Genomic DNA, 54,907 nt, shown 5'->3' with positions numbered 1-54,907 from the left:
ATTGTCATCAGCCGTGTGTCTCGGCTCATCGGACCTGGACCGTCGCCTCCGGCGCGTCGCTCTAAGACGCGTCAGAGACCCGATCTCGGGACAGTTCCGCCGGACGGCACGGTTCGGCAATGGAAGGGCCACCCTCGCGGGTGGCCCTTCGATGTTTCAGGGTCCTGTCCGAGGGTCGCGTCAGCGCTTCTGAAGCTGGAACAGCGGCTGGGCCAGCGCCTCGGTCCGGGCGCGCCACAGGTCGCGCTCCTCGCGCAGGGCATCGCGCTCGCCGACCAGGGCGAGGCGCTCGGCCGAAGTCCGTTCACGCTCGGCCTTCATGGCCTCGCGCTCGGCGTGGAACCGCTCCCGCTCGGCGCGGATCTCCGCCTGCTCGGCCCGCAGATCGTCGAGGGAGCCGATCTCCTCCTGGATGTGCGCGCGCAGAACCCGGATCTCCTCCGCGAGGATCGCCTGGAGCTCGTCCTGATGCTCGGCCTCCAGACGGAGCTTCGCCTTCAGCATCAGGTTCTCGGCCATCAGCTCGGAGATGTCGGCATCCTCGGCCGCCGCATCCGGCCCGGACGGGGCGACGAACCGGGGCGACCACGTGGTATCGGAAGTGTCGCGCCCGGCCTTCGCGTCCGGGCGGAGCTCCTCCAGCCGCGGCTCGGCCGGGCTGTGCGTCTTCATCGCCGAGAGCCAGTCCCGCAGCGGGCCGGGCGCGGGACGGCCACCGGCCTCGATCGGCGGCAGGGAGCGGGCGGGTTCCGACATCGGCGGCGTCCTGAGCGAAGAGGCCCCGATGACAATCCGAACATGCTTAACGATCGGTAAAGGCAACGCGCTTGGCCGACCTCGATCGCGCCGCCACGGCGCAGGAAATTGACTTTCCGTGCCGGCGCGGCTACGCCCCGCCCTCCCGATCCGTAGCAGATCGACCGAAGCCAAGCCGACCGGTCCCGCGAGACTGGAGGTCAACGCCCGACAGCGCGTGTGCGCCCTCGGGCGCGATGGGCGTTGGCCGATCCGCCGCGCCGGGACCCGCCGGCCGAGGCACCCGCATGACGCGAGACCAGCAAGCGTTGACTGAAGCGCTGACCATCGAGGACGCGATCAACGAGACCTGCCCGTGGTCGGGCAAGCCGATCTCGGCCGACTCGCTCACCCTCTACAAGGGCGCCGTGGTCGGCTTCTGCAACCCGGAGTGCCGGGACAAGTTCGCCGGCGCCCTGCGCAGCTTCGAGGCCGCCCTCCAGGCGCGCCGCGTCGAGCGCGCCGGGCTCGAACAGTAAGCGCGGGTCCAGAGCATGTTCGAAGGCCTGTCCGACCGCCTCTCCGGCATCCTCTCCGGGCTCACCCGCCGGGGTGCGCTCACCGAGGTCGACGTCACCGCCGCCATGCGCGAGGTGCGCCGCGCCCTGCTGGAGGCGGACGTCGCCCTCGAAGTGGTGCGCGGCTTCACCGACAAGGTGCGTGAGAAGGCGGTCGGCGCCGTCGTGCTCAAGTCGGTGACGCCCGGCCAGATGGTCGTGAAGATCGTCAACGACGAGCTCGTGGCCATGCTCGGCACCGACGCCGAGACCCTGGACCTCAACGCCCCCGCCCCGGTGCCGATCCTGATGGTCGGCCTCCAGGGTTCGGGCAAGACCACCACCACCGCCAAGATCGCCCGGCGGCTCACCGAGCGTGAGAAGCGCAAGGTGCTGCTCGCCTCCCTCGACACCCGCCGCCCGGCCGCCATGGAGCAGCTGGCGGTGCTGGCAAAGCAAGTGGGCGTCGAGAGCCTTCCGATCATCGCCGGCCAGTCGGCGGTGCAGATCGCCAAGCGCGCCCTGGATGCCGCGCGGCTCGGCGGCTTCGACGTCGTGATGCTCGACACCGCCGGCCGCACCACGGTGGACGAGGCCCTGATGGCCGAGGCCGCCGAGGTGAAGGCCGCCACGAGACCCCATGAGGTGCTGCTCGTCGCCGACGCCCTCACCGGCCAGGACGCGGTCAACACCGCCCGGGCCTTCGACGAGCGGCTCGGCGTCACCGGCATCGTGCTGACCCGCATGGACGGCGATTCCCGCGGCGGCGCGGCCCTGTCGATGCGCGCCGTCACCGGCAAGCCGATCAAGCTCGTCGGCGTCGGCGAGAAGGTCGACGCGCTGGAGGAGTTCCACCCGGCCCGGGTGGCCAACCGTATCCTCGGCATGGGCGACATCGTCTCCCTCGTCGAGAAGGCCGCCGAGACCATCGACCACGAGCAGGCGCTCCGCACCGCGGAGAAGATGCGCAAGGGCAAGTTCGACCTGGAGGATCTCTCCATGCAGCTCGGCCAGATGGAGAAGATGGGCGGCATCGGCGGCCTGATGGGCATGCTGCCCGGCATGGGCGCGATCAAGAAGCAGGTCGAGGGCGCCAACCTCGACGAGAAGATGTTCAAGCGCCAGCGCGCCATCATCTCGTCGATGACCCCGCAGGAGCGGAAGAACCCCGATCTCCTCAAGAACAGCCGCAAGAAGCGCATCGCGGCGGGGTCGGGGGTCGACGTCTCGGAGATCAACAAGCTCCTGAAGATGCACCGGACCATGGCCGACATGATGAAGGCGATGGGTTCCGGCAAGCGCGGGATCGGGCAGGCGCTGGGCTCGATGTTCGGCCTGGGCGGGGGCGGCATGGGCGGCGGCATGCCCGGCCTTCCCCCTGGTATGCCGGAGCCGACGCCGGAGCAGATCGCGCAGATCGAGAAGCAGTTCGGCGGCAAGCTGCCGCCGATGCCGCCGGGCCTGGGCGGGGGCGGGATGCCCAAGATGCCGGGGCTTCCGGGCCTGGGCGGTCCGAAGCTTCCGGGTCTCGGCGGGTTCATGCCCGGGAAGAAGAAATGAACGTGCTCGCGGCGCAGGCCGTCGATCCCGAACTCGCGCGCCTGCGCGACAGCATCGACAATTTCGATGCGGCGCTGATCCATCTCCTCGCCGAGCGTTTTCGCTGCACGCAGCGGGTCGGCGAGCTCAAGGCCCGAAAGGGGATCCCCCCTTCCGATCCGGACCGGGAGGCCCGTCAGGTCGCCCGGCTCCGCACGCTCGCGGTCGAGGCCAAGCTCGACCCCGATTTCGCCGAGAAGTTTCTGGCCTTCGTGGTCAAGGAAGTCATCCGGCACCACCAGTCGATCGCGGCGACGCACGAGTCGGCGACCGACACCGAGAGAAAGTCGTAAGAAAATGGCCCTGAAGATCCGCCTCACCCGCGGCGGCGCCAAGAAGCGCCCCTATTACCGCATCGTCGTCGCCGACGCCCGCGCCCCCCGCGACGGCCGCTTCATCGACAAGGTCGGCGCCTACGACCCGATGAAGGCCAAGGACGATCCGGCCCGGATCGTGCTCGACAACGAGAAGATCCAGGGCTGGCTCGCCAAGGGCGCGCAGCCGACCGACCGGGTCCTGCGCTTCCTCGACCAGGCCGGCCTCGCCAAGCGTCCGACCCGCAACAACCCGCAGAAGGCCGAGCCCGGCGACAAGGCCAAGGAGCGCGCCGCCAAGCGCGCCGAGAAGGCCGCCGCCCCCGCCGAGGACGCTGCCGCTTAAGGGCCGCATCATGGCGCGCCGCCCCGCAGGTCCCTCCCCCCGCGACGGCGGCCGCCGCGGCCGCGCGGCCGTCGGCGCCATCGCGCCCGACGCCGCGACCTCGCCCAAAGCGCCGGCCCCGAAGCCGGCCCCGCCGCCCGACCCGAGCCTCGTCCTGCTGGGCGAGTTCGGGCGGGCGCACGGGCTCAACGGCGAGGTCCGCCTCAAATCCTACACCGCCGACCCGCTGGCGATCGCCGGCTACGGCGCCCTGATGACGGCGGATGGGCGCAGCCTGTCGCTCGCCGAGGTGCGCCTCGCGCCGGGCTCCTCGCCCGACATGCTGATCGCCCGGGTGACCGGTGTCTCCGGCCGCAGCGCCGCGGAGGCGTTGAACCGCCTCGCCCTGTTCGTCCCCCGCGATCGGCTCGCTGCCCCCGGGGACGACGAGGTCTACGCCGCCGACCTGATCGGCGCCACGGCCGTGGACGAGGCTGGGACGGAGATCGGCACGATCGTGGCCGTGCCGAATTACGGCGGCGGCGATCTGCTCGAACTGCGCCCCCCCGGCGGAGGCCCCACGGCGCTGCTGCCGTTCACGAAGGCCTTCGTGCCGCACCTCGACGTGGCGCAGCGCCGCGTCACCGTGCTGGCGCCGGAGGATCTGTTCGTGCCGCCGGGGGTGAAGCCGACCGACGATCCGGGCTGAGCATTCGAGGCCTCTGCTTCGCTCCGGCTCGTCAGGACGAGGGGGATGGTTTTCCCTCGGCCGAACCGGAGGGATGCCCTACGGCGCCGCCACCGCGGCCCGGGCGATTACCAACGGTTCGGCGGTCATCGCCAGCGGCCCATCGAAGGGGCGCTCGTGCAGGGCGATCAGGCCGAGGGTGGTCACCATCGCCAGCGAGAAGGTCGTCAGCACCGTCGCCTGGGCGGCCGGGTGCTCCGTGTGGACGAGCCCGAGGGCCACCAGGGTCAGCGCCGCCAGGATCAGGAGGGTCAGCCACTTGGTTCCGTCGCTGGCGGTCTGGCTGAGCGCCAGCCGTTCGCCGCGATCGCCCCGCAGGGCCATGGCGGCGCCGACCAGCGCCGTGTGGGTGGGCGCGCCCGCCTCCGCGGTGATCTTCGGGTCGGACACCGCCTCCAGGAGCCGCCGCAAGCCGACCCCGGCCTCCGGGGCATAGCCGCCCTCGCTCATCCGCGGCCATTCCCGCTCGATCACCGCGTCGAGATAGCCGACGAGGGCCGCCCGGATGTTGCGCATGTCGGAGGCCGAGGCGAGGCTGAGATCGTAGAGCGCCAGGGCGTCGGCGCGTTCGGCCTGGAGGGCGCGGGCGGCCGAGCGCTGGCGCTCCCAGGCATCGTTGGCCACGAAGCCCGTGAGCAGGGCCAGCAGGGTCGCGAGCGCGGTGAAGTAGGTCGGCACCATGCCGGCGCCGAGGCGGCGCATCATCGGACGCGTCCTGCGCAGATGCGACAGCCCGTACAGGAGCGCGCTGAGGAGGCCGAACGACAGGGCCAGCACCGCGAAGATCGCCCAGAGCGGTTGATCGAGCCAGAGTCCGAGAAGCATGCGGTGGCCTGCAGCGTGGGCGACGAGCCGCGATGCTGACAACCTTGGGCTGAGAAACCGTGAAGGTCCGCGCCGACTCGCCGGCGTTACCGCCGGGTCGCCCCGTCCCGGCAGGGGTGGATCGCCTCCGGCGCCGGCCGCTGCTCGGGCGCGGGTGCGGCGAACACCGCGAGGTAGGCTCCGCCCTTCAGCGGGTGGAAGCCGGTCTCCCGGTAGCCCGCGGCCTTGAGCTCGCAGCGCAGGAGCGCCGGCGGTGTGCCGTGGCGGGAGGGGATGTCGTCGGCGTCCACGATGCCGACGCGACCGCCCGGGCGCATCGCCGAAGCGAGGTTGTGGAGCAGGCCGAAGGGCTGGGTGATCTCGTGGTACATATGCACGAGGATCGCCGCGTCGACGGCGTTCGGGGGCAGGCGCGGATCGTGCGGCTCGCCCTGCACCACGGTGACGTTGGACAGATCCTTCACCCGGGTTTCCAGGGCGGCGAGGTACTCCGGGGTGACATCCTCGGCGAGCACGCGGCCGCCCGGGCCGACCCGGGGGCTCAGCCGGACCACGTAGTAGCCGCTGCCGGCACCGATATCCGCCACCGTCTCGCCGGGCACGATGCCCATTCCCCTGGCGACCTGATCGAACTCGCCCGCCTTGTCGCGCTCGGCCTCCGCGGACCAGCGGGGCGCCACGATCTCGGCCACCGGCCGGTCGGGCTTCGGGAACGCCCCCGCGGGCGCGCCTGGAGGAGCCAGCGGTCCGGCCGCGAGGGCCGGTCCGGCGAGGACGAGGGAGAGAAGGGCCGCCACGCGCATCATCGCCGACAACCCACCGCGCGCGGATCGGTGCCCGGGCCGTTGACCGTGCCGCACCCCGCGCGCGATCAAGCGCCATGACGCGCGCGGACACGCCCTGGCGGGCCACGATCCTGACCCTCTACCCGGAGATGTTCCCCGGGCCCCTCGGCGTCTCGCTCTCGGGCGACGCGCTCGCCCGGGGCACCTGGAGCCTGGAGGCCCGCAACATCCGCGAGCACGGACTCGGCCGCCACCGGGCGGTGGACGATACGCCCGCCGGCGGGGGCGCCGGCATGGTGCTGCGCTGCGACGTGCTGGCCGCCGCCATCGACGCCGCGAGCCCGGCCGACGACCCGCGCCCGCGCCTGCTGATGTCCCCCCGCGGCCGGCCGCTGACCCAGGCGCGCGTGCGCGACCTCGCCGCGGGGCCGGGGGCGCTGATCGTCTGCGGCCGGTTCGAGGGGGTCGACGAGCGCGTCATCGCCGGGCGCGGCCTGGAGGAGGTCTCGATCGGCGATTACGTGCTCTCGGGGGGCGAGATCGCCGCCCTGGTGGTCCTCGACGCCTGCGTCCGGCTCCTGCCCGGGGTGATGGGCAAGGTCGCATCCGGCGTCGAGGAGAGCTTCGAGGGCGGGCTCCTCGAATACCCGCACTATACGCGGCCCCGGGACTGGGAGGGCCGGCCGATCCCCGACGTGCTGTCCGGGGGCAACCACGGCGCCATCGCCCGCTGGCGGCGGGCGGAGGCCGAGCGCATCACCGCCGAGCGGCGCCCGGACCTGCGCGGCACCGGCGCGCCGGATCAGGCCACTTCGAGGTCGATCACCGGGCCGTCGCGATCGTGATCCAGCGGATCGCGCCGCAGCGGCTGGCGCAGCGGCCGCCGGAGATGGGTCGGAAGCGCGACATGGGCCGTTAAGGCTCCAATAACCACAAGCAGAGCAGACCAGACCGCCAGTATCGCGGCGCTGTGGATGGACATGGGCGTACCTCGAACACAACACGGCACGCTGTTAAGGCTAATGCCCGTGGCTTAATCGACGGTTCCACGCCTGTCCGCGGAGAGTCCCGGCCGGGGGCAGGCAGCGAAGATCGCTGGCCCGGCGGGCGCTTGCAAGACAGACGCTTTGGGCGCATGCGCGAGCGCGGGAGGCGCCGCCCCGCCGCGGAGCATCCCCTGCAAGGATGGATTGCGATGACCAGCCGCCCCGCGCAGCGCCCGCGCGTGCCCCATTTCTCCTCCGGCCCCTGCGCCAAGCGCCCCGGCTGGACCCCCGCCGCCCTCGCCGACGCCGCCCTCGGCCGCTCGCATCGCTCGGCCCTCGGCAAGGCCAAGCTCGGCCGGGCCATCGGCCTGACGCGGTCGGTCCTGCAGGTGCCGGCCGATTACCGCATCGGGATCGTGCCGGCCTCGGACACCGGCGCCGTCGAGATGGCGATGTGGACGATGCTGGGGCCGAGGCCGGTCGAGGTCGCCGCCTGGGAGGCCTTCGGCAAGGAGTGGGTCACCGACGCGCTGAAGCAGCTCAAGATCGATCCGCGCATCCACCAGACGCCCTACGGCGTCCTTCCGGATCTCGCGGCGATCGACACGCAAGGCAGCGACGTGGTCTTCACCTGGAACGGCACCGCGGCCGGCGTGAAGGTGCCCGACGGCGACTGGATCGCCGCCGACCGTGCCGGGCTGACGATCTGTGATGCCACCTCGGCGGCCTTCGCGCAGCCGCTGCCCTGGGACAAGCTCGATGTCGTCACCTTCTCCTGGCAGAAGGTGATGGGCGGCGAGGCGGCACACGGCATGCTGGTGCTCTCGCCCCGGGCGGTCGCGCGCCTGGAGAGCCACACGCCGGCCTGGCCGCTGCCGAAGGTCTTCCGCCTCACCAAGGATGGGAAGCTGATCGAGGGCATCTTCAAGGGCGACACGATCAACACGCCGTCCATGCTGGCGGTCGAGGATTACGTCGACACCCTCGACTGGGCGGTGCGGATCGGCGGCCTGCCGGCGCTCCACGCCCGGGCGGACGCGAATGCCAAAATCATCTACGATTGGGTGGCGCGCACGCCCTGGATCGCACCGCTGGCGGTCGATCCGGCGACCTACTCGAACACCGGCGTCTGCCTGGTGATGGCCGATCCGGACGTGCTCGCCCGGGGCGACGCGGCGGTCTCGGCCTTCGCGGCCGGGATGGTCGAGCGCCTCGACCGGGAGGGCGTCGCCCTCGACATCGGCGCCTACCGCGACGCCCCGGCGGGCCTGCGGATCTGGTGCGGCGCCACGGTGGAGACGGTGGATCTCGAAGCGCTGACGCCCTGGCTCGACTGGGCCTTCGCCGAGGAGAAGGCGGCGCTGAGCAAGGCGGCGTAGGACCGTTCGCTTTGGCGTGCCAACCGGGGCCGCGGATACGCGACCCCGTATTCGAGAGGGTCTTGTCGCGCCCCTCGGTTCGCGCGATGCCTGGGCGCGCTTCAGGAACCTCGCCATGACACGCCACGCCGTCGTCCGCTGTGCCTGGGATCCGGACGCGGCGGTCTGGTACGTCTCCGAAAGTGACGTCCCGGGCCTCGCTACGGAAGCCGAGTCGCTTGACGGACTCAGGCGCAAGCTCCCGGGGATGATTCAAGATCTGCTGGAAGACCTGCAGGACGGGGATCTCGACGTTGACCTCATCGCCCACGCGCATGATCGTGTGCGCGTCGGGGCGGCGTGACCGATTATACGCCCGATCTCTAGAAACTGCCCCGTGCCAGCGGTTACCGATTCTTCCGCATGGGTCGCGGCGACCATGAGATCTGGCAGCACGCGGAGACCGGCCGCAAGGTCGTCGTCGATGGCAGCATCAAATCCCGTCATACGGCAAACGGCGTTCTGAAGCAGGCCGGCCTTCCGAAGGCATTCTGAGAGCCTGTTCGACGAAGGCGGCGTATCCTGGCGCGTGCGCTGAAGGATCGGCCGCACCGCGATCGTACGGTCAAGCACGTGCCTCCCCAAACAAAAAACCCCGGCCCACGCGGAGCCGGGGTTTCTTCTCTAGAGGACGCGGCCCCGCAGGGCCGCGCCGGTCGCTCTCAGTAGTTGTAGGCGCGCTCGCCGTGATCGGCGATGTCGAGGCCCTCGCGCTCCTCCTCCTGCGTCACCCGCAGGCCGATGGTCAGGTCGACCAGCTTGTAGAGGATCGCCGAGCCGACGCCCGACCACAGCAGGGTCAGGCCGACCGCTTCGGCCTGCACGATGAACTGGCTCATCATGTCGTAGGCGCCGACCACCATCTCGCCCGGCTTGGTGGAGTAGTCCGGGATGCCGACGCCACCGAGGTTCGGATCGACCAGGATGCCCGTCGCCAGGGCGCCCAGGATGCCGCCGACGCAGTGCACGCCGAACACGTCGAGCGAGTCGTCGTAGCCGATGGCGTTCTTCACCGTGGAGCACATCACGAAGCAGACCACGCCGGCGACGAGGCCGAGCACGATCGAGCCCATCGGGCCGGCGAAGCCCGAGGCCGGGGTGACGGCCACGAGGCCGGCGATCGCCCCCGAGACCATGCCGAGCAGCGACGGCTTGCCCTTGAGCGCCCACTCGGCGAACAGCCACGCCACCGCGGCCGCGCAGGTCGCCACGAAGGTGTTGAGCATCGCCAGCGCGGTCGTACCGTTGGACTCGAGGTTCGAGCCGGCGTTGAAGCCAAACCAGCCGACCCAGAGCAGCGAGGCGCCGATCATCGTCATGGTCAGCGAGTGCGGGGCGAGCAGGTCGCGGCCGTAGCCGATCCGCTTGCCGAGCATCAGGCATCCGACGAAGCCCGCGATCCCGGCGTTAATGTGCACCACGGTGCCGCCGGCGAAGTCGAGGGCGCCCTTCTGGAAGAGGAAGCCGGCATCCTTGTTGACGGCGTCGAGGGCCGCCTGCGCGGTCGCCTTCGAGGCATCGTCGGTGGCGGCGGCCAGCGCCTTGGCGGCGTTGCCGACGGCATCCGGGCCGCCCCAGTACCAGACCATGTGGGCCATCGGGAAGTAGATGAGCGTGACCCAGAGGATCATGAACACCACCAGCGCCGAGAACTTCATCCGCTCGGCGAAGGCGCCGACGATCAGCGCCGGAGTGATCATCGCGAACGTCATCTGGAAGCAGATGTAGACGTATTCGGGGATCACGACGCCGTTGGAGAAGGTCGCCACGGTGGAGTTCGGGTCGACGCCCTTCAGGAACGCCTTCGAGAATCCGCCGACGAAGTCGTTGATGCCGGCGCCGTTGGTGAAGGCGAGGCTGTAGCCGTAGAACACCCACAGCAGGCCGACGATCGCCACGATGGCGAAGACCTGGGTCAGGACCGAGAGCATGTTCTTGGTGCGCACGAGGCCGCCGTAGAACAGGGCCAGGCCGGGGACGCTCATCATCAGCACCAGGGCCGAGGAGATCAGCATCCAGGCCGTGTCGCCCTTGTTGGGGATCGGGGACGGCGGCGGCGCCGCGGCTTCGGGTGTCGGCGTCTGTGCGAGGGACGGCTCGATCAGGATGGCGGCGATGGCCGCCCCTCCCAAGCCGAGCATGAGGGCGTGACGAAGTTTCATGGGCACGTGGCTCCCGGTCGTGATTCGTATCGTTTCAAGGAAGTCGGGGGTCTGCGGGCCCGGGCGCGCCGGGCCGCGGATCAGAGGGCGTCGGCGTCGGTCTCGCCGGTCCGGATGCGCACCGCCTTCTCCAGCGGCATCACGAAGATCTTGCCGTCGCCGATCTGGCCGGTGCGGGCGGCCCCCGCGATGGCGTCGATGACGCTCGAGGTCAGATCCGAGGCGACGGCGACCTCGATCTTCAGCTTGGGCAGGAAGCTCACGGCATATTCGGCGCCGCGGTAGATCTCGGTATGGCCCTTCTGCCGGCCGTACCCCTTCACCTCCGTCACCGTCAGGCCGTGGACGCCGATTCCGGTGAGCGCGTCGCGCACCTCCTCGAGCTTGAACGGCTTGATGATGGCCATCACGATTTTCATGGGCGACGCCCCCTTCGCAGTCCGTGGGAACCGTTGCCGACGCCCGATCCGCGCGACGACCCGGCCGGGGTCGTCCGCAGGCTCGGGATGGCCCGCGGTTGAACGTCGCCATTCAAGGACTATGCCACGCAAGCTTGGCCGGGAACCTTTCCGCCCCGGCCAATTCTGCCCATGGATTAGCCGCCGCGGATCAGATCACGCGCACCCGCCGGCGCCGAAATGCACATCGAGCGGGCAATTTGCCCCACGTGCGTGCATGATTCCGTGTCGTTGGCGGACACGGGCGAGGCGGCGTCTTAATCCGCGTGGGGACGGATAAGCCCCTCCTGCGCGACCGAGGCCACGAGATTTCCGGCCCGGTCGAAGATCTGGCCGCGGGCGAAGCCCCGGGCGCCGCCCGCCACCGGGCTGTCCTGCGCATAGAGCAGCCAATCGTCGATCCTGACCGGCCGGTGGAACCAGAGCGCGTGGTCGAGGCTCGCCGCCTGGATGGTGGGGTCGAAGACCGAACGCCCGTGCGGGATCAGCGACACGTCGAGCAGGGTCATGTCGGAGGCGTAGGCCAGCACGGCCCGGTGCAGGGCCGGATCGTCCGGCAGGGCGGCAGCGGCGCGCAGCCAGACGTTGAACACCGGCTCGGGCGGTCGTCCGCCCCCCCCGGCGGGGACGTACCGGTTCAGGTCGACGGGACGCAGGGCGATCGGCCGCGCCCGGCCGAAATAGGCGGCGATCGCCTCCGGCATGCCGCTGCCGCCGGCCGCCGCGAGGGCCTGGCCGTCGAGGAGCCCCTCCGGCCCCGCCACCGCGGGCATCGCCGGCTGGTGGACGAAACCGTCCTCCGTCACCTGATAGGAGACCGTGGTGGCGAAGATCGCCCGCCCGCGCTGGATCGCCTTGACCCGGCGGGTGGTGAAACTCCGGCCGTCGCGGATGCGCTCGACCTCGTACACGATGGGCGTGCGGGGATCGCCGGGCAGCATGAAGTAGGCGTGGAGCGAATGAACCGGGCGGTCGTCCGGCACCGTGCGGGTGGCGGCGACCAGCGCCTGCGCCACCACCTGGCCACCGAAGACCCGCCGCCAGCCGGTCTTCGGGTTCTGACCGCGGAACAGGTCGGTCTCCAGCCGCTCCAGGTCGAGGATGGCGATCAGCTCTGCGACGGCATCGGTCATCGCGTCGGTGTTGGCGTCGGTCATGACCCGCGGGGTTTCCGTTCGTTGCGCGCGTGCGACATAGGCCTTTCGGACGAACCAATCCACGCGTCCCGCCCGCGGGATGCACACCGGAGATCCGCCCCATGACGGCCGAGACGCCCCGCCCCGGAAGCCGCAGCCTCCTGATCGCCGGCGGCGGCCTGCCCAGCCTCGCCCTGGCGCTGGCCCTCAAGCAGGCCCACGGCCCGGCTTTGGCCGTGACGGTGATCGATCCGGGGGCCGCCGACCCGGCCCGGCACCGCGGCCGCGCCTACGCGGTGGCGGCGGGCGGCCGACGGATGCTGGAGCGGCTCGGCGTCTGGGACCGGGTCTCGGTCGCGGCCGAGCCGATCACCGAGATGGTGATCAGCGACAGCCGCCTGGCCGACCCGGTGCGGCCCACCTTCCTGACCTTCGGCCGGGAGGCGGGGGACGACCGGGACGACGGCGCGCCCTTCGCCCATATGGTCGAGGCCGAGCCGCTGGCCGCGGCCCTGGCGGAGGCCTGCCGGGCCACGGGGGTGGGCTTCGTCACCGCGGGGGTCGAGCGCGCGGTGCCGGACGGCGCGGCGATCCGCGCGGCGCTGACGACCGGCGACAGCCTGCGGGGCGACCTGCTGGTGGCCGCCGACGGCGCGCGCTCGCGCCTGCGGGAGGCGGCGCGGATCGGCTGGGTCGGCTGGTCCTACCCGCAGGTCGGCATCGTGGCGACCATCGGCCATGCCCGGCCGCACGGGGGACGCGCGGTCGAGCATTTCCTGCCCTCGGGCCCCTTCGCGATCCTGCCGCTGCGGGACGGCGGGACGCTGGGCCATCGCTCCTCCATCGTCTGGACCGAACGGTCCGACGAAGCCGACGCCCTGCTGTCGGGGGAGCCCGACGAGGTGCTGGCCGAGATCGAGCGCCGCTTCACCCTGGATCTCGGGGCCCTCGCGCTGGAACACGGGCCGAGCCGGCACCCGCTGGCCTTCGGGCTCGCCCGGGCCTACCGCGCCGAGCGCCTCGCCCTGCTGGGCGACGCCGCCCACGTGATCCATCCGATCGCCGGGCAGGGACTCAATCTCGGCCTCGCCGATGCCGCCGCGCTGGCCGAGGCGGTGACCGGTGCGCTGCGCCTCGGCCTCGACCCCGGCGGTCCCGACGTGCTGCGCGCCTACGAGCGCGCCCGGCGCTTCGACAGCTTCGCCATGGCGGCGGCCACCGATGGGCTGAACCGGCTGTTCTCGAACGACGCGCTGCCGCTGCGGATCGCCCGCGACCTCGGCCTCGGCATCGTGGACCGGCTGCCGGGGCTCAAGCGGTTCTTCATCGGCGAGGCCGCCGCCGCCCGCGGCTCGCGGCCGCGGCTGATGCGGGGGGACGGGCTGTAGGGGGCGACACGCCGGTGCAGATGCGTGCCGTTCGGAAGCATCGTCCGGTCGAGGGATGGGGCAGTCCGGAGCCGCCGGGCGCCCGCCCTCCCCCCTCTGCGGGGGCGGGTGGCCCCTGGCTCAGCAGGGGTCGGGCCGGGACGTCGTCCCGCAGGAGGGGAACCGGCTTCCGAACAGGGCAGAGCCGGTTTGAAGCGCACAGCCCTTTTCTGAATCGTCGCTCCCCTCTCCCGACCCCCTTCGGGGGCCACCCTCCCCCGCGGAGGGGGGAGGGAGAGGCGCGGGTTTGGCCGTTGCGTGCATCCGTGCGCCTCGTCACTCAGAGAGCATCGGTCAGGCCGCCGCCTCCGCCCGGCGCTCCGTGATCCAGCGCGTCGCCTCGGCCCGGGGGGCGACCACGTCGATATCGGTACGCAGCTGCGGGCTGTAGGCCGGATCCTCCGCCAGCACGTCGTGCCAGCGGCGCAGGAAGCGCGCGATCTGCGGGCCCGGGGCGAAGCTCGCCTGCCGCGAGGCGCTCTCGTGATGCGCCATCTCGGCGAACGGCGTGTAGACGATCCGGTAGCCGAGCTGGCGCAGCTTCAGGCAGAGGTCGACGTCGTTGAAATCGAGGGCGAAATCCGCGTCGAACCCGTTGACCGCCTCCAGCACCGCCTTGCGCGTTGCGAAGAGCGCGCCGGTCACCGCCGAACAGTCGCGCTGGGTGAGCGCCCAGTCGCCATAGGTCGGCTCGGCCGCATCCCGGTTGTACCAGGGATGGGCGAAGACATCGAAGATGCCGCCGGTCATGCCGGCGTGCTGGAGCCTGCCGTTCGGGAACAGCAGCCGGCCGCCGACGCCGCCGACGCCGCGGTCCAGGGCGAAGGTCAGGAGCGCCTCGATCCAGCCCGGCCGGCGCACCACCAGGTCGTCGTTCATCAGGATGACGAGGTCGGTCTCGGCGGCCCGCCAGAGCAGGTTCATCTTGGCGGCGTAGTTGAACGGCTCCCCCGGCGCCCGGGTCGTGAGCAGGCGGGTCACCCGGAAGCGGTCGTTGCGGCCGCGGTAGATCGCGTCGTTGTCCGTATCGTCGCCGATCAGCACATGGATCCGGTCGGCCGGGTAGGTGCTGCGGCCGAGGCTGTCGAGGAGGTTGATCACGTGCGGCTTGGCACCGTCCAGCGCCCGGCCGTCATCGTCCTTCGGACGGCTCTGGTTGGTTGGCACCACGAGGGTGACGGCCGGCCGCGCGTCGAGGCTCCGGCGGATCTCCAGCGTGTCGGGCGTCAGCCCCGGGATCGCGCGCAGGGGCACGCCGGTCGTCTCGAACCAGCGGTCCAGGGCGTGGCCGCGGGCCGTGCGGGTCGCCTTCGGGCGCTCCAGCGGCGAGGCGATCAGCGTCTCGGGGATGCGGTCGATCCCGATCCCCGCGGAGATCGCCCCGAGCAGGAACCGGAACCAGGCGGCGCTGCCGTGGCGCAGGCCGAATTCGGGGCCGATTCCCGTCAGGACCGAGGCGCGGATCAGGAGCGGGAAGCCGATATAGTCGTCGGCCATCAGCAGGGCCGGGTTGAAGGCCGGCTTGCAATGGACGCTCCGGACTTGCCCCGCGCCGTCCACCACGGCGTCGTCGCCGTAGAAGATGCCGATATCGGGCCGCGCCGCCATCGCGGCCGTGAGATGCGCCATGAGGTCGGGGTGCAGCTCGGAGGCCGCGGGCGCCACGAACAGAGCCCGGCAGGCCGGCAATTGCCCGGCGGCGACCTGGCCGAGCCGGCGCTCGTCGACGGGGCGGAACTGCGCGTCGAGGGGCAGCGGCAGGATCGCGTCCGGCCACGGACACGCCCCCCAGGAGGCCGACGGGGCCGGGACCGGTTTCTTCTTCAGCACGGGTCGCGTCTCCGGGGCGTCAGGAACGTTCGGCGGCGAGGAGACGCGACAGGCTCGCCTCCATGGCGGAGGCCACCGCGGCGATGGACAGCCGCGCGCGGATGCGCGCCCGGGCAGCGGCACCGATCCGCGCCGCATCCCCGCTCGCCACCGCCCGGGCGGCGTCGGTGAGCGCCCGGGCGAGGTCGGCCTCGTCCACCTGGCCCCATTCGGCGCCGCGCAGGTACGGACCGTAGGTCCGGTCCAGGGCGGCGATCTCGGCCTTCACCGGGAAGCCGCAGGTCGCGTCGAGGAAGTCGCGGCTGCCGCCGTAATCGGTGGCGACCACGACCTTGCCCATCTCCATCGCCTCGGCGATCGTCAAGCCGAACCCCTCGGACGAGTGCGACGAGGCGTAGACCGCGCAGAGTTCGAACAGGGCGCCGAGTTCGTTCTGGGAGAGGGGCTGGTCGATCACCACCACGTCCCCGGTCCTGCCCACGAGGTCGAGGAGCTTCCTGCCCTCCTCGGGCAGGTCGAAGACGTGCTTGGTCTTGAGCACGAGCTGCCAGCCCGCCTGCCCCAGTCCGGCCGCCCGGAAGGCCCGGATCAGGGCATGCGGGTTCTTGCGGGCGAGGTAGCTCGACCCGTCGAAGGCGTAGAGGATGACCTTCTTGGTGGCATCGATGGCGAAGGCCTTGCGCAGGTTGGACTTGGCGGCGGCGCTGGCCGGCTCGCCGGCCTCGTTCTCGACCACGTAGGGGACGACATCGACCGGGATGTCGGTGATCTGCCGGAAGATCGCCGCGCAGAATTCCGTGGGCGCCCAGATCGCGTCGAGCCCGTCCACGGTGGGGAGCCAGCCCCCGGGCACGTGGGAGGTCTCCCAGACGAACAGCCCGACCTTCAGCCGCGCCTGCGCGGCGATGGCCTGCTGCCGGTCGCTCATCAGGGAATGCCAGCTGTCGCCGTTGAAATGCACCAGGGCGACGTCGGCCGGGCCCGAGAAGGTCCGGGCCTGCCAGGCCGGCGCCACCCGGGCGTGGACGTGGAACGGCCGCTCCATCGGATGGACGTTCAGGGCGAAGGGGGCCCGGTGCAGGGCGCGGGCGTAGCTGCGGGCCGCGACGCCGAGCCCGTTGGCGTAGTTCATCGGCGAGACGAAGGCGACGCGCAGGGGCCGGTCCGGCGCCTGGGGGCTGCGCAGGTCGGCCCAGATCTTCGCGCCCGGATACGTGTAGGTCACATCGAGCCGGTCGAGGTCGAAGCCGCGCTCGGCGATCGCCTCCCGCACGGCCGCGCCGCCGATCGCGGCGTGCTCGCCCAGGAGCGAGCGCTTCACGAACGGGAAGCCCTGCGCCAGCATGTTCTCCCAGTCGAACAGGGTGCGGTTGTTGCGCGGGTCGTTGACCAGCGACATGTGCTTATTCTGCGCCGAGAACAGGCTGCGCATGCCGAGCCCCGCCGCCCGCATCCGTCCGGAGAAGGTCAGCTCGTACTCGGTGATGACCGCGTTCTTGTCCGGCCAGTTCGCCACCGCCTGGAGGAAGCGGTTGAACGCATAGGACGACAGGCAGCGCCGCTTCAGAGCCAGGAAAAAGCTCTGCAGGTGGTGACTGTAGTAGAAATTGTCGGCGAGCCCGATCACCGCCTCCGGGAAGGCGTCGATCTTGGCCAGCAGCCCGGTGAAGTCGCCGCGGTCGAGGGGGCCGACGAGGCTGTCATTGGCGAGGTACAGGGTCTCGCAATCGAGCAGGTCGACATCCTCCAGCAGGACATGCGCCCAGGCGGCGAAGTCGAAGCCCCGGTTCTCGCGCAGGTAGACGGAGGCGCAGAGGTCCAGGATCGCCTGTGGCACGGCGTTCTTGTGCTGGTCAGCCGCGATGATCAGGACGATGTCGATACCGTTCTGCGCGAAGGCCTCGAGATAGGGCTCGACATGGCCCCGGATCCGGCCCTCGGGGGCGTGGGTGATGAACAGGGCGGTGCGGTCGTGCCGGCGCGGTTCCCGCTTCAGGCAGGACAGGCGGGCCTCGGCGGCTTCCGGCACGGCGGCCTCAGCGACCCGGCGGGTCAGCCGCCCGGCCTCCAGGCCGGTGGTGACGTAATCCACGAGCGGGTTGAGCCCAAGGGCCGCCACCTTCGGATAGCGGGCGCGGTACCAGGGCGCGTCGAAGCGCGGCGACGGGCTGGTGGTGCGGCCGCCATCGGCGAGGAAGTGGACCAGCGGGTTCGGCCCGGCCGGATCGTCGGCGAGATGGGTGTTCGTGTACCAGCGCGTGTCGAACCAGGGGCCCGGATCGAGCCCCTCGGCGGCGCCGTGTTCCAGGTAATGCACCAGGGGATTGAGGCTGTCGGCCCGCACCGCGGCGGATTGGGCGGCGTACCAGTCCGGATCGAACAGCGGGTGCGGCGCGTGGCGGCGGTAGCCGCCGGCCATCACGTAATGCTCCAGCGGCTCGAGCCCGCTGGTCTCGGCCTCCGGGCAGCGCCCGCGGTAGAAGGCGGCATCGAACAGGCCGGACCGGCGGATCAGGTCGACGTGCCGCGACAGGCCGGCGAATTCCTCCGGGTTGCGCAGGTAGCCCTGCTTCCGGCCGGTCTCGTAGAAGTGGCTCAGGGCATTGCCGCCGGCCGCGCGGGCATCCGGATAGCGGGACAGGTACCAGGCGCTGTCGAAGAGCGGCGACGGATCGGTGTCGGTCCGGCCCAGGAAGTCGAGGAACGCCCGGCCGCGCTGCCCAGCGCCGCCGAGATAGCGTTCGGCGTACCAGTCGGGATCGAACAGCGGGTTCGGGCGGATCCCCGCCGCGGCGCCGCGGTCGAGGTAGTGGAGCACCGGGTTGATGCCCTCGGCCCGCAGCCCCGGGACGGAATCGAGGTAGAGGTCGCCGTGGAACAGCGGGTGCGGCCAGCGTCCCTCGCGGCCGCCATGGACCGCGTAGTGGAGCGCGGGGTCGAGCCCCTCGCCGACCACATCGGGGTAGCGCCGGGCGTACCAGGCCGGGTCGAACAGGCCGGATTCCTTCACCGCGCGGATGAGATCCGCCTGCCGGGGCTCGGTGCGGCGGCGGCGCTTCAGCCGCCGGGTCAGCGGACGCGCGAGGGTTTGCGCCGCCCCGGCGAGGCCGGCTTTCTCCGACGATCCGGCGACGAACACATCTCGAAAACGCATGGTCAGGTCCGGATACGCGGGAAGCCCGCAAAGCTGCCCACGCCGCGATCCGCGAGAGACATCAGAGGGTTCGGCCGGCGGTCGCAGGCACGACCGTCCCGGCATGCGCGCCTTCCTAATGGTCCGGGCCGCCCGCGCCAAGGGCGGGGTCCGGTGCCGTCCCGGGCGCGGATCGGGGTGGATCGGCGCCGAAGGCGGGCGCCCCGTGCCGGAACGCGTGCTAGGGGAGACCCATCGGGCACGCCGCGCGACACGATCGGGCGTGCTCGCACGCCAAAATCCAAGCCGTGACCCATCAAGCCGTGACCCATGGAGTCGACCGTATGAGCGAACGCATCATCCTCCGCGCCGGCGAGGCGCTCGTGGCGGGCGGGCCGCCCAACACCGCCTCCGAACCGGAGGTCATCATCGGTGAGCTCGACGGTCCGGTCGGCACCGCGATCGCGACGCTGACCGGCGATCAGGTCGTCGGCCACAGCCGGGTCTTCGCGCTGCTCAACACCGACATCATGGTCCGGCCGGTGACGCTCTGCGTGTCCAAGGTGAGCGTCACCGAGAGCAAGTACACCTCGATCCTGATGGGCACGGTCCAGTTCGCCATCGCCAACGGCGTGCTCGACGCGGTGCGGGCGGGCTACATCCCCAAGGAGAAGGCCAACGATCTCGGCATCATCTGCTCGGTCTGGCTGAGCCCGGGGGTGATCCAGGCCGAGACGGTCGATCACAAGGCGCTGTTCGAGATCCAGCGCAGGGGCATGACCGAGGCGATCCGCAAGGCCATGACCAACGAGCCGTCGATCGACTGGCTGCTGGAGAACCAGGACAAGATCGTGCACAAGTATTACACGATGGGTCTTGAGGGGAAGATCTGATTATTTAAGCGCAAAGATCTCCCGGAACCGTTGGCCGCAAACCGGGCACGACCTCCGCGGATCCGCCGGGCGCCGCGTGAGGCCCCCGCGCGCCGCGTGAGGCCGCCGCGGAGGCGTCGCCATGGCGCAACGATGGCGGCGTCTCCGAGCCCGTCACTTCTCGCGCCCCCGGATCTCCCCGCGAATCACCGTGCGGCGATCCCGACCTTGCCAGCCCGGTGCGAACGGCCCCACATTGGCCGGATGACCGGTGGGGTCCCGCGGGACTCCGGGGGCAGGAGATGGACATCGGCATGACGCAGGGGATCAGCCCGGCCACCACCCTCGACGACGGTATCGTCGCCACCGCGGAGAGCTGCCTCGCCGCCGTCGGCGCGGCCCGGGACGCGATCCACGGGGTGATCTTCGGGCAGGAGAAGGTCGTCGACCTCGCCCTCGTGACCATCCTGGCCGGCGGCCACGGCCTGCTGGTCGGCCTGCCCGGCCTCGCCAAGACCAAGCTCGTCGAGACGCTGGGCACCGTGCTCGGCCTCGACGCGCGGCGGGTGCAGTTCACCCCGGACCTGATGCCCTCCGATATCCTCGGCACCGAGATTCTCGAGGAGGATGCCGACCGCCGCCGCGCCTTCCGGTTCGTGCAGGGACCGGTCTTCACCCAGCTCCTGATGGCCGACGAGATCAACCGGGCGAGCCCCCGCACGCAATCGGCCTTGCTCCAGGCGATGCAGGAGGGCCACGTCTCCGTGGCCGGCGCCCGCCACGACCTGCCGCGGCCGTTCCACGTGCTCGCCACCCAGAACCCGATCGAGCAGGAGGGCACCTACCCGCTGCCCGAGGCCCAGCTCGACCGGTTCCTGCTGGAGATCGACGTCGGCTATCCCGATCGCGCCGCCGAGCGCCGGATCCTGATCGAGACCACCGGCGTGGACGAGGTGCGCCCGCGGGCCGTGATGTCCACCGAGCAGCTGCTCACCGCCCAGCGCCTCGTGCGCCGGCTGCCCGTGGGCGAGGCCGTGGTCGAGGCGATCCTCGACCTCGTGCGCGCCGCCCGGCCCGAGGGCGGCGCCGCGCTGGTCAAGGACAAGCTCCTCTGGGGGCCCGGCCCCCGCGCCAGCCAGGCGCTGACGCTCGCCGCCCGCGCCCGGGCACTGATCGAGGGCCGGGTCGCTCCCTCGGTGGCCGACGTGAAGGCCCTGGCCGAGCCGGTGCTCAAGCACCGAATGGCCCTGAGCTACACCGCCCGCGCCGACGGCGAGACCATCGAGGGCCTGATCGGCAAGCTCGCGGAGACGATCTGACCTTGGTCGCCACCCACGCCCTCGACGCAGGCAGGCGCATTCCCGGCCGGCGCGAGAGCGAGGGCGCGACGGCGCTCTCGGACAAGATGCCCCGCCTCGTCCTGGAGGCGCGGCGCGTGTCGAGCCTGCTGGCCCACGGCCTGCACGGCCGCCGCCGGGCGGGACCCGGCGAGAGCTTCTGGCAGTTCCGCCCCTTCGTCACCGGCGAGGCCGCCGCGCGGGTCGACTGGCGGCGCTCCGCCCGGGACGACCGGCTCTACGTGCGCGAGCGCGAATGGGAGGCGGCCCACAATATCTGGCTGTGGATGGACCGCTCCGCCTCCATGGGCTTCGCTTCGGACCTGGCGTCGGCGCCCAAGGTCGAGCGTGCGCTCATCCTCGGTCTGGCGCTGGCCGACGCCTTCGTGGAGGGCGGCGAGCGGGTCGGGCTCCTGGGGCTGACCCGGGCCACCGCGTCCCGGGGGATCGTCGAGCGGATGGCGCAGTCCCTCGTGGCCGACAAGGCCGGCCTGACCCAGGATCTGCCGCCGCAGGCCCATCCCGCCCGGTTCGACGAGGTCGTGCTGATCGGCGACTTCCTGACGGAACCCGACCGGATCGCCGCCTCGGTCCAGAGCCTCGCCGGCCGCGGCAGCCGCGGGCATCTGCTCATGATCGTCGACCCGATCGAGGAGACCTTTCCGTTCACCGGTCAGGCCGTCCTGCACGACCTCGAAGGCGGCCTCAGCCTCGATATCGGCGATGCCGATGCCTGGGGTGCGCGCTACCGCGCCCGGATCGCCGCGCACCGGGCGGCGCTGGCCGCCATCACCCGCGGCCAGGGCTGGACCCTGACGATCCACCGCACCGACCGGCCGGCGAGCGAGGCGGCCCTGCGGCTCGCCACGCTGATCGCCGCCCGCGGCCCGGAGTGAGGGCGCCATGCTGGGTCTGACCTTCGCCGCCCCGCTGGCGCTCGCCGCCCTGATCGGCCTGCCGGCCCTGTGGTTCCTGCTGCGGGTGACCCCGCCGCGGCCCCGGCGGATCGAGTTCCCGCCGCTCAAGCTCGTGGCCGACCTGATCCCGCAGCGGCAGAATCCGGCGCGCACGCCGCCCTGGCTGCTGCTGCTGCGTCTGCTGATCGCCGCGGCCCTGATCCTGGCGGTGGCCGGGCCGGTCTGGAATGCCGGGGGCGTCGGCGCCGGGGGCGGGCGCAGCGCGCTCCTCGTACTCCTCGACAACGGCTTCCCCGCCGCCCACGATTGGCGCGACCGGCTGCGGGTCGCCACCGATGCCGTGGAGGGCGCGGCCCGGGACGGCCGGCCCGTGGCGGTGATCGGCCTCGCCGACGCTCCAGCGGCCTTCGAGGCGAGGACCCCGGCCGCCGCCCTGGAGCGCCTGCGCGCCCTGGCGCCCCGCCCGATCCTGCCCGTCCGCGACGCGCATCTCGCGACGATCGAGACCTTCCTGGGCAAGAACCGGGGCGCCGGCCTCGTCTGGATCAGCGACGGCGTCGCCGGAGCCGCCGACGAGCGCTTCGCCAAGGGCCTCGCCGACCTCATCGGCGGCAACGGTGCGGCGCTGACGATCCTGCGGGCCGACCGGCCCCCGGCGCTCGCACTCACCGCCACCGAGAATGCCGGCACCCTCGTCGCCCACGCCCTGCGGGCGGCGCCGAACGGGCGCGACACCGGCGTGATCCGGGCGCTCGACCAGAAGGGCCTGCCCCTCGCCGAGCGCGACTTCGCCTTCGCGGCCGATGCCACCGAAGCACAGGCCGCCTTCGAGATGCCGGTGGAGCTGCGCAACAGCATCAGCCGTCTGGAGATCGCCGGCGAGCGTTCGGCTGGGGCGGTGGTGCTGCAGGACGAGCGCGGCAAGCGGCGGCGGGTCGGCCTGGTCTTCGGCGGCACCCTCGACCAGGCCCAGCCCCTGCTGGCGCCAACCTACTACCTCGCCCGGGCGCTCCAGCCCTTCGCGGACGTGCAGGAGCCCCGCGGCGCCAAGGGTACGGCGGAGTCAATCAACCAGCTCCTCGACAATCAGGTCTCGGTGCTCGTCCTCGCGGATGTCGGCGCCCTGGACGACAAGACCACGGCCCGGATCGAGAGCTTCGTGAAGGCGGGGGGCATGCTGCTGCGCTTCGCCGGCCCGCGCCTGGCCGCCGGCAACGATCCGCTCGTGCCGGTGCGGCTGCGCCGGGGCGGCCGGACTCTCGGCGGAACGCTCTCCTGGGACAGCCCCAAGACCCTGGCGCCGTTCCCGCCCGAGAGCCCCTTTGCCGGCCTCAAGCCGCCGGCCGATATCGGTGTGCGCCGCCAGATCCTGGCCGAGCCGGACGGCGATCTGCCGAACCGCACCTGGGCCTCGCTCCAGGACGGCACGCCGATCGTCACCGCGCAGAAGCGCGGCCAGGGGACGATCGTGCTGTTCCACGTCACCGCCGACACGACGTGGTCGAACCTGCCGCTCTCGGGCCTGTTCATCGACATGCTCCGGCGGGTGGTCGCGCTCGCCGGCGCCGCGACGCCCATCCCGGGCGAGGCGCCGCGGGCGGCCGCCCCGGTCCTGGCCCCCCGGGTGACGCTGGACGGGTTCGGTGCGCTGGGCTCGCCGCCCGCCTCGGCCACGGCGGTGGCGGCCGACTATGCCGACCGGGCGAACCCGGAGCATCCGCCGGGCTTCTACGGCCCGCCGGACGGAGGAATCAGCGTGAATGCCCTGAAACCGGACGATCGGCTGAAACCCCTCGACGCCGTCGCCCTCGATGGGGTCCGCACCGGCTCCCTCGCCGGGGCCGAGACCGTCGATCTGCGCCCGAGCCTGTTCACCCTGGCGCTGCTGCTGCTGGCCCTCGACACCGTGGCGGGGCTGTGGCTTGGCGGGTTCCTGAGCCGGAGCGGGCTGATCGGACGTCTGCGCGGACGCCCGGCGGTGCTGGCCTTCGCGGGCCTCCTCCTGATCGCGGCTCTGCCGATCCAGCCCGTGCGCGCCGAGGAGCCGCCGATCAACCGGCCGAACGGCATTGAATCGGCGCTGGTGACGCGCCTGGCCTACGTGATCACGGGCGATGCCGCCGTCGACGAGGCGAGCCGCACCGGCCTCACCGGCCTTACCCAGATGCTGGCCTCGCGCACCGCCCTGGAACCCGGCGAGCCCGCAGGGATCGATCCGGCCAAGGACGAGCTGGCCTTCTACCCGCTGATCTACTGGCCGATCGCGCCGTCTCGGCCGCAGCCCTCGGAGATGACGATCCGCAAGATCGACGCGTTCATGCGCAACGGGGGCACCGTGCTGTTCGACACCCGCGACGCGCTCACGGCCCGGCCCGGCGGGCCGCCCTCCCCGGAGGCCGCCTACCTGCGCAAGATGCTGGCGACGCTCGAGGTGCCCGAACTGGAGCCGGTGCCCCTCGACCACGTGCTGACCAAGGCGTTCTACCTCGTGGACAGCTTCCCCGGCCGCTACGCCACCGGCCAGACCTGGGTGGAGGCCCTGCCGCCGGCCGCCGAGGGCGCCGAGCGCCGCCCGGCCCGGGCCGGCGACGGGGTCAGCCCGATCATCATCACCGGCAACGACCTCGCCGCCGCCTGGGCGGTGGGCCGGGGTGGGGAGCCGCTCTACCCGGTGGTCGGCGGCGACCAGCGGCAGCGCGAGATGGCGTTCCGGGGCGGCGTCAACATCGTGATGTACACGCTCACCGGCAACTACAAGGCGGACCAGGTCCACGTGCCCGCGCTGCTGGAGCGGCTGGGGCAGTGATTTTTTTTCATGACGAGACGCGCAACGCCGCTCCCCCTCCCCCCTCTGTGGGGGAGGGTGGCCCCCGGGGGGGGTCGGGAGGGGGGCAGCGCGACGTCTCAGGATCTGACGCCCGTCGCGACCTCTTCGGCACCGTCGCTCCCCTCTCCCGACCCGGCCTGACGGCCGGCCCACCCTCCCCCGCAGAGGGGGGAGGGAGACGCCGCATCACGGATCCGGAGCGCTCCGCCCCATGCTGAGCCTCAGCTTCACCCCCCTCCTGCCCTGGCCGGCCATCGCCGTGCTGGGCGTCGTCGTGGCCGTCCTGGCGGTGTTCGCCGTCCTGGCGCGGGGGCGGACCGCCCTGCTCCGCGTCCTCGTCCTCGCCCTGGTGCTGGCGGCGCTGACCAACCCCGCGCTCGTGCGCGAGGACCGGGAGCCGGTGAAGGACGTGGCCGCCATCGTGGTCGACCGGTCCGGGTCCCAGCAGCTCGGCGACCGGCCGCAGATGACCGACACGGTCCGGGCCGAGTTGCAGCGCCGCTTCGGGGCGCTCACCGACATCGAGCCCCGCTTCATCGACGTGCCCGACGCCAAGGACGGCGACGACGGCACCAAGCTGTTCACGGCGCTGGGCCAAGCCCTCGCCGATGTGCCCCCCGAGCGCCTCGCCGGGATCGTGATGCTCACCGACGGGGTGGTCCACGACATCCCCGCCTCCCTGGCCCAGCTCGGCATCAAGGCGCCGCTCCACGTCCTCGTCACCGGCCATCCGGACGAGCGCGACCGGCAGATCAAGCTGCTCGAGGCGCCCCGCTTCGGCATCGTCGGCAAGGACCTGACGATCCGCGCCGAGGTGATGGAGCGCGGCGGCACCGGCCATGCGGTGGTCACCATCCGCCGCGACGGCGAGGAGATCGGCCGGCGGGACGTCGCCACCGACAAGCCGTTCTCGCTGACCACCCGGATCGAGCATGGCGGCCCGAACGTGGTCGAGATCGAGGTCGAGCCGCTCCAGGGCGAACTGACCAACGTCAACAACCGCGCGGTCCTGCCGATCGAGGGCATCCGCGAGAAGCTGCGGGTGCTCCTCGTCTCCGGGGAGCCCCACCAGGGGGAGCGCACGTGGCGCAACCTGCTGAAATCCGACGCCAACGTCGATCTCGTCCACTTCACCATCCTGCGCCCGCCCGAGAAGCAGGACGGCACGCCGATCTCTGAACTCTCCCTGATCGCCTTCCCGACGCGCGAGCTGTTCGTCCAGAAGATCAAGGATTTCGACCTGATCATCTTCGACCGCTACGCCAACCAGAGCGTGCTGCCGCAGGCCTATTTCGACAACATCGTCCGCTATGTCCGCGAGGGCGGCGCCCTGCTGATCGCGGCCGGGCCCGAATTCGCCGGGCCGGCGAGCCTCGCCCGCACCCGGCTCGCCGGTATCCTGCCGGGTGACCCGGACGGGCGGGTGGTCGAGAAGCCCTACAAGGCGACGCCGACCCCGATCGGCCAGCGCCACCCGGTGACCCGCGCCCTGCCGGGTTCGGACGCCAATCCGCCCGCCTGGGGCGATTGGCTACGCATCGTCCAGGCGCGTACCCGGCCCGGGATCGAGCCGATCCTGTCGGGGGCCGAGGGCCTGCCGCTGCTGGCGCTCTCCCGGGAGGACAAGGGCCGCGTCGCCCTGCTCCTGTCCGACCATGCCTGGCTCTGGGCCCGGGGCTACCAAGAGGGCGGCCCCTATCTCGACCTGCTCCGCCGCCTCGGCCACTGGCTGATGAAGGAACCGGCCCTGGAGGAGGAGGCCCTGCGCGCCCAGACCACCGGCCGCGGCCGGGAGGTGCGGGTCGAGCGTCAGACCATGGCGGATCAGGCGGAGCCGGTCACCGTCACCGGACCCACCGGCAAGGTGACGACGCTGACGCTCAAGCCCCAGGAGCCGGGCCTGTTCAGCGCGACCTTCGAAGCCGAGTCCCTGGGGCTGCACACGCTCCGCTCCGGCACCCTCGTGGCCTTCGTCAGCGTCGGCCCGGCCAACCCGCGTGAACTCGCCGACGTGTTCAGCGACACCGAGCGACTGAAGGGCGTGGCGGAGGGTTCCGGCGGCTCGATCCGCCGGGTCGCCGGGTCGGGGGGCGCCGTCGACGTGCCACGGCTCGCGGTCGTGCGCGGCGGACGGCTGGCGGGCTCGGACTGGATCGGCTTCCGCCCGAGCGACAGCGCCAACATCCGCGGCGTCGAGGTCTACCCGTTGGCGCTGGGGCTCGCGGCGCTGGCGGCCCTGGCGGCGGCCCTGCTCGCCATGTGGCTGGTGGAGGGAAGGCGCGGGCGGGCAGCGTGAGAGGATCCGGCGCGGGATCCCCCTCCCCCCTCTGCGGGGGAGGGTGGCCCCTGCGTCAGCAGGGGTCGGGAGAGGGGAACCCGGCTTCAGGACAGGGCGCGACCTTCATGAAGGCCAGCGCTTCCTTCTGCACCGTCGCTCCCCTCTCCCGACCCCCTTCGGGGGCCACCCTCCCCCGCAGAGGGGGGAGGGAGAAACCGCGCCTCCCGTGGCACCGAAGCGCGTGCAAGCTCGACGCGCGAGGCTCCCGCGGCTTAAGAGGCTGAGCGAATGCCCGCGCCCCGACACAACGGAGACAGCCCGCCCGTGACAGCGCAGACCGTGACCGGACGCCTCCTCGCCGCGACGCTCCTCGCCGCCTGCCTCCAGCTCGCCCCGGCCCGCGCGCAGGAGCCGTCCGCGATGCCGTCGCCGCCGGCGACCCTGCCCGCCGCCACCGGCCAGTGGACCCACGCGATCACGCTGATGGGCCAGCCGAAATACGGCCCCGACTTCACCCATTTCGACTACGCCGACCCGGCCGCCCCCAAAGGCGGCCTCGTGCGCCTCGGCACGCAGGGCGGGTTCGACAATTTCAACATCATCGTCTCCGGCCTGAAGGGCGACCTCGAAGGCGGCATCCAGCAGATCTACGATCCGCTGATGACCCAATCCTCGGACGAGCCGTTCACCTCCTACGGCCTGATCGCCGAGGCGGTGCGGATCGCCCCCGATCTCGGCTCGGTCTCGTACCGGCTGCGCCAGGACGCCCGCTGGCACGACGGCCGGCCGATCACCCCCGAGGACGTGGTCTGGTCCTTCGACGTGCTGAAGGCCAACAGCCCGTTCTACGCCGCCTATTATCAGACGGTGGCCAAGGCCGAGGCGACCGGGTCGCACGAGGTGACCTTCACCTTCACCGAGACCGGCAACCGCGAGCTGCCCCAGGTGATCGGGCAGCTCCGCGTCCTGCCCAAGCACTGGTGGACCGCCAAGGATTCGAGCGGCAAGCCGCGCAACCCCACCGAGACGACGCTCGAGCCGCCGCTCGGCTCCGGCCCGTACCGGCTCGCGAAGTTCGACCCCGGCCGCAGCGCGACCTACACCCGCGTGCCGGATTACTGGGGCAAGGACCTTCCGGCCAATGCCGGCCACTACAACTTCGACACGGAGCGCTACGAGTATTTTCGCGACGGCACCGTGCTGGTCGAGGCGCTGAAGGGCGACCTCTACGATTTCCGCGTCGAGAACATCGCCCGGAACTGGGCCACGGCCTACGACGAGTTCCCGGCGGTGAAGGAGGGGCGCCTGATCAAGGAGGCGTTCCCCGACCGCGGCATGGGCATCATGCAGGCCTTCGCGTTCAACACCCGCCGGGACAAGTTCAAGGATCCGCGGATCCGCCGAGCCTTCAACCTGGCTATGAACTACGAGGAGATGAACAAGGCCCTGTTCTACGGCCTGTACAACCGGATCAATTCCTACTTCTTCGGCTCGGAACTCGCCTCCTCGGGCCTGCCGGAGGGTGACGAGAGGGCGATCCTCGAGAGCGTCAAGGACAAGATCCCGGCTTCGGTCTTCACCACGCCCTACGCCAACCCGACGAACGACACGCAGGACGCCGTGCGGAAGAACCTGCGCGAGGCGGTCGGCCTGCTGCGCGAGGCGGGCTACGAATTGCGCGGCGGCAAGATGGTCAACAGGGCGACGGGTGAGCCGCTGACCGTCGAGTTCCTGGAGTTCCAGAACACCTTCGAGCGGGTGATCCTGCCGTTCTCGGCGCAGCTGAAGCTGATCGGCATCGACGCCACCCTGCGGGTGATCGATGCGGCGCAGTACCAGAACCGGATCCGCAACTTCGACTTCGACATCACCACGACCTCGTGGGGCGAGTCGCTCTCGCCGGGCAACGAGCAGCGCGAATACTGGGGCTCTGCGGCGGCCGACAAGCCGGGCTCGCGCAACCTGATCGGGATCAAGGATCCCGGCATCGACGCGCTGATCGAGAAGGTGATCTTCGCCAAGGACCGGCCGGCGGTGATCGCGGCGACCCGGGCCCTCGACCGGGTGCTGCTGGCCCACGATTACGTGGTGCCGCAATGGTCCTCGAACCAGCAGCGGACCCTGCGCTGGAACCGGTTCGCCCACCCGGCGATCCTGCCGCTCTATGCCAGTTCCGGCTTCCCGACGACGTGGTGGTACGACGACAAGCTCGCGGCCAAGACCGGGGCGCCCCGTTGACCGGCGCCCCCTGGCCCCCGAGCCGGCGGGCCCTCCTCCTCGGCGCGGGCGCCCTCGCCACGGTCCGGCCAGTCCTGGCAGCCGACGCGGAGCGCCACGGCCTCTCGAGCTTCGGCGAGCTGAAGTATCCGCCCGGCTTCGAGCATTTTGACTACGTGAACCCGATCGCGCCGCGCGGGGGGCGCTTCTCGGCGCAGCTCGCGGCGACCATCGGCAACCAGGCGCTCAACACCTTCAACACGCTTAACATCTACGTGCTGCGTGGCGAGGGTGCCGCCGGGATGAACCTGACCTTCGACAGTCTGATGGTCCGCGCGCTGGACGAGCCGGACGCGGTCTACGGGCTGGTGGCGCGCGCCGTCGCGGCGAGCCCGGACGGGCTGACCTACACGTTCTCCCTCCGTCCGCAGGCTCGGTTCCATGACGGCTCGCGGCTCACCGCGCGGGACGCCGCCTTCAGCCTCAAGCTCCTGCGCGACAAGGGCCACCCGGAGATATCCGAGGTGATCCGCGCCATGACCGATGCCCGGGCCGAGGGCGACGAGCGGCTGGTCGTCACCTTCACAGCCGGCCGCGCCCGGGACCTGCCGCTGTTCGTGGCGCAATTGCCGATCTTCTCCGCTGCCTATTACGGCACCCGTGACTTCGAGGCCTCAAGCCTGGAGGCGCCCCTGGGCTCGGGCCCCTACCGGGTCGGCACCGTCGATCCCGGCCGCTCCATCGGGCTCGAACGGGTTCCGGATTACTGGGCCGCCGAATTGCCGGTGAATATCGGCCAGAACAACTTCGACACCCTCCGCTACGAGTATCTTCGCGACCGCACCGTGGCGTTCGAGGCATTCAAGAGCGGCGCCTTCACGTTCCGGGAGGAATTCACCGCCCGGGTCTGGGCCACCGGCTACGACTTCCCGGCGCTCGCCGAGGGCCGCGTGGTCCGCGAGACGGTACCGGATTCGCGGCCGAGCGGCACGCAAGGGTGGTGGATCAACACCCGCCGCGCGGCGTTCCGCGATCCGCGCGTGCGCGAGGCGATCGGCCTGTGCTTCGACTTCGAGTGGTCGAACCGCAACCTGATGTACGGCGCCTACGCGCGGACCGCCTCGTTCTTCGAGAACTCGGATCTCAAGGCGACGGGCAAACCCTCCGCAGCGGAACTCGCCCTGATGGAGCCCCTGAAAGACCTCCCCCCGGAGGTGTTCGGCGAGGCCTGGACCCCACCGGTCTCGGACGGGTCGGGCCAGGACCGGGCGCTGCTGAAGCGTGCCGACGCGCTGCTGCGCGAGGCCGGCTGCACCCGGCAGGGCGGCAGCCTCCTGCTGCCGGGCGGGCAGCCGCTGACCCTCGAATTCCTCGACAACGATCCGGTGTTCCAGGCGGTCACGCAACCCTTCATCCGCAACCTGGGCCTGCTCGGGATCAGGGCCACGCTGCGCACCGTCGATCCGTCGCAATACGAGGCCCGCCTCAAGGAGTTCGACTTCGACGTCACGGCGCGCCGCTACGGCAGCGGCGTGACCCCGGGGGCGGAGCTGCGCGAGACCTACGGGTCCCGGTCGGCCGGGACCGCCGGGTCCAACAATCTGTCGGGGATCGCGGACCCGGCGATCGACGCGCTGCTCACCGCCGTCGCCGACGCCCAATCCCGGGCGGACCTGACCACGGCGTGCCGGGCCCTCGACCGGGTGCTGCGGGCCGGGCGCTACTGGGTACCGATGTGGTACGGCTCGACCCACCGCCTCGCCCTGTGGGACGTCTACGGCCGTCCGGCCAAAGCACCGACCTACGACCTCGGCGCGCCGGGGACGTGGTGGTTCGACGCCGGGAAAGCCAAGCGGATCGGGCGGGACTGACGCGATGATCGCCTACATCCTGCGCCGCATCGGCCTGATGATCCCGACCCTCTTGGGGATCATGCTGATCACCTTCACCATCGTGCAGTTCGCCCCGGGCGGGCCGGTGGAGCGGGTTCTGTCGCAGCTGCAGGGCCAGCGCGACGGCACGATGTCGCGCGTGACCGGCGGCGGCGGCGACCTCGGCGGCGGCAGCCGGCCGGCCGGCGGCGGGGAGGCGAGTTCCCGCTACCGCGGCGCGCAGGGGTTGAGCCCGGACTTCATCGCCAAGCTGGAGAAGCAGTTCGGCTTCGACAAGCCGGCTCCGGAGCGCTTCGCCAAGATGCTGTGGGACTACGTCCGGTTCGATTTCGGCCGCAGCTACTTTCGCGATGTGACGGTGATCCAATTGATCCGGGAACGCCTGCCGGTCTCGGTCTCGCTGGGCCTGTGGATGACCCTCCTGTCCTACGCGATCTCGATCCCGCTGGGCATCCGCAAGGCCGTGAAGGACGGCGAGCGCTTCGACCGCTGGACCTCCTTCGTAGTGATCATCGGCTACGCGATCCCGGGCTTCCTGTTCGGGCTGATGCTGATCATCCTGTTCGCGGGCGGCTCGCTCTACCAGTGGTTCCCGCTCCGCGGCCTGACCAGCGAGGGCTGGGAGGGGTTTTCCCCCTGGCACAAGGTGACCGACTACGCCTGGCACATGGTGCTGCCCCTGACCGCCCTGGTGATCGGCGCCTTCGCCACCTCGACCCTGCTCACCAAGAACTCGTTCCTCGACGAGATCCGCAAGCAATACGTGCTCACCGCCCGGATGAAGGGCCTGTCCGAGCGGCGCGTGCTCTACGGCCACGTCTTCCGGAACGCCATGCTGATCGTGATCGCGGGGTTCCCGGGCGCCTTCATTTCGGCCTTCTTCACCGGATCGCTGCTGATCGAGACGATCTTCTCGCTGGACGGCCTGGGTGAGCTGTCGTTCCGCGCGATCGTGGGACGCGACTATCCGGTGGTGTTCGCCACCCTCTACATCTTCTCGCTCCTGGGGCTGGCGGTGAACCTGCTGTCGGATCTGATCTACGTCTGGATCGACCCGCGGATCGATTTTTCCGCGCGGGCGACGTGAGAAGACCCAGCGGCATCAGCCCGCGCGCCGTCAGAGGACCAGCTTGGATCGGCTGACCAATCCGGGCGGACGCCGCGGATTGGACGGAAACGCATTGAACTTCATCACACCAAGCCCCGTCGCGATCAACTTGTTGACGATGAGATATCCGTAATTCGACTGGATCGCGCCGAGTCCAGTCAGTGTCAAATTGGTCGACGGGGCGTAGATGGTACCGTTGAGGCTTATCGAACTGCTACCAATCAAGTTCAGTGCCGAATTTGCCGCCGATCGAGAATAGAAAACGACGATCCCTTGATAGACCCCGTTCGGAGGAGCAGTGAGATTGATCGAGGCCAGGCCGATCATCGTGAATCTCGATGCCGCATCGAGGTAGATCATGACCCCGTCGCCCTGGAGAATTGATCCCCCCAGAAGATTTAAAGTCGCGCTCTGGAACTGATAAATTCCGGGATTGAGGGTTACAGATCCGATTATGGTGATCGTTCCCGCATAGCATCCCGGATTGAGGACCCCTCCGATCGCCGTGACGTTCGAGTTTTGGCAGCTCGCGAAAGGAGCCGGCTCGGGGATGGTCGACAGGGGATCTGTTTTCACAGGACATCCGGTTGTCGGATTGGGCGTGAAGACGCCCACGCCCAGCGATAGATAGCCACCGACGTCACAGATCTGACTGACGTTGACGGTATACAATCCGACCGTGGTAATGGCGCTGTTGCTGCTCGAGTTGATTTGAAACCCGCAACTGGAGGTGAACGTCACGCCGCCAACAAATTGCACGGCGCCGGAGGAAGATGGATCCAGCGCATAAAGGCATGTGCTTGTTGACGCGGTGGCAATCGATGAAGCGTGAACAGAGTAACCGCTCGATAGGCCGATCGCTCTCGTAAAGACCCCCTGGATCGCGTTTCCATGCGCGAAATCACGGGACGTCTTCACGCGGACTGCGGTCGGATTCGACGCTGTGACCTGAAATGCTCGGCTCGAAGCGTCGTAGATACCGAGATCGATATCGGACGCACCGACCACGTTCGACGTGCCTTGCGGAGCATTCATCTGCGCCAGCTGAGCCGCACTCGCTTTCGCCGTTGCCGGATTGCTGATCGCATCCGCCCCCGCGAGGGCTCCGGCATCAGCCGCCAATTGCAGTTGCGCCTGATTGTACCGAAGATTGGCGAGGTCGAAGGTCAGCGCGCACAATCCCATCGCGACGGGCAGGATCAACGCAAAGATGATCGACACCCCGCCGGACCGGCTCCTCGCAAGGTTCATCAGCCCCCCTCCGAAATAAACGACGCTTTTGTCGTCAATGTCGAAGGTCCGTAGACCGTTTTTAGGAATTTGATCGGCGTGGCGTCAGAGATGGCGATCGTTACCGTTACAGTATAGATACCATTCGACAGGACGACGGGTGGAATTACGGCCTTCGATTGAACCCAGGCGGGCAATTGATTCCGCACGGTCGAGGCGGCATTCGTGGCTTGCAATTGTCCAATCGCGACCTGTCGAGCGACTTGCCAACCACTCTGTTGTGCGGAATTGAACGTGTAATATATGAAACTGAAATCGATCAAAGCGCCAATCATTGCAATCAATATTGGCGATATTAGCGCAAATTCGACGGCAATCGAAGCATTCGCTTTGCGGCCGAATGCGGTGATCCGAGCCGTACGCAGCCAAACGACAAAGTGGTATGATTTCTTCATCCGAAATCAGCCTTGCGGAAGCGGTCATCGCTATACGCCTTCCCTTACCAAAATACTAATTTCTAGTTGTATTCAATAATTGTTCGCGCCCAGGTTGCAGTGCCCGATCGGCGAATTGCCTCGACCGCTCTGTAGGCCCCCGAACCGTGAGCGTGTTGCAACCCGGAGTCCCGGAGGTGTCAGCGGTAAGATCCACCTGGTTTCCGGATTTCGTTCACTGCCTGATGCGGCAAGCCGACACCGGACGGTCGGGCGGATATCGAGCCGCAGAACCAATCCTCACGGCACGCCGCTCACGACAGGGGTGAGCCCGGATCCGGCAGCGCGATGGTCGAGGTCGCCTCGAGGATCTGGTCCGGGCCGCCCTTCGGCGGCCACAGGCCGGACGCGTAGACCTCCCCGCGGAGACGCGCCCGTTCCTCCAGGCTGGAGAAGGCCCAGATGTGCATGATCCGCGGTGCGCCGTCGAGGGCGTACAGGTTGGTCACGAGATGGGCGGTGTAGGTCCGGGCCGGCCCCATCGCCGCCTCCCAGGCCGCCAGTGTCGGTGCGAGGCCGCCGGGCCGGAGCCGGTAGGTGCGGACCTCGTAGACGCCCCCGCGCGGGCCGGTCCGCAGGGGCGGCAGGAAGGGAAACGGCGCATAGCTGTCCATGGTCAGACCCGTGAGCAGATCGCCGACGTGGAACGGCCCGGCGCTCATCAGGGCGCGCCGCCGCTCCGTGGTCATCGCCTCGGGGGTGTCGAAGCCGCGCAGGACGAGCACCCGTCCGAGGGTGCCGATCTCGGTCCGCCAACAGCCAAGCAGCGTCCCGGCCTCCGCCTCGGCGGCCCAGTTCCGCGCCCGCGTGCAGACCTCGCCGACGGCGAGCAGCGGGCAGGACAAGGTAGCGAGTTCGTAGAGCATGGTTCGCTTGTCCCGGTTGGCGCCGTCCGGTGATGCGGCATCCGGCGCGCAGCATAGCGGCCCAGCCCGGCACGATGTCGACAGCCTCGCCCGCGGGATCGCCTGGCTCCGCACGCAAGGACGGCGGCACCAGAACCGGCGGCCGGGACGGGTACGTACCCTCGGTCGCCACGCCGCGCGGTCGAAACGGGATCGCTTCTCCGTGCCGACACGGATCAGGCGGGCGGTTGGCGGGCACCCGCCGGCCCCAGCAGCCGCATCACCGTGCTCCGAAGCGCCTGCCCGCTCCGGTAGCCCACCGCCGCCGCCACCGCCCGGGGCGGCCGCCCCTCGGCCGTGAGGGCGAGCGCCCGGATCACCCGGGCCCGGGCCCGCCAGTCGCCGAAGCTCAGGCCCGTCTCGGCCCGGAATCCCCGGGTCAGCGTCCGCCGGCTCGCCCCGGCCCGGTCGGCCCAGGCATCGAGATCCGCCTCGGAGGCCGGATCCGCGATGAGGCCGAGGCAAACCCGGCGCAGGCGCGGATCGCGCGGCAGCGGCAGGGTGAGCGGCGTCGCCGGGGCGCGGCCGATCTCGTCGAGGACCAGCGCGGCGAGATGGCCGCCGCGGCCGTCGACCGCGTAGAGCACCGGCTCCTCTGCCAGGGCCACCAGGGCGGCCGCCAGCAAGGGCGATACCGCCACCACCCGGCAGGTGTCGGGGAAGGTCGTGACCACGGCCCGGTCGAGATAAGCCGTGCACAGGGCCACGGGCCCGTGCGCGACCGTAGCGTGCGGCAGGCAGGCGGGAATCCAGAGGGCGTGACCCTCCGGAACGACCCAGGTGCCGTCCTCGGCCGAAGCGGTCATCAGCCCCGCCGTGGCGTAGAGCAGCTGCGCGCGGGAATGGTGGTGCAGCCCGGTCTCGCTTCCCGCCGCCAGGGGCTTGCGGACGACCGCGACCGGGCGGGGCACGTGCTGATAGTCGGCCGCCGCAGTCGAGCGCGGCACCGCCGTCGAGAATGGCCCGTTCGCATCCATATCCGGCCCGACACCGCCATCGGGCCAGGCTATCAGGGTCGGATCCCGGAGGATACGCCGCGATGGATCCCACAACCCTGTCCCGCCGCACCCTGCGCTTCGTCAACGTCGCGCACGCCCTCGACCATTTCGTGCTGCTGATCTACCCGACGGCGGTCATCGCCATCGCGGCCCAGACGGGGCTCGGCTACGGCGAGCTGATCGGGCTGGCCACCGGCGCCTTCGTGGCCTTCGGCCTGTGCTCCCTGCCGATGGGCTCGCTGGCCGACCGGTTCGGGCGGCGCACCATGCTGGCCCTGTTCTTCTTCGGCTACGGCCTGTCCTGCCTCGGCGTGGCGAGCGCCTCGACCCCGCTCGGCTTCGCCCTGTGGCTCTGCGTGCTCGGCCTCGCCTCGGCGATCTACCACCCGGTCGGCTCGGCCATGCTGGTGACCCATGCGAGCCGGCTCGGGCGTGATCTCGGCCTCAACGGCGTCTGGGGGAATCTCGGCGCGGCCTCGGCCTCGGGCGTCACCGCCCTGCTGGCCGCAACGGTCGGATGGCGCGCGGCCTTCGTGGTCCCGGGCCTCGTCTGCCTCGCCTGCGGCGCCGCCTTCGTGGCTTTGGTGCCGGGCGACGGCGAGGCTTCGGCCAAGAAGGCCGGCGGCGCGGCGGTGATCCCGGTGACCCGGCCCTGGGCGCTGATGGCGATGTTCGCCGTGGCGATCTTCGCGGGCGGCCTGACCTTCAACCTGACGACGATCAGCCTGCCCAAGGTCATCGACGAGGGTGTCGGCCACGCGCTGCCCCTGGCGCTGATCGGGTCGCTCGCCACCGTGGTGTTCCTGTTCGGGGGCCTGATGCAGCTCGCCATGGGCCGGCTGATCGACCGCTACAGCCTGCCGGCGCTGTTCGTGGCGCTCTCGATCCTGCAACCGTTAGGCCTGGGGATCGCCGCGCTCTCCACCGGCCTGCCGCTGCTCGCCGGGCTCGTGCTGGCCATGACGGCGATCTATGGGCAGGTGGTGATCAACGACGCGATGATCGCCCGCTACGTGCCACCCGCCTACCGGGCGCGGGCCTACAGCGTGCGCTACTTCGTGGGCTTCACGGCGAGCGGCTTCGTGGTACCGGCCATCGCGGTGCTCCACGACCGCGGCGGCTTCGCCCTGGTGCTCGGCATCGCGGCCGCCTGCGGCGCGGTGATCTGGCTCTCGGCGCTGGGCTTCCTGAAGCTGACGCAGGCCGGCGCACGGCCTGCCCTGGCGGCGGCGGAGTAGCGGCGGCGCCGGAGGGCGCGGCCCGGTCTCAAGCGACGCAGATGCCTGGAACGGCGATCGGCCGGAACAGGTGCGGGCTGACCGTCGCGCCCTCGGGATAGGCGGCGAGCTGCGCCCGGAATTCCGGATTCGCGAACGCCGCCCGGAACTGGGCGACCGATTCCCACACGGCGTAGTTCAGGAACGCGCCGCTGCCGGCGATGCCGCGATGCAGCTGGGTCGAGATGAACCCCGGCTGCCGCTTCATGACCGCAGCGTCGGCCCGCCATGCGGCCAGCAAGCGGTCGGCCTCCGCGGGCGGCACGACGAAGGTGTTGACGAGGACGACGGGTCCGTCCGTGCCGCCATCCTTGAGCTGATCCTCCAGCGTTACGGTGCGGTCGGTCTCGATGAATGTCGGCATGTCAGCACGTCTCCAGGGTGTCCGGTGCGGTGGCGGGGGACGGATCGGGACCGGCGAGGCGAGCCCGTAGGGCACGCAGGAGACCGTCGGCGGCCTCGATGATCTCGGGCGGCAGGTCGGCGGCCAGGGCATCCGCCCAGGTTTCCTGGCGCCGGCTCGCAGCGCGGTAGGCGGCCTCGCCCGGCTCCGTCATCCTCACCAGCGCGGCGCGCCGATGGTGGGGGTTCGGCTCCAGGCGAACGAGACCGTCCGCGCGCAGCTCGTCGACGGAGCGTTGGACGGCCTGCCGGGTCAATCCCATGGTGCGGGCGAGGTGCGCCACGGGCAGCGGGGCCGGCGCCAGTGCGATGGCCCCCAGCACCTGCCAGCGGGCGCTGGTCAGCCCGAGATCCGCGACCAGGGCGTCGCCGGAGGCGAGCAGCACGCCGTTCAGCCGAAACACGTCGAGAATCAGGTCCGTCAGCGCTGCGCGGCGACGGCTCCGGACTTCGGCACTGGGGGCGCCCGCTTGCCTCATGGCGGCCATCCTACAAGAAGGCATCAAGCTGTCAATTTGACAATGTGTTGTCAAATTGACAGGTCGGTTCCGGGGCGTCCGGCCATCCCGGGCCGTGAAGTGGCGCCGGACCGCCGCTGCCGTTTGCCGGGCCGTGCCGACGCTGCTACGCGGCCATCGTCCGACCCCGTGAGCCTGCCCGTGACCTCCCTCTCCCTCGTCATCCGGCCCGAGCGGCCGGAGGACGCCCCCGCCATCGCCCGGCTCCAGGGCCGGGCCTTCGGCCCGGGCCGCTTCGCCCGCGCCGCCTATCGCCTGCGCGAGGGGGCGGCCGAGCGGCGGGACCTCGGTGTCACCGCGTCGGTGGGCAGCTTCCTCGTCGGCTCGGTGCGGATGGGCCCGGTGCGGACCGGTCCGACGCGCTTCGTGATGCTCGGCCCCCTGGCGGTGGATCCGAGCTTCGCGGGCCGCGGCATCGGCACCGCCCTGGCCCGCGCGGCGATCGAGGCGGCCCGGCAGGCGGGCGAGGGGCTGGTGCTCCTCGTGGGAGACGCGCCCTACTACGCCCGCTTCGGCTTCGCGCCGGTGCCGCCGGGGCGGCTGGCCCTGCCGGGCCCGGTCGATCCGGCGCGCCTCCTGTGGCTGGAACTCACCGACGGGTTCCGCGACGGCGTCTCCGGCCTCGTGGAACCGGTGCGCGCCTGAGGGTCAGGCCCGCCGGAGCGCCAGGGCCGCGATCAGGCCGGCGGCCAGCAGCGCCAGCGCCACCGGCGTGGCCGTGGTCGCGGGCCAGGCGGAGGCGGCGGCCGTGAACAGCGCCCCGAAGGTCATCTGCGTGAAGCCGTACAGGCTGGAGGCGGAGCCGGCCGCGTGCGGATCGACGTTCATCAGGCCCGCCACCGCGTTCGGGCTGAGCAGGCCGACGCCGACCGCGTAGGCGAAGAGCGGCGCGATCAGGCTGACGACGCCGAGCTGGCCGGTCCGATCGACGAGCAGCAGGGCCAAGGCCGCGGCGATGCAGAGGAGATTGCCGCGGCGCGCCGCCCTGCGGATCGGCACCCGCGCGGCGAGGCGGCTGGCCAGCATCGCTCCGCCAACCATGCCGAACACCACCATCAGGCAATCGAACCCGACCTCCTGGGAGGAGCGGCCGAGCCGGTCCACGAGCAGGAACGGCGCCACCGCCAGGAACGCGTAGAGGCTCGTGCCGCCGCAGGCCCCCGCCACCAGGTAGGCGCGGAACACCGGGATCCGCACCAGCCGCAGGTAGCCGGCCAGCACCGCGACGAAGCCGGGCAGCGCGACCTTGTGCCGGTTGGTCTCGGGCAGTCTGAACACCACCAGGGCCCCCAGCACGGCCACGAGGCCGGCGAGCACAACGAACACGGCCCGCCAGCCGAAGGCCTCGTTCACGACCCCGCCGATCGCCGGCGCCAGCGCCGGGGTGAGGGTCATCGCCGTGGTGAGAATCGCGAGTTTCCGGGCTGCATCCTCGCGGGTGGAGACGTCGCGCACCATCGCCCGGCCGATCACCAGGGAGCCGCAGGCCCCGAGGGACTGAAGCACCCGTGCCACCAGCAGCACGCCGATATTCGGCGCCGGGATCGCCAGCAGCAGCCCGGCGAGATAGAGGCCGAGGCCCCCGATCAGGATCGGGCGCCGCCCGTACCGGTCTGAGAGCGGACCGTAGAGCAGCTGGCCGCCCGCGAGTCCGATCAGGTAGACCGTGATGGTGAGCTGTGCGCCGGCCGCATTGGTGCCGAGATCCGCGGCCACGGCGGCGAGCGCCGGCACGAAGATGTGCAGCGCGACTGTTCCGGTCATGGTCACGGCGACCAGCAGCGGCAGGGGCGCTGGGCGCTCCCCGGAACTGAGACTTCGCTCTGGCAAGGCCACTCCTTCACGGTTCTCCGACCCGGCCGAATGGTGGGTCGCGGCCGCCGAAAGGCAAAGGTCGGGCCCGGCGCCCCGCGCCCTGCGCCGGATCGAGGGCCGGCGCGCCGGACCGCATGGCATCGGCGGAGTGCGGGGTGCCGATCCGCCTGCCGATCGCAACGGCCGGGACGCCGGGCTTCGAGCCGGTTGCGAAGCCGGGTCGGGAACCGGGCGGGGCCCTGCAGGAAAGTTACGGGGCTCTGGCGTCCTGTATCCGCCCCGATGCGGCGACCGGCCCGCGCGGCGCTCGCCGGTGCCGAGCCGGTGGCGCCCGTCGAGCCAGGCCTGTCACGGCGTTTCCGGAGGTGCTGGGACACCGGCCAGACGCGCTCTCCTTCCCACATGAGCCAGGATGGTCACATCTCGGCTCGGGACGGCGCGACAGGCCCCCCGGGACAGGGGACCCACGGCCCTCATCCAGCACCCATGTGCCCCCCAGATCGATCCGTGAATCCGCAAGTCCACAAGGAGAAGAGGCACCACGCTGCTGTCTGACAATGTTGCAGCCGGAATCGCGATTCCCGCACCCAGCGCGAACACCTTGGAAACAGGGCCCGTCGAGCCTTTGGCCCACGGGATCCGGCGGCGCGCACCGTCCCCTGCGGCTGGGACCATCGCTCCGGGTCAAAGGGCCGAGATCACCGGCGCGGATCCGCGGTTGCAATCAGACGGCGTGCCCAGGCGAATCAGGCGGGATGCGTTCGCCACTTGATCGCTGCAGCCCAGTGCCGCCCGCGCACCGGTGCGGCCCTACGGCTTCGGCGCGTTCGGGTCCTTGCTCGGGACGGTGATGTTGAGATCCTTCGCCCGGTCGACCGCCTCGGGATTGGCCTGCGCGGGCGGCTCCTTGGCGGCCGGCGCCGCGGGGGCGGTCGGCTCGGCGGGGATCGCGCTGGACGGCTGGCCCTGCTGGTCGCCGTCATGGGCGCCGGCCGGTGGCGACGGCGCATTGCGGTCGCTGGACTCGCTGGGTGCGCGGGGGCTGCCGGGGGATTTCTCCTCGACCGGCTTGGCCGTGCTGGTATCCGCCGGCTTGGCCGGGCTGTCCTTGCCCTCGGACGCCTTGGAGGCTGCCGGCTTGGCGGCGGTCGGCTTGTCGGCCGGTGTCTCCGCGGGCTTGGCCTCCGCGGGTTCAGCGGCCGCGGGCTTGGCCGCCGCGGGGGCGGCCGCAGGTGCCGGCGCCTCGGTCTTCTCGACGGCCGGCAGCGGCTTCGGATCCTCCGCGTTCGAGCGCAGGTAGGCGATGACGTTGGCGCGCTCCTGGGGCGAGGCGATCCCGGCGAAGGCCATCTTGGTGCCCTTCACGTACCCCTTCGGATTGGTGAGGAACTCGTCGAGTTCCGCGTAGGTCCAGGCGCCGCCCTTCTCCTTCATGGCCGCGGAATACTCGAAGCCCGGATGCGCCCCCTTCGGCCGCTCGACGACACCGTACAGGGCCGGCCCGACCTTGTTCGGTCCGCCCTTCTCGAAGTTGTGGCAGGCATGGCAGGCCTTGGTGCCGGCCTCACCCTTCTCGACATTGGCGCTGGCGAGGCGGACCGCGATCGGCTCGACCTTGGCCTCCGGGGCGGCCTCAGCGGTCTTCGGCTCCGGCTCGGGCAGGTCGTAGCCGGCCTTGCCCGCCGGCCGCGGGTGGTAGATCAACTCGGCGACGAAACCCGATCCGGCCGCGAACAGCAGGGCGCCGAGGACCGCGCCCAGGACCTTGTTCACCTCGAACGCGTTCATGCTCTACTCGCGTCTCGACCCGGGCCCGTCGCGCGCCTGATCACGAGCGAGCGCATTCGGACGCCAGACATTTGGAAGATTTCGAAGTTGCCTTAGCCGTTCGCAGCGGCACCTGACAATGCCGGCGGCGGCCCCCGCGGCGCTGCAGCGCAGAATTATGCCGGTGAATCGTCAAGCTTGTCACCGAACGGCATCTTTTCGCCATTCGGGTTCTCCGGCTCTGGGGGACGACAACGGGGGGCCAGCCTGATAAGCAGCCGGCCCCGCATGCGGTGCGGCCGTCCGGCCCTTGCCCGCGCTGCGAATCGTCGGGTCCGAACGCGATGTCCGATCCCCTGGTCCTGATCCCCGCGCGTCTCGCGGCGACCCGCCTGCCGAACAAGCCGCTGGCCGACATCGCCGGCGAGCCGATGATCGTCCATGTCTGGCGGCGCGCGGTCGCGGCCGGGATCGGCCCCGTGGTGGTGGCCACCGACGCGGCGGAGATCGCCCGGGTCGTGGAGGCGGCGGGCGGCATCGCCGTGATGACCCGGGCCGACCACCCGTCGGGCTCGGACCGGCTCGCCGAGGCCCTGGAGAGCGTCGATCCGGAGGGCCGCCACGACGTGGTCGTCAACGTGCAGGGTGACCTGCCGACCATCGACCCGGCGATCATCGGCGCGGCCATCCTGCCGCTGGCCGACCGCACCGTCGACATCGTCACCCTCTGCGCGGCCATCACCGATCCGCACGAGGCCGACAACCCGAACGTGGTCAAACTCGTCGGCCACCATGTCGGCCCCAAGCGGCTGCGCGCCCTCTATTTCACCCGCGCCCGCGCCCCCTGGGGCGACGGGCCGCTCTGGCACCATATCGGCCTCTACGCCTACCGGCGCACGGCGCTCGGCCGCTTCGTCGCCCTGCCCCCGGGCGAGCTGGAGCAGCGGGAGAAGCTGGAGCAGCTGCGGGCGCTCGAGGCCGGCATGCGCATCGACGCCGTCATCGTCGACGATCTGCCGCTCGGCGTCGACACCCAAGCCGACCTGGACCGCGCCCGCGCCCTGCTCCGGGGCCGGCGCCTGAACTGACCTCGCGAACGAATCCCACCGCCATGACCGACCGCACCATCGCCTATCAGGGGGAGCCCGGGGCCAACTCGCACATCATCTGCGCGGAGGCGTATCCGGACTGGACGCCCCTGCCCTGTCCCACCTTCGAGGATGCCTTCGCGGCGGTCACGGAGGGCCGGGCCCGGCGGGCGATGATCCCGATCGAGAATTCGATCGCGGGCCGCGTCGCCGACATCCATCACCTGATCCCGACCTCGCCCCTGCACATCGTCGCCGAGCACTTCCTGCCGATCCATTTCCAGCTGATGGTGCTGCCCGGCGCTTCGGCCGACGGGTTGCGCAGCGTCCACAGCCACGTCCACGCCCTGGGCCAGTGCCGGCGGCTCATCCGCCGCCTGGGCCTCAAGGCCGTGGTCGCGGGCGACACCGCCGGCGCGGCCCGGGAGATCGCGGAATTGGGTGATCCGAGCCGGGCCGCGCTGGCGCCGGCGCTGGCCGCCGCGGTCTACGGCCTCGACATCCTGGAGCGGGACGTGGAGGACGAGGCGCACAACACCACCCGCTTCGTGGTGCTCTCCCCGGAGGCCGACCCGGTCGCCCCCGGGACGGAGCCGTGCGTGACGAGCTTCGTGTTCCGCGTCCGCAACATCCCGGCGGCCCTCTACAAGGCGCTGGGCGGCTTCGCGACGAACGGCGTCAACATGTCGAAGCTCGAGAGCTACATGATGGACGGCGAGTTCACCGCCACCCAGTTCTACGCCGAGGTCGACGGCCATCCCGAGGATCCGGGCCTCAGCCGGGCCCTCGACGAGCTCGGCTTCTTCTCCCGCGAGGTGCGGGTGATCGGCACCTACAGGGCCCACCCCTTCCGCGAGGCGGCGCGGCCGGCGGCGGAGTGACGTAGCGTCTGCCCGCGCATCGCCCCGAAAGCCGGCAACCAGCTTCCGCAGCGATGCGCTAACTGCCAGCGGCGCTGACCAGAGCCGCCTCGATGAAGGCCGAACGGCTGAGGCCCCGGGCTTCAGCCGCCTCGTCGGTCAGCCGCAGCAATCCCTTATCGATCATGATGTTGACGCGCACGCGCTCGCCCGGAACCCGCCGCGGGGCGATGAGCTGGACCATGGCGTCCTCCAGTTCCTCCGCCACGGACGGATCCGCACGGAGCTCCGCCAGCGTGCGCGCAGGCGGCGGTGCCAGCCCGTCCGTGATCAGCATGGCGAGATGGCCGGACAGGGCCTCGCGCGCCGACTCGGCCGCCACCTCGAAGCTCGTACCTGCCGACACACATCCCGGAACGTCCGGGAACGTGACGCCCCACTCGGAGACGCCGGCTGGCGGATGCATGAGACCAATATAGCCGTTCATGTCTGTTTGCCTCTGCCCGTGGAAACAAACTCTAGAGACCGGCCGCCTTCAGGATGGCCTTGACCGTCTTCGGGTGCATGTCTTTCTTGGGATGCGGGATAGTGATCTTTCCAGGCTTGGACGGATGCTTGAAATGCCGATGGCTTCCGGTCGTCGAATGCCAAACCCAGCCCGCGCCCTCGAGCGTGCGGATCAAGTCTTTCGAGTCCACGCCGCCCCCGCACGCGTCACCCTTGGCCCGCCGCACCCGGCAACCCGGTGAGAATGTGGAACGGGTGTGTAATCCTTGCAAGATGTCGGCGCATCTGATGGCCGAGACCCGTGAGGCTCACTCCCGCCGCAGCAGCCGGTCCGCGGCGAGGTCCGACCAGAAGCCCGGCCGGAAGTCGCGCTTGAGCGCCTCTGGATCGTAGATCGTCTCGACCCAGGTCAGGAAGTCGATCCCCTGCGCCTCGCCCTCGGCGCGGTAGCGGGCGAAGAACGCGTCGAGGATGCCGGTCTTGGCGAAGCGGAGATGGCCGTAGCGGGCCGAGAGCTGCCGGGCCGCCTCGGCGACCGGGCGGCCCTCGTGCAGGATCAGGTAGAGGGCCGAGGCGAGGCCGGCCCGGTCGGCGCCCGATTTGCAATGCATCACGGCCGGGTACTCGATGCCCGCGAAGAACGCCTTGGCGCCCAGGATGGTCGCCCGGTCCGGCGCCTCCCGGGAGCGCAGCACGAACTCCACGAGCCTCAGCCCGTGGCGCTCGCAGGCCTCCCGCTGCAGCGGCCACGATCCGTGCTCGCGGCCGCCGCGGAGCGAGATGACCGTGCGCACGCCCTCGGCCCGGAAACGCGCGAGCTGGTGCGGGCCGGGCTGGGCCGAGCGCCACAGCGCCCCCGTGCCGACCCGGTGCCGGTTGAGATAGGCCAGGCGGAACACGCCATGGTCGATCAGCAGCATGTTGGCCCAGGCCTTCAGCCGGTCGCCGGGGCCGGCGATCGGCCGCTCGAAGCGGGCGATTCGGGCCATGCGCCGCGCGTAGCGCGTCTCGGGCTTGAGGAAGCGGTTGAACAAGGCCGTGCTGCCGCGGGGAACGAGCGCCGGGCTCTATCAGCCGGCCGAGGGGCCGGCAATTCACCGCCGAACCGGCCGCGCCCCGTGGCCGCCTGGGTTTCGGCGCCGTTCTTGCCTTCACTCCGCCCGGATCGGCATCGAACCTGGGCGGACCGCGCGGGTTATCCGTCGGTCGGATGAGGGGAGGCCGGAAGCCCATGAGCACGCGCACCACGAGCATCCGCCGGGCCCGCGAGGCCGATCTCGGCGACTTGTCCAAGGTGTTCGATGCGTCCTGGCGCGAGGCCTATCGCGGGATCATTCCGGGCGTCGCCCTGGAGCGCCTGATCGCCGATCGGGACCGGGCGTGGTGGCGCGGCGCCCTGCGTCGCGGGCGGCCGATCGCCGTGGTGGAGACGGCCGATCGGGTCGTCGGCTACGCGGCCTATGGACGGACGCGCAGCCGCAGCCTCGGCACCGAGGCCGAGATCGACGAGTTGTATCTCCTTCCCGAATACCAGGGCGTCAGCCTGGGCCGGCGCCTGTTCCGGGCGGTCCGCAACGATCTCGGCGATCACGGCCTGACGCGGCTCGGCGTGTGGAGCCTGGAGGACAATGCCCGCGCCGGCGCCTTCTACGAGGGGCTCGGGGGCCGGCCCGGCCCGCGGGTGCTCGATCGCATGGCCGGAATCGCCCTGCCCAAGGTCGGCTTCCTGTTCGGCTAACGTTTTCCGGCACTCGTTGCCGGAGCGCGGCGACGACGGATTTGCAAGTTCCGGCGGCGTCTCTAAGAGGTCTGGGAAACTCAGAAGCCCGGATCCGGAAGCGACACGCCATGAAGATCGACGCCATCCCGCTCGGCAAGAAGCCGCCTCACGACGTCAACGTGATCATCGAGGTGCCCCTCGGGGGCGAGCCGATCAAGTACGAGATGGACAAGGAATCCGGCGCGCTGGTCGTCGACCGGTTCCTGTACACGCCGATGTTCTACCCGGGGAATTACGGCTTCATCCCCCACACCCTGTCGGGCGACGGCGACCCCTGCGACGTGCTGGTCGCCAACACCCGCGCCGTGCTGCCGGGGGCGATCATCAGCGCGCGGCCCGTGGGCGTCATGGTGATGCAGGACGAGGGCGGCGAGGACGAGAAGGTCATCGCGGTGCCCTCGCGCCACCTGACCAAGCGCTACGACCGGGTCGAGAACTACACCGACCTCCCCGAGATCACGATCCAGCAGATCCAGCACTTCTTCGAGCACTACAAGGACCTGGAACCCGGCAAGTGGGTCAAGTTCGTCCGCTGGGGCGACAAGGAGGAGGCCCACCGGCTGATCGAAGAGGCGATCGAGCGGGCGAAGGCCAAGGCGTAAGCCGCGTCCACGGGCATCGTCCCCCCGGGCCGGCGGCAGCGATCGCCGGCCGCCGGCATGGCAGGGTGCGACCGCCAATGCTAAGGCTGCCGCCGCGCGCGAGGCGCGGATGGAGTTTACGGATGGCCCGGCTGCGCGCATCGATCGGCCTCGTCGGGCTCCTGCTGAGCCAGGGCGCCGCGACGGCCGCGGATCTGGGTGCGGTTGCGCCGCCGCTCGACGGCTTCCGGGCCAGTTGCGAGGATCTCGGGACCTTCTGCTTCGCCGATGCCTGCGGCCGCGATCAGATCGAGGCCGCCGAGAGCTGCCGGGCGCGCTGCCCGAGCGCGGCGATCATGAGCGTGGTCCCGGCCGCCTGCCGCCCGCTCGAGGCGCCGGTCACCGTCCTGCGCCGGCGCGGCTGAGGACGCGCCGCGCCCCGAGATCGAGCAGCGACAGGGTCCCGGCGCGAAAAATCAACGGCCCGCGGCAACGAATCGCGGCACGCGGCATTGACCATGTTCGACGTGTTGATCGACAGATGATGAGGGTGCGGTCAGATGCTCGCGAACGCGCGCGGTGCCCGCAAGCGAATGATGCGGACGAGTGATCTTCAACCACCCCGGGCGGGATTGAACGCGGACCCGGTCCTGTACGGTGTCGCCGCGGGCTTGGCGACGCTGTTTCCGCCGGTGACGATGCCGAAGGCGGCGGCCGAGCCGGCCCGCGCCGACGCGCAGGATACGTCCGAGGAGCCCTCCGGCGCCCCGTGATCGGAGCGTGACGAGACGGCTCGTGCCGTCAGGTCGCGAGCCGGACGACGAGGAGCAGGGTGGCCAGCACCGGCACGGTGGCGGCGAGCCACAGGGCACCGGGGTGGAACCCGTCCGGGCCCGTGGATCGCGGGCTCCGCATCACCCCGGGGCGCAGGTCGACGCCGCGCCCGATACCGATCCCGATTGGCATCCGTCACCTCCGCAATACTGGAGGCGTGATGCTCTAAAGTCCCCAAGACGGTCTGAATCGGCGCCCGCCTTCGTCCGACGTGGTGAACGGGCCCTTAAAGGGCGCGGTCGAACTTCAGTTCGCCGTTCGGGCTCTTGAGCACCAGTTGAGAGCCGACCAGGTCCCACACCGCCGAGGTGCGCAGGGCGACGAAGAAGGCCTGTTCGGTGGCCGCCAAGCCCTTGTCGCAGCTCTTCTTGGTGAGCGCGAGCGGGCCCACGGCGATGTGCTGCTCCTTGAGCGGGAAGGCGGTGGCCGCGAAGGTGTTGCAGCCGCCGTAGCCGCGGGCGCGGTACTGCTTGTCGATGATGAAGCTCGGCCGGTCCCCGCCGGTGAACGGTTTGCCGTTGAGGCTGACGGCCGTCCAGGTGGAATCCAGCGGGAAGATCTTCTCGCTGGCCTTCGCCCCCGGGACGTATTGAGGCTTCTTCTCGTCCTCGCCGCCGGGACGACGGTTGCCCTTGCCGAATCCGGTGGGAGACCCGCCCCCCATCTGGGCCTGCGCCTGCGTCGCCGCGGACAGGTCCGCGACCAGAACGGCACAGGCCAAGGTCGCGATCAGCGCCCCTCTCATCGTTCAGTCCCCATGTCGCGCGCTCCGCGCGCAGGCCATTCCGGATCCGGATATCCCGCGCCCGCCGCGCGGGACCGCCCCCCAAGGGGCGGTTCCGAATCCATGCGCCTTGGCGGATGCGACAGGAATTCAGCACAATTATGGTCGGGCCTCGCCGCGACCGCCCGGAAACGATCCGCGCCGGCGGCCGTTGTCGAACATCGCGGATCGGGAGAGTGACCTTGGCAGGATCGGACGAGGGCCCGCAGAGCGGGGCGAGCGCGCGCGCGATGAGTCCGGCGCAGTCGCGGGCGGCCCGGGGGCTGCTCGGATGGTCCGAGGCGGATCTGGCCGCGAAGGTCGGTCTCGACGAGCGCTTCGTGCGCGATTTCGAGGGCGGCTACGGCGATGCGCCGAGCGGGCAGATCGAGGCCGTACGGAGTGCGCTCGGCGCGGCCGGGGTGGTCTTCACCGAGTCGCCCACCCCCGGCGTCCATCTGGCGAGCGAGTCGGGCACCGACGAGGGGACCCGTCTCGGCGGGCTCACCACCGAGAACGATCGGTGAAGTTCCGTCTCGACAGGCCACGACGGCCAGCCGAACGCGCCGCTCATGGCGCGTTCAGGCGCCCGGTCCGATAGCCGGGGGGCACGAACCCGCGTGCCGCCCCGGAGCGATCCGTGACCTCTCTCCCCCGTCTTCCGTCCCGGAGCGCCGCGCGTTCCGCGACCCTCCCCGCCCAAACGGCGTCCCGCTGATGCGCGCCGACGCCTTCCTGGCGGCCGCCGAGGCCCTGCCCGTGGCGAGCCTCGACACGCTGGTCGGGGATGGCGGCCTGGTGGTCGTCGCGCCGCATCCCGACGACGAGAGCCTCGGCTGCGGCGGCCTGATCGCGGCCGCGCGGGCGGACGGGCGGCGCGTACATCTCGTCGTGATCAGCGACGGCTGCGGCTCGCACACGCATTCCCGCCTTTACCCGCCCGAAACGCTGCGCGCCCTGCGCGAGGCGGAGACCGTGCGGGCTGCGGCGATCCTCGGGCTCGGGGCGGAGGACGTGACCTTTTTGCGCCTGCCCGACGCGCACGTGCCGAGCGATGGGCCGGTCGCCGAGGCCGCCGCCGCGGCGGTCGCGCAGGCCGCCGCCGCCTGCGGCGCCGGCGCAGCTTTCGTAACTTGGCGGAACGACCCGCATTGTGATCACAGGGCGGCCGCCGCCATCGTCGCCCTGGCCCGGCCACGGATGCCGGGGGTGCGGGTCTACGAGTATCCGGTCTGGGGCTGGACCCTGCCGTCCGGGACCGAGGTCGGCGCGGCGCCGGAGGGTCTGCGCCTCGACGTCACCGCCTACCGCGAGACCAAGGCCCGCGCGGTCGCGGCGCACGAATCGCAGATCACGGACCTGATCTCGGACGATCCGGAGGGCTTCCGGCTCGAGCCCGACATGATCGCCCGGCTCTGCGGCCCCTACGAACGCTTCGTGGCAATCCCCGCATGAACCGCCGGACCGAGACCCTGCCGGACGATTACTTCGCCGGGATGTACGCCAGCGATCCGGATCCCTGGGGCTTCACGACCTCGGCCTACGAGCGCGATAAATACGCAGCGACGCTGGCCGCCCTGCCCCGGGCGCACTACCAGACGGCCTTCGAGCCGGCCTGCTCGATCGGCGTCTTCACCCGCGCCCTCTCCGAGCACTGCGACCGGCTGCTCGCCACCGAGCTGGTCCCGGCGGCGGCCCAGGCGGCCCGGGCCCGCTGCGCCGACCGGCTGGGCATCGAGATCCGCCAGGGCGCGGTGCCGGCCGACTGGCCGGTCGGCCAATTCGACCTGATCGTGTTCGGCGAAGTCCTGTACTTCCTCGCAGCCCCGGACCTGTCCGAGGTTGTGCGCCGGACCGGCGCGGCGATCGCACCCGGGGGCGATCTCGTTCTGGTGCACTGGCTCGGCGAGACCGACTATCCGCAATCCGGCGACGGGGCCGCCGAGGCGTTCATCCGGCTCGCCGCGCCCTTCGCCCGGGTCCTGCACCAGTCGCGGACGGCGGCGTATCGGATCGACGTCCTGCGCGCTGGACCCGTTCCGTGAGCACGGCCATCATCACCCTCAACAAGGGCCGGCGGCCGCACCTCATCCGCCTGCTCGAAGGGCTCGGCCGCGGCGCGCCGCCCGATGCCGCGATCGTCGTGGAGATCGGTGGCGACGATGCGCCCCTGCCCGCCCTGCCCTTCCCGGTGGAGCGCGTGCCCTTCCCGCGGGACGGCCTGCCGCTCGCGGCGGCGCGCAACGCCGGGCGCCGGGCGACGACGGCCGACACGCTGATCTTCCTCGACGTGGACTGCATCCCCTCGGCGGGGCTCGTGGGCGGCCTGTCGCGGGCGGCGGCCGAACACGACGGCCTGATCTGCTGCGCCATCGGCTACCTGCCGGCCGGTGCGGTCGGCGATGGCTGGCACGAGGCCGACCTGGAGCGGCTCGGGCAGCCGCATCCGGTGCGGGCCTTTCCGCCGCCGGGCGTGGTGGCGCCGGCGCCGCAGCCGGGCCTGTTCTGGTCGCTGGCCTTCGCGGTGCGCGCCGCCACCTATGACCGACTCGGCGGCTTCGACGAGGATTTTTCCGGCTATGGGGCCGAGGACACCGACTTGGCGTTCAGGGCCGACGCGGCCGGGGTGCCGATCCTGTTCCTCGGCGGCCCGAAGGCCTACCACCAGCATCACCCGGGCTTCGACCCGCCGCTCCAGCATTTTCGCGACATCGTCGCCAATGCCGGCCGCTTCCACGCCCGGCACGGGCTCTGGCCGATGGACGGCTGGCTCGACGGCTTCGCCCGGCTCGGCCTGATCGCGGCGGACTGGCGCGCGGGGATCGTGATCCACCGCGACCCGACGCCGGACGAGATGGCGGCGGCACGGCTGCCGGACGACCGGCCGTTCTGAGGCGACCGGCGTTCCTCGCCGTCCCTGCGCGCGGAGGGACGGCCCCCGGGATGGTCCCGGGATCCGCCCTCGCGGTTTGGGCCTCAGCCCTTCATGGCATCCGCCTTCTCGATCAGCGCCTCGGCCATGCGGATCGAGGCGATGTCGATCAGGCGGCCGTCGAGGGAGACGGCGCCGCGGCCGGCCTTGGCGGCCTCTTCCATGGCCTCGAGGATGCGGCGGGCCTTGGTCACCTCGGCCTCGGACGGGGTGAAGACCTGGTTGGCCAGATCGATCTGGCTCGGGTGGATCGCCCACTTGCCTTCGAAGCCGAGCGCCGCGCAGCGCCGGGCCGCCGAGGTGTAGCCGTCAGGGTCGGAGAAATCGCCGAACGGGCCGTCGATCGGGCGCAGGCCGTAGGCGCGGCAGGCGATCAGCATCCGGTTCTGGGCGAACAGCCACGGGTCCTGCCAGTGGGTCTGGCGGTTGCCGCCCTCGTCCTTGTCGGTGAGCACCGAGAAGTCCGGGTTCACGCCGCCGATCACCGTGGAGCGGGCGCGGGTCGAGGCGGCGTAGTCGGCGACGCCGAACGACATCGCCTCCAGGCGCTTCGACGACTGGGCGATCGCCTCGACATTGGCCATGCCGAGGGCGGTCTCGATCAGCACCTCGAAGCCGAGCTTCTTCTCGCGCTTCTTGGCCTGCTCGATCTGGGTGACCAGCACGTCGATGGCGTAGACGTCCTGAGGCACGCCGACCTTGGGGATCAGCACCATGTCGAGCCGCGGACAGGCTTCGACGATGTCGACCACGTCGCGGTACATGTAGTGGGTGTCGAGACCGTTGATGCGGATCATCATGGTCTTGCTGCCCCAATCCAGGTCGTTGAGCGCCTGGATGATGTTGGTGCGGGCCTTCTCCTTGTCGTCGGGGGCGACGGCGTCTTCCAGATCGAGGAAGATCACGTCGGCGGCCGAGGAGGTCGCCTTCTCCATGAAGGTCGGGTTCGAGCCCGGGACGGCGAGTTCCGAGCGGTGCAGGCGGGCCTTGGCCTGCTGGATCAGGGTGAAGCTCATCTTGGGTTCTCTCTCCTGGTGACGGTTCTGATGCCGTTGCGGGATGCAATCCCGTTCATCGGCGGCAAATGGCGCGCGTAGGGTTCCCTGACAGGGCGCGGCGATGCGTTTCGGTCTGCTCCATCGGCTCATGACACCCGCGCGTCCCCCTCCCCCCTCTGCGGGGGAGGGTGGCCCCTGCGTCAGCAGGGGTCGGGAGAGGGGAACCCGGGTTCCGGATAAGGCGCGACTGTCGGGACGGACAAAGCCATGTCCTGCACCGTCGCTCCCCTCTCCCGACCCCCTTCGGGAGCCACCCTCCCCCGCAGAGGGGGGAGGGAAAATCGCGCATCGCCTCATCCGGTCGACCCGAAGCCGACCGCGATGCAGTTGATCGACAGCAGCAGGGCCGATTTCACCGCCTCGCGCCGGTCCTCGTCGGTCTCGGCGCGGTAGCGGGCGAGCAGTTCCACCTGCTCGCGGCCGACCTGGTTGATCGTCGGGAGCCGCCCCTTGAGCCGATCCCGGAACAGCGGGAAGCGCTCGGCCAGCTCCGATCCGCCGCTCACCCGCAGGACCATCTCCCGGGTCAGGGCGTACTCGGCCTCGATGGCGGAAAAGATCCGGTCGCGGATCGACGGATCCTCGACGAGGCCCGCATAGGCGCGGGCGATGTCGAGATCGACCATCATCAGCGTCTTCTCGACCTCGTCGAGGACGAGGCGCAGCACCCGCGACTCCTGGAACAGGCGCTTCAGGGTCGCCTCGCCCTCCCGGCCACGCACGTCGAGGAAGCTCGCCAGCCCCGAGCCGACCCCGTACCAGCCGGTGATCACGTGCCGGTTCTGCGACCACGCGAACACCCAGGGGATCGCCCGCAGATCCGAGAGCGACCGGGCGCCGAACCGGCGGGCCGGGCGCGAGCCGATATTCAGGAGCGCGATCTCGTCCAGCGGGCTCGCCGCCTGGAAGTAGTCGACGAGGCCATCGGTCTGGAGCAACTGGACATAGGCCGCCCGGGAGGCCCCGGCCAGCGCCTCCAGGGCGTCGTCGTGGCCGGCCCCCGCCCGCTCGCCGTCGCCGGCCAGGGCGTGCTCGAACACCGAGGCGGCGAGCAATTCCATCTGGTAGGCGGCGGTGCCGCGGTTGGCGTATTTGAACGAGACGACCTCGCCCTGCTCGGTGGTGCGGAAGCGGCCGCGGATCGAGCCCGGGGGCTGGGCCATGATGCCCCGGTGGGTCGGCACGCCGCCCCGGCTCACCGAGCCGCCGCGCCCGTGGAAGAACGCGATGCCAACGCCGAGTTCCTGGCCGAGCCGGGTCAGCTTGCTCTGCGCCTTGTACAGCTCCCAGTTGGCAGCGACGAAGCCGCCGTCCTTGTTGGAGTCGGAATAGCCGATCATCACCTCCTGCACGCCGCCCTGCCAGCGGGTGGAGCGGCGCACCACCGGCGTGCCGAGCAGCGCCCGCATGATCGCCGGGCCGGCGCGCAGGTCGTCGATGGTCTCGAACAGGGGCACGATCGGCAACGGGCAGATCTCGGTGCCGGCGGCATCGAGGAACACCCCCGCCTCCTTGGCCAGCAGATAGGCGCCGAGCACGTCCTCCACCGAGCGGGTCATCGACAGCACGAAGGCGCCGAACGCCTCCCGGTCCAGGGCCTCGCGCATCTCGGCGACGAGGGCGAAGGTGGCCAGCGTCTCCCGGGCGGCGTCCGGCAGATCCTCGAAGGAGCGCTCGGGATCGCGCGGCCTGGCCAGTTCCGTGTCGAGCCATTGCCGCCAGGCGGCGGTGCCGAGGGCCGGCGGCTCACCATCGCCGTTGCGCTGCCGCCAGAGGGCGTGGAGCGTGTCGGTGGTCCGGGTGGTGTTCTCGCGCAGGTCGAGCCGGACCGTGGAGAAGCGGAAGATCTCCACCATGCGCCGGACCGGGCGGACGAGATCGCGGGCCAGCGCCGCGCATTTGGCCTCCGCCAGCCCGCGCTCCAGGACGCGCAGATCCTCGATCAACCCGTCGGCGCTGGCGTAATCGGGGCCGGACGGGTGCTCGCCCTCGTTGCGGGCGATGGTCGCGTCGATCTTGCGCAGGACGCAGGAGAGATACTGGCGATACGGCTCGCCGGGGTTGCGCCGGGTGATCGCCCGGGCCTGCCCGCTCTCGGCGAGCTGCCGGTCGAGTTCCGCACGAAAGCCCTCGGGCAGCGGCAGGGTGCGCTCGGTGAGCGACAGGGTCCGCCCTAGCTCGCGCACGCCGTCGCGGTAGCGGGTGAGCGAGGCCAGCGCGTTGCGGTGCAGGGTCTGCCGGGTGACGGCGGCGGTGACGTAGGGGTTGCCGTCCCGGTCACCGCCGATCCACGAGCCGAACTGGAAGAACGGCGGCACCGTGAAATCCGTGCCCGGATAGGTCTCGGCGAGCGCCTCCTCCAGGGTCTCCAGGGTCTCGGGCAACATCTCGAACAGGGTCTCGTCGAAGAAGTGCAGCCCCCAGGCGACCTCCCGCTCGACGGTGGCCTTCTCCAGGTGCAGCTCACCGGTCATCCAGACCAGCTCGATCTGGTCGCGGAGCTCGTTCATGAGCCCGTTGCGCTCGCGGTCGGTCCAGCGCGGCATTTCCAGCTCGCGCAGCACGAGGTAGATGCGCCGGAATTTCTCCAGCACCGTCACCCGCTTGCCCTCGGTGGGATGCGCGGTCAGCGTCGGGCGGATGCGCAGGTCGCTCAGCAGCGCCTGGATCTTCTCCGGGGGGATGCCCTGGGCGCGGGCGTCGGAAAAGACCTTGGCGAAGGAGCCGCCGAGCGCGGCCCGCCCCTCCGTGCGCTCCACGTGGCGGCGGCGGCGCATCGCGGCGTTCTGCTCGGCGATGGAGATCAGCTGGAACCAGATCCCCTGCACCTGGAGGGCGCGTGCCAGCATCTGCGGCGAGAACCGCGAGATGTCGGCGGTGCCGTGCAGCACCGCCTCCAGGTCCGGATCGTGCCGGCGGGCGACGTCGAGCAGCGCCTGGAACAGGATGTCCAGGGCCTGCTCCGACGAGGTGCCGGTGATCACCGGCGGCGCGAAGGCCGTGGCATCGACGTGGCCGGGGGTCGCGTGAAGGGTACGGGTCATGGGGCCACCTCGTGGCGCACGGTACTTTCGGGACGAAGCGCGACGCGCTCCCTCCCCCCTCTGCGGGGGAGGGTGGCCCCCGCGTCAGCGGGGGTCGGGAGAGGGGAGCGCCATTTCGGAAAAAAAGTCGCGACGGGAGCCGAAGCCCGCACCGGCGCGCTGCCCCTC

At 71.0% G+C, this 54,907-nt stretch carries 54 protein-coding genes; 30 read left to right on the top strand and 24 right to left on the bottom strand.

The genetic code is table 11. The annotated features are described in order from the left end of the window. Nucleotides 1-180: 180 nt before the first annotated feature. Nucleotides 181-756: an ATPase gene (locus AC3IF1_RS07810; RefSeq protein ID WP_489217011.1), complete on the bottom strand. Its 576-nt coding sequence runs from the start codon at nt 754-756 to the stop codon at nt 181-183. A gap of 287 nt (nt 757-1,043) precedes the next feature. Here AC3IF1_RS07810 and AC3IF1_RS07805 point away from each other — a divergent pair, with 287 nt between their 5' ends. From AC3IF1_RS07805 to rimM, 5 genes are read left to right on the top strand one after another with little or no spacing between them, the layout of a single operon-like run. Beyond that, complete coding sequence (locus AC3IF1_RS07805; protein ID WP_243968385.1) at nt 1,044-1,274, top strand: eL24 family ribosomal protein; 231 nt, start codon at nt 1,044-1,046, stop codon at nt 1,272-1,274. A 15-nt stretch (nt 1,275-1,289) separates the two neighbouring features. Further along, entirely contained in the window at nt 1,290-2,852 is a 1,563-nt protein-coding gene (ffh, locus tag AC3IF1_RS07800) for a signal recognition particle protein (protein ID WP_489217008.1), read from the top strand. Beyond that, nucleotides 2,849-3,184 (top strand): chorismate mutase, encoded by a 336-nt coding sequence (locus AC3IF1_RS07795; RefSeq protein WP_243968388.1) that lies wholly within the window; start codon nt 2,849-2,851, stop codon nt 3,182-3,184. Before ffh ends, AC3IF1_RS07795 begins: the two co-directional genes overlap by 4 nt. 4 nt (nt 3,185-3,188) lie before the next feature. Next, complete coding sequence (gene rpsP / locus AC3IF1_RS07790) at nt 3,189-3,551, top strand: 30S ribosomal protein S16 (protein ID WP_243968389.1); 363 nt, start codon at nt 3,189-3,191, stop codon at nt 3,549-3,551. Between the two features lie 10 nt (nt 3,552-3,561). Next, nucleotides 3,562-4,239, top strand: a complete 678-nt coding sequence (gene rimM / locus AC3IF1_RS07785) for a ribosome maturation factor RimM (protein WP_489217005.1) — start codon at nt 3,562-3,564, stop codon at nt 4,237-4,239. A gap of 78 nt (nt 4,240-4,317) precedes the next feature. On the opposite strand, the gene AC3IF1_RS07780 is transcribed toward rimM, so the two are convergent. Both AC3IF1_RS07780 and AC3IF1_RS07775 read right to left on the bottom strand, forming a co-directional pair. After that, nucleotides 4,318-5,103, bottom strand: coding sequence for a bestrophin-like domain (locus tag AC3IF1_RS07780; RefSeq protein ID WP_489217003.1), 786 nt, complete (start codon nt 5,101-5,103; stop codon nt 4,318-4,320). A gap of 86 nt (nt 5,104-5,189) precedes the next feature. Beyond that, on the bottom strand, nt 5,190-5,909 hold the full coding sequence (locus tag AC3IF1_RS07775; RefSeq protein ID WP_489217001.1) for a class I SAM-dependent methyltransferase: 720 nt from the start codon (nt 5,907-5,909) through the stop codon (nt 5,190-5,192). Between the two features lie 74 nt (nt 5,910-5,983). Here AC3IF1_RS07775 and trmD point away from each other — a divergent pair, with 74 nt between their 5' ends. Continuing rightward, nucleotides 5,984-6,733, top strand: coding sequence for a tRNA (guanosine(37)-N1)-methyltransferase TrmD (gene trmD / locus AC3IF1_RS07770; protein ID WP_489216999.1), 750 nt, complete (start codon nt 5,984-5,986; stop codon nt 6,731-6,733). On the opposite strand, the gene AC3IF1_RS07765 is transcribed toward trmD, so the two are convergent. Beyond that, nucleotides 6,691-6,870 (bottom strand): hypothetical protein, encoded by a 180-nt coding sequence (locus AC3IF1_RS07765; protein WP_489216997.1) that lies wholly within the window; start codon nt 6,868-6,870, stop codon nt 6,691-6,693. The two genes, trmD and AC3IF1_RS07765, sit on opposite strands and share 43 nt — an antisense overlap. A 213-nt stretch (nt 6,871-7,083) precedes the next feature. Between AC3IF1_RS07765 and AC3IF1_RS07760 the strand changes: the two genes are divergently transcribed. From AC3IF1_RS07760 to AC3IF1_RS07750, 3 genes are all read left to right on the top strand, one after another. Next, complete coding sequence (locus tag AC3IF1_RS07760) at nt 7,084-8,253, top strand: phosphoserine transaminase (protein ID WP_489216995.1); 1,170 nt, start codon at nt 7,084-7,086, stop codon at nt 8,251-8,253. A 115-nt stretch (nt 8,254-8,368) separates the two neighbouring features. Beyond that, a complete protein-coding gene (locus tag AC3IF1_RS07755; RefSeq protein WP_489216993.1) occupies nt 8,369-8,596 on the top strand; it encodes a DUF1902 domain-containing protein in 228 nt (75 codons plus the stop codon). A 59-nt stretch (nt 8,597-8,655) separates the two neighbouring features. After that, on the top strand, nt 8,656-8,787 hold the full coding sequence (locus AC3IF1_RS07750; protein WP_489216991.1) for a type II toxin-antitoxin system HicA family toxin: 132 nt from the start codon (nt 8,656-8,658) through the stop codon (nt 8,785-8,787). A 167-nt stretch (nt 8,788-8,954) separates the two neighbouring features. Here the strand turns inward: AC3IF1_RS07750 and AC3IF1_RS07745 are convergent, their stop codons facing one another. From AC3IF1_RS07745 to tesB, 3 genes are all read right to left on the bottom strand, one after another. Then, nucleotides 8,955-10,454, bottom strand: a complete 1,500-nt coding sequence (locus tag AC3IF1_RS07745; protein ID WP_243968403.1) for an ammonium transporter — start codon at nt 10,452-10,454, stop codon at nt 8,955-8,957. Nucleotides 10,455-10,534: 80 nt separating this feature from the next. After that, a complete protein-coding gene (locus tag AC3IF1_RS07740) occupies nt 10,535-10,873 on the bottom strand; it encodes a P-II family nitrogen regulator (RefSeq protein ID WP_010683623.1) in 339 nt (112 codons plus the stop codon). A 296-nt stretch (nt 10,874-11,169) separates the two neighbouring features. Next, nucleotides 11,170-12,069, bottom strand: coding sequence for an acyl-CoA thioesterase II (gene tesB / locus AC3IF1_RS07735; protein ID WP_489216988.1), 900 nt, complete (start codon nt 12,067-12,069; stop codon nt 11,170-11,172). Between the two features lie 101 nt (nt 12,070-12,170). On the opposite strand from tesB, the gene AC3IF1_RS07730 reads away from it, so the two are divergent. After that, on the top strand, nt 12,171-13,436 hold the full coding sequence (locus AC3IF1_RS07730) for an FAD-dependent monooxygenase (protein ID WP_243968407.1): 1,266 nt from the start codon (nt 12,171-12,173) through the stop codon (nt 13,434-13,436). Nucleotides 13,437-13,769: 333 nt separating this feature from the next. On the opposite strand, the gene AC3IF1_RS07725 is transcribed toward AC3IF1_RS07730, so the two are convergent. Together AC3IF1_RS07725 and AC3IF1_RS07720 are read right to left on the bottom strand one after the other, a co-directional pair. After that, nucleotides 13,770-15,305 carry a glycosyltransferase family 2 protein gene (locus tag AC3IF1_RS07725; protein WP_489216985.1) on the bottom strand — a complete coding sequence of 512 codons (1,536 nt, stop codon included), beginning with the start codon at nt 15,303-15,305 and terminating at the stop codon, nt 13,770-13,772. Nucleotides 15,306-15,324: 19 nt separating this feature from the next. Further along, on the bottom strand, nt 15,325-18,459 hold the full coding sequence (locus tag AC3IF1_RS07720) for a rhamnan synthesis F family protein (RefSeq protein WP_489216983.1): 3,135 nt from the start codon (nt 18,457-18,459) through the stop codon (nt 15,325-15,327). 323 nt (nt 18,460-18,782) lie between these two features. Here AC3IF1_RS07720 and AC3IF1_RS07715 point away from each other — a divergent pair, with 323 nt between their 5' ends. From AC3IF1_RS07715 to AC3IF1_RS07680, 8 genes are all read left to right on the top strand, one after another. Further along, nucleotides 18,783-19,331 carry a formaldehyde-activating enzyme gene (locus AC3IF1_RS07715; protein ID WP_243968413.1) on the top strand — a complete coding sequence of 183 codons (549 nt, stop codon included), beginning with the start codon at nt 18,783-18,785 and terminating at the stop codon, nt 19,329-19,331. A 293-nt stretch (nt 19,332-19,624) separates the two neighbouring features. Further along, nucleotides 19,625-20,629, top strand: a complete 1,005-nt coding sequence (locus AC3IF1_RS07710) for an AAA family ATPase (RefSeq protein WP_489216982.1) — start codon at nt 19,625-19,627, stop codon at nt 20,627-20,629. A gap of 2 nt (nt 20,630-20,631) precedes the next feature. Beyond that, complete coding sequence (locus tag AC3IF1_RS07705; protein WP_489216980.1) at nt 20,632-21,543, top strand: DUF58 domain-containing protein; 912 nt, start codon at nt 20,632-20,634, stop codon at nt 21,541-21,543. 7 nt (nt 21,544-21,550) lie between these two features. After that, nucleotides 21,551-24,370, top strand: a complete 2,820-nt coding sequence (locus AC3IF1_RS07700) for a DUF4159 domain-containing protein (RefSeq protein ID WP_489216978.1) — start codon at nt 21,551-21,553, stop codon at nt 24,368-24,370. A gap of 232 nt (nt 24,371-24,602) precedes the next feature. After that, nucleotides 24,603-26,687 carry a hypothetical protein gene (locus tag AC3IF1_RS07695; RefSeq protein ID WP_489216976.1) on the top strand — a complete coding sequence of 695 codons (2,085 nt, stop codon included), beginning with the start codon at nt 24,603-24,605 and terminating at the stop codon, nt 26,685-26,687. Nucleotides 26,688-26,993: 306 nt separating this feature from the next. Further along, nucleotides 26,994-28,907, top strand: coding sequence for an extracellular solute-binding protein (locus AC3IF1_RS07690; RefSeq protein ID WP_489216974.1), 1,914 nt, complete (start codon nt 26,994-26,996; stop codon nt 28,905-28,907). After that, nucleotides 28,904-30,757, top strand: coding sequence for an extracellular solute-binding protein (locus AC3IF1_RS07685; protein WP_489216972.1), 1,854 nt, complete (start codon nt 28,904-28,906; stop codon nt 30,755-30,757). The genes AC3IF1_RS07690 and AC3IF1_RS07685 overlap by 4 nt, the downstream gene beginning before the upstream one ends. 4 nt (nt 30,758-30,761) lie before the next feature. Beyond that, nucleotides 30,762-31,865, top strand: coding sequence for a microcin C ABC transporter permease YejB (locus tag AC3IF1_RS07680; protein ID WP_489216970.1), 1,104 nt, complete (start codon nt 30,762-30,764; stop codon nt 31,863-31,865). 30 nt (nt 31,866-31,895) lie between these two features. On the opposite strand, the gene AC3IF1_RS07675 is transcribed toward AC3IF1_RS07680, so the two are convergent. The 4 genes from AC3IF1_RS07675 to AC3IF1_RS07660 all read right to left on the bottom strand — a co-directional run bounded on the left by AC3IF1_RS07675 (nt 31,896) and on the right by AC3IF1_RS07660 (nt 35,492). Beyond that, complete coding sequence (locus AC3IF1_RS07675; RefSeq protein ID WP_489216968.1) at nt 31,896-33,137, bottom strand: pilus assembly protein TadG-related protein; 1,242 nt, start codon at nt 33,135-33,137, stop codon at nt 31,896-31,898. Next, nucleotides 33,137-33,571: a TadE/TadG family type IV pilus assembly protein gene (locus AC3IF1_RS07670; protein ID WP_489216966.1), complete on the bottom strand. Its 435-nt coding sequence runs from the start codon at nt 33,569-33,571 to the stop codon at nt 33,137-33,139. Before AC3IF1_RS07670 ends, AC3IF1_RS07675 begins: the two co-directional genes overlap by 1 nt. A 293-nt stretch (nt 33,572-33,864) precedes the next feature. Beyond that, a complete protein-coding gene (locus tag AC3IF1_RS07665; RefSeq protein ID WP_489216964.1) occupies nt 33,865-34,476 on the bottom strand; it encodes an NIPSNAP family protein in 612 nt (203 codons plus the stop codon). A 215-nt stretch (nt 34,477-34,691) separates the two neighbouring features. After that, complete coding sequence (locus AC3IF1_RS07660; protein ID WP_489216962.1) at nt 34,692-35,492, bottom strand: AraC family transcriptional regulator; 801 nt, start codon at nt 35,490-35,492, stop codon at nt 34,692-34,694. Nucleotides 35,493-35,554: 62 nt separating this feature from the next. Here AC3IF1_RS07660 and AC3IF1_RS07655 point away from each other — a divergent pair, with 62 nt between their 5' ends. Next, complete coding sequence (locus AC3IF1_RS07655; RefSeq protein WP_489216960.1) at nt 35,555-36,751, top strand: MFS transporter; 1,197 nt, start codon at nt 35,555-35,557, stop codon at nt 36,749-36,751. Nucleotides 36,752-36,779: 28 nt separating this feature from the next. Here the strand turns inward: AC3IF1_RS07655 and AC3IF1_RS07650 are convergent, their stop codons facing one another. Then, entirely contained in the window at nt 36,780-37,154 is a 375-nt protein-coding gene (locus AC3IF1_RS07650; protein ID WP_243964750.1) for an antibiotic biosynthesis monooxygenase family protein, read from the bottom strand. Between the two features lies 1 nt (nt 37,155). Next, complete coding sequence (locus AC3IF1_RS07645; RefSeq protein ID WP_409564761.1) at nt 37,156-37,671, bottom strand: MarR family winged helix-turn-helix transcriptional regulator; 516 nt, start codon at nt 37,669-37,671, stop codon at nt 37,156-37,158. A 180-nt stretch (nt 37,672-37,851) separates the two neighbouring features. Here AC3IF1_RS07645 and AC3IF1_RS07640 point away from each other — a divergent pair, with 180 nt between their 5' ends. Beyond that, entirely contained in the window at nt 37,852-38,355 is a 504-nt protein-coding gene (locus tag AC3IF1_RS07640; protein WP_243964752.1) for a GNAT family N-acetyltransferase, read from the top strand. A gap of 3 nt (nt 38,356-38,358) precedes the next feature. Here AC3IF1_RS07640 and AC3IF1_RS07635 read toward each other — a convergent pair whose 3' ends face one another. Then, a complete protein-coding gene (locus tag AC3IF1_RS07635; RefSeq protein ID WP_243964753.1) occupies nt 38,359-39,540 on the bottom strand; it encodes a multidrug effflux MFS transporter in 1,182 nt (393 codons plus the stop codon). A gap of 795 nt (nt 39,541-40,335) precedes the next feature. Next, a complete protein-coding gene (locus AC3IF1_RS07630) occupies nt 40,336-41,313 on the bottom strand; it encodes a c-type cytochrome (protein ID WP_243964754.1) in 978 nt (325 codons plus the stop codon). Between the two features lie 323 nt (nt 41,314-41,636). Here AC3IF1_RS07630 and AC3IF1_RS07625 point away from each other — a divergent pair, with 323 nt between their 5' ends. Further along, nucleotides 41,637-42,380 (top strand): 3-deoxy-manno-octulosonate cytidylyltransferase, encoded by a 744-nt coding sequence (locus AC3IF1_RS07625; protein WP_489216955.1) that lies wholly within the window; start codon nt 41,637-41,639, stop codon nt 42,378-42,380. A 23-nt stretch (nt 42,381-42,403) separates the two neighbouring features. Further along, entirely contained in the window at nt 42,404-43,261 is an 858-nt protein-coding gene (locus AC3IF1_RS07620) for a prephenate dehydratase (RefSeq protein ID WP_489216953.1), read from the top strand. Between the two features lie 58 nt (nt 43,262-43,319). Here the strand turns inward: AC3IF1_RS07620 and AC3IF1_RS07615 are convergent, their stop codons facing one another. The 3 genes from AC3IF1_RS07615 to AC3IF1_RS07605 form a co-directional block, all read right to left on the bottom strand. Beyond that, complete coding sequence (locus AC3IF1_RS07615; RefSeq protein WP_489220347.1) at nt 43,320-43,706, bottom strand: type II toxin-antitoxin system HicB family antitoxin; 387 nt, start codon at nt 43,704-43,706, stop codon at nt 43,320-43,322. Between the two features lie 52 nt (nt 43,707-43,758). Further along, nucleotides 43,759-43,923: a type II toxin-antitoxin system HicA family toxin gene (locus AC3IF1_RS07610; protein ID WP_243964758.1), complete on the bottom strand. Its 165-nt coding sequence runs from the start codon at nt 43,921-43,923 to the stop codon at nt 43,759-43,761. Between the two features lie 132 nt (nt 43,924-44,055). Then, complete coding sequence (locus AC3IF1_RS07605; RefSeq protein WP_243964759.1) at nt 44,056-44,781, bottom strand: tyrosine-protein phosphatase; 726 nt, start codon at nt 44,779-44,781, stop codon at nt 44,056-44,058. Nucleotides 44,782-44,978: 197 nt separating this feature from the next. Between AC3IF1_RS07605 and AC3IF1_RS07600 the strand changes: the two genes are divergently transcribed. The 4 genes from AC3IF1_RS07600 (at nt 44,979) to AC3IF1_RS07585 (ending at nt 46,881) form a co-directional block, all read left to right on the top strand. Next, a complete protein-coding gene (locus AC3IF1_RS07600; RefSeq protein ID WP_489216950.1) occupies nt 44,979-45,485 on the top strand; it encodes a GNAT family N-acetyltransferase in 507 nt (168 codons plus the stop codon). Between the two features lie 110 nt (nt 45,486-45,595). Next, a complete protein-coding gene (gene ppa, locus AC3IF1_RS07595; protein ID WP_243964762.1) occupies nt 45,596-46,129 on the top strand; it encodes an inorganic diphosphatase in 534 nt (177 codons plus the stop codon). Between the two features lie 122 nt (nt 46,130-46,251). After that, nucleotides 46,252-46,533: a hypothetical protein gene (locus tag AC3IF1_RS07590; protein ID WP_489216948.1), complete on the top strand. Its 282-nt coding sequence runs from the start codon at nt 46,252-46,254 to the stop codon at nt 46,531-46,533. A gap of 135 nt (nt 46,534-46,668) precedes the next feature. Beyond that, a complete protein-coding gene (locus tag AC3IF1_RS07585; RefSeq protein ID WP_489216946.1) occupies nt 46,669-46,881 on the top strand; it encodes a hypothetical protein in 213 nt (70 codons plus the stop codon). Between the two features lie 28 nt (nt 46,882-46,909). On the opposite strand, the gene AC3IF1_RS07580 is transcribed toward AC3IF1_RS07585, so the two are convergent. Next, complete coding sequence (locus AC3IF1_RS07580) at nt 46,910-47,074, bottom strand: hypothetical protein (protein WP_489216944.1); 165 nt, start codon at nt 47,072-47,074, stop codon at nt 46,910-46,912. Between the two features lie 94 nt (nt 47,075-47,168). Next, a complete protein-coding gene (locus AC3IF1_RS07575) occupies nt 47,169-47,687 on the bottom strand; it encodes an META domain-containing protein (RefSeq protein ID WP_489216941.1) in 519 nt (172 codons plus the stop codon). 221 nt (nt 47,688-47,908) lie between these two features. Between AC3IF1_RS07575 and AC3IF1_RS07570 the strand changes: the two genes are divergently transcribed. The 4 genes from AC3IF1_RS07570 to AC3IF1_RS07555 all read left to right on the top strand — a co-directional run bounded on the left by AC3IF1_RS07570 (nt 47,909) and on the right by AC3IF1_RS07555 (nt 50,598). Further along, on the top strand, nt 47,909-48,232 hold the full coding sequence (locus AC3IF1_RS07570) for a helix-turn-helix domain-containing protein (protein WP_243964767.1): 324 nt from the start codon (nt 47,909-47,911) through the stop codon (nt 48,230-48,232). A 190-nt stretch (nt 48,233-48,422) separates the two neighbouring features. Then, nucleotides 48,423-49,160: a PIG-L deacetylase family protein gene (locus tag AC3IF1_RS07565; protein WP_489216939.1), complete on the top strand. Its 738-nt coding sequence runs from the start codon at nt 48,423-48,425 to the stop codon at nt 49,158-49,160. Then, nucleotides 49,157-49,750, top strand: coding sequence for an SAM-dependent methyltransferase (locus AC3IF1_RS07560; protein WP_489216937.1), 594 nt, complete (start codon nt 49,157-49,159; stop codon nt 49,748-49,750). Before AC3IF1_RS07565 ends, AC3IF1_RS07560 begins: the two co-directional genes overlap by 4 nt. Beyond that, nucleotides 49,747-50,598: a glycosyltransferase family 2 protein gene (locus AC3IF1_RS07555; RefSeq protein ID WP_489216935.1), complete on the top strand. Its 852-nt coding sequence runs from the start codon at nt 49,747-49,749 to the stop codon at nt 50,596-50,598. The genes AC3IF1_RS07560 and AC3IF1_RS07555 overlap by 4 nt, the downstream gene beginning before the upstream one ends. Nucleotides 50,599-50,681: 83 nt before the next feature. Here the strand turns inward: AC3IF1_RS07555 and AC3IF1_RS07550 are convergent, their stop codons facing one another. Together AC3IF1_RS07550 and AC3IF1_RS07545 are read right to left on the bottom strand one after the other, a co-directional pair. Next, nucleotides 50,682-51,653 (bottom strand): HpcH/HpaI aldolase/citrate lyase family protein, encoded by a 972-nt coding sequence (locus tag AC3IF1_RS07550; protein ID WP_243964771.1) that lies wholly within the window; start codon nt 51,651-51,653, stop codon nt 50,682-50,684. 335 nt (nt 51,654-51,988) lie between these two features. Then, nucleotides 51,989-54,739, bottom strand: a complete 2,751-nt coding sequence (locus AC3IF1_RS07545; protein WP_489216932.1) for a phosphoenolpyruvate carboxylase — start codon at nt 54,737-54,739, stop codon at nt 51,989-51,991. Nucleotides 54,740-54,907 lie beyond the last annotated feature (168 nt).

This window comes from Methylobacterium sp. E-012 (genome assembly GCF_057836545.1).
The sequence above is the reverse complement of the archived record's forward strand: the minus strand, read 5'-3'. Positions and strand labels throughout refer to the sequence as shown.

What these genes read in the sequence shown, in the direction of transcription:
- AC3IF1_RS07660 (WP_489216962.1), bottom strand. Translation starts at nt 35,492, where the DNA reads ATGGATGCGAACGGGCCATTCTCGACGGCGGTGCCGCGCTCGACTGCG.
- AC3IF1_RS07665 (WP_489216964.1), bottom strand. Translation starts at nt 34,476, where the DNA reads ATGCTCTACGAACTCGCTACCTTGTCCTGCCCGCTGCTCGCCGTCGGC.
- AC3IF1_RS07575 (WP_489216941.1), bottom strand. Translation starts at nt 47,687, where the DNA reads ATGAGAGGGGCGCTGATCGCGACCTTGGCCTGTGCCGTTCTGGTCGCG.
- AC3IF1_RS07780 (WP_489217003.1), bottom strand. Translation starts at nt 5,103, where the DNA reads ATGCTTCTCGGACTCTGGCTCGATCAACCGCTCTGGGCGATCTTCGCG.
- rpsP (WP_243968389.1), top strand. Translation starts at nt 3,189, where the DNA reads ATGGCCCTGAAGATCCGCCTCACCCGCGGCGGCGCCAAGAAGCGCCCC.
- AC3IF1_RS07625 (WP_489216955.1), top strand. Translation starts at nt 41,637, where the DNA reads ATGTCCGATCCCCTGGTCCTGATCCCCGCGCGTCTCGCGGCGACCCGC.
- AC3IF1_RS07615 (WP_489220347.1), bottom strand. Translation starts at nt 43,706, where the DNA reads ATGCATCCGCCAGCCGGCGTCTCCGAGTGGGGCGTCACGTTCCCGGAC.
- AC3IF1_RS07720 (WP_489216983.1), bottom strand. Translation starts at nt 18,459, where the DNA reads ATGCGTTTTCGAGATGTGTTCGTCGCCGGATCGTCGGAGAAAGCCGGC.
- AC3IF1_RS07765 (WP_489216997.1), bottom strand. Translation starts at nt 6,870, where the DNA reads ATGTCCATCCACAGCGCCGCGATACTGGCGGTCTGGTCTGCTCTGCTT.
- AC3IF1_RS07655 (WP_489216960.1), top strand. Translation starts at nt 35,555, where the DNA reads ATGGATCCCACAACCCTGTCCCGCCGCACCCTGCGCTTCGTCAACGTC.
- AC3IF1_RS07630 (WP_243964754.1), bottom strand. Translation starts at nt 41,313, where the DNA reads ATGAACGCGTTCGAGGTGAACAAGGTCCTGGGCGCGGTCCTCGGCGCC.
- AC3IF1_RS07650 (WP_243964750.1), bottom strand. Translation starts at nt 37,154, where the DNA reads ATGCCGACATTCATCGAGACCGACCGCACCGTAACGCTGGAGGATCAG.
- ppa (WP_243964762.1), top strand. Translation starts at nt 45,596, where the DNA reads ATGAAGATCGACGCCATCCCGCTCGGCAAGAAGCCGCCTCACGACGTC.
- ffh (WP_489217008.1), top strand. Translation starts at nt 1,290, where the DNA reads ATGTTCGAAGGCCTGTCCGACCGCCTCTCCGGCATCCTCTCCGGGCTC.
- AC3IF1_RS07730 (WP_243968407.1), top strand. Translation starts at nt 12,171, where the DNA reads ATGACGGCCGAGACGCCCCGCCCCGGAAGCCGCAGCCTCCTGATCGCC.
- AC3IF1_RS07700 (WP_489216978.1), top strand. Translation starts at nt 21,551, where the DNA reads ATGCTGGGTCTGACCTTCGCCGCCCCGCTGGCGCTCGCCGCCCTGATC.
- AC3IF1_RS07675 (WP_489216968.1), bottom strand. Translation starts at nt 33,137, where the DNA reads ATGAACCTTGCGAGGAGCCGGTCCGGCGGGGTGTCGATCATCTTTGCG.
- AC3IF1_RS07810 (WP_489217011.1), bottom strand. Translation starts at nt 756, where the DNA reads ATGTCGGAACCCGCCCGCTCCCTGCCGCCGATCGAGGCCGGTGGCCGT.
- rimM (WP_489217005.1), top strand. Translation starts at nt 3,562, where the DNA reads ATGGCGCGCCGCCCCGCAGGTCCCTCCCCCCGCGACGGCGGCCGCCGC.
- AC3IF1_RS07670 (WP_489216966.1), bottom strand. Translation starts at nt 33,571, where the DNA reads ATGAAGAAATCATACCACTTTGTCGTTTGGCTGCGTACGGCTCGGATC.
- AC3IF1_RS07740 (WP_010683623.1), bottom strand. Translation starts at nt 10,873, where the DNA reads ATGAAAATCGTGATGGCCATCATCAAGCCGTTCAAGCTCGAGGAGGTG.
- trmD (WP_489216999.1), top strand. Translation starts at nt 5,984, where the DNA reads ATGACGCGCGCGGACACGCCCTGGCGGGCCACGATCCTGACCCTCTAC.
- AC3IF1_RS07745 (WP_243968403.1), bottom strand. Translation starts at nt 10,454, where the DNA reads ATGAAACTTCGTCACGCCCTCATGCTCGGCTTGGGAGGGGCGGCCATC.
- AC3IF1_RS07560 (WP_489216937.1), top strand. Translation starts at nt 49,157, where the DNA reads ATGAACCGCCGGACCGAGACCCTGCCGGACGATTACTTCGCCGGGATG.
- AC3IF1_RS07695 (WP_489216976.1), top strand. Translation starts at nt 24,603, where the DNA reads ATGCTGAGCCTCAGCTTCACCCCCCTCCTGCCCTGGCCGGCCATCGCC.
- AC3IF1_RS07545 (WP_489216932.1), bottom strand. Translation starts at nt 54,739, where the DNA reads ATGACCCGTACCCTTCACGCGACCCCCGGCCACGTCGATGCCACGGCC.
- AC3IF1_RS07805 (WP_243968385.1), top strand. Translation starts at nt 1,044, where the DNA reads ATGACGCGAGACCAGCAAGCGTTGACTGAAGCGCTGACCATCGAGGAC.
- AC3IF1_RS07600 (WP_489216950.1), top strand. Translation starts at nt 44,979, where the DNA reads ATGAGCACGCGCACCACGAGCATCCGCCGGGCCCGCGAGGCCGATCTC.
- AC3IF1_RS07585 (WP_489216946.1), top strand. Translation starts at nt 46,669, where the DNA reads ATGCTCGCGAACGCGCGCGGTGCCCGCAAGCGAATGATGCGGACGAGT.
- AC3IF1_RS07565 (WP_489216939.1), top strand. Translation starts at nt 48,423, where the DNA reads ATGCGCGCCGACGCCTTCCTGGCGGCCGCCGAGGCCCTGCCCGTGGCG.
- AC3IF1_RS07775 (WP_489217001.1), bottom strand. Translation starts at nt 5,909, where the DNA reads ATGATGCGCGTGGCGGCCCTTCTCTCCCTCGTCCTCGCCGGACCGGCC.
- tesB (WP_489216988.1), bottom strand. Translation starts at nt 12,069, where the DNA reads ATGACCGACGCCAACACCGACGCGATGACCGATGCCGTCGCAGAGCTG.
- AC3IF1_RS07680 (WP_489216970.1), top strand. Translation starts at nt 30,762, where the DNA reads ATGATCGCCTACATCCTGCGCCGCATCGGCCTGATGATCCCGACCCTC.
- AC3IF1_RS07590 (WP_489216948.1), top strand. Translation starts at nt 46,252, where the DNA reads ATGGCCCGGCTGCGCGCATCGATCGGCCTCGTCGGGCTCCTGCTGAGC.
- AC3IF1_RS07620 (WP_489216953.1), top strand. Translation starts at nt 42,404, where the DNA reads ATGACCGACCGCACCATCGCCTATCAGGGGGAGCCCGGGGCCAACTCG.
- AC3IF1_RS07550 (WP_243964771.1), bottom strand. Translation starts at nt 51,653, where the DNA reads ATGAGCTTCACCCTGATCCAGCAGGCCAAGGCCCGCCTGCACCGCTCG.
- AC3IF1_RS07760 (WP_489216995.1), top strand. Translation starts at nt 7,084, where the DNA reads ATGACCAGCCGCCCCGCGCAGCGCCCGCGCGTGCCCCATTTCTCCTCC.
- AC3IF1_RS07715 (WP_243968413.1), top strand. Translation starts at nt 18,783, where the DNA reads ATGAGCGAACGCATCATCCTCCGCGCCGGCGAGGCGCTCGTGGCGGGC.
- AC3IF1_RS07710 (WP_489216982.1), top strand. Translation starts at nt 19,625, where the DNA reads ATGACGCAGGGGATCAGCCCGGCCACCACCCTCGACGACGGTATCGTC.
- AC3IF1_RS07580 (WP_489216944.1), bottom strand. Translation starts at nt 47,074, where the DNA reads ATGCCAATCGGGATCGGTATCGGGCGCGGCGTCGACCTGCGCCCCGGG.
- AC3IF1_RS07645 (WP_409564761.1), bottom strand. Translation starts at nt 37,671, where the DNA reads ATGAGGCAAGCGGGCGCCCCCAGTGCCGAAGTCCGGAGCCGTCGCCGC.
- AC3IF1_RS07750 (WP_489216991.1), top strand. Translation starts at nt 8,656, where the DNA reads ATGGGTCGCGGCGACCATGAGATCTGGCAGCACGCGGAGACCGGCCGC.
- AC3IF1_RS07795 (WP_243968388.1), top strand. Translation starts at nt 2,849, where the DNA reads ATGAACGTGCTCGCGGCGCAGGCCGTCGATCCCGAACTCGCGCGCCTG.
- AC3IF1_RS07755 (WP_489216993.1), top strand. Translation starts at nt 8,369, where the DNA reads ATGACACGCCACGCCGTCGTCCGCTGTGCCTGGGATCCGGACGCGGCG.